The organism is Veillonella magna DSM 19857 (assembly GCF_000428745.1).
GTDB classification, from domain to species: domain Bacteria; phylum Bacillota; class Negativicutes; order Veillonellales; family Veillonellaceae; genus Veillonella_A; species Veillonella_A magna.
In genome coordinates, this window is sequence record NZ_AUAN01000004.1 from 57,672 (window position 1) to 115,342 (window position 57,671).

A 57,671-nucleotide genomic window follows, 5' to 3' on the forward strand; every position below is an offset into this window, starting at 1 on the left:
ATCTACCGGTTCGCCGTCAATAATTGCTCGACCAGCCGGACGAAGTACCGATTGTACAACACCGGTTTTCCCCAGTAGATCCGCCTTAGGCTCACTGCCTACATAACCGTTATCCGTCGTCGACCGCCATTGCAGGGTCAGTAGCTTACCAATGCGACTGTCGGGGAACTTTGATATAAGCCAAAAAGCAATTAGCATACAGGCAACAGCTAGCGCTGCCACCGTCATAGCTGCTTCCACCGTAGCACCTAACCACAAATACAATGCCCAAAGCAACGCACTGATACCGGCTACCCCAAACAATCCGAACCCCGGCACCAAGGCTTCAATACTTACGAGGATAATACCCCCAATTACTAAATATAGCACTACTTCACCTCCCTTTCATGCCAATATAAATATACTTTTTTGCTCTTTATACATTAAGTATACACCTATTATATAAAGCTATCATAAGCAACTAAAAAAACGACGATGAAAATCTGTATTTTTACTACATTCGTTCTTCATCGTCATTTTTCCTTCTTTACGTCGTATATAATTTGTATCTATGCGATATATCTATGGCATATGTTTATGTACCGTTTATTTAACTTCGAACTGTCCCATCATGCCATTTTCTTCATGTTCTAAAATATGGCAGTGGAACATGAATACTCCTTTCCGCTCATATCGTACCAATAATTCTACCTTTTCATCAGGATTAACCAGTACCGTATCCTTCCATCCCTGCTCCTGCGCCGGCGGTGTTTGACCATTGCGCGAAAGAATACGGAACTGTACACCGTGCATGTGGAAAGGATGAATCATGCCTCCCATCATCGTCGATGGATTCGTCACTTCCCAAATTTCCTGTGTACCAAATACAGCCTGTTCATCAATTCGTTCCATAGAAAAGGTTCGTCCGTTGATGGATACCATCGGCCCCATGCCTTGCAATTCAATATGCTTGCGCGGTAGCGTAGCTAATGTGTCTGACTCCGGCAACGGTGCTATCGTCGTCAGTGCCATATCCGGTGAAAAAGCAACCGTATCAGCCACATCAGCTATGCGCACAGCTAGTGCCGTAGCACCATTTACCGTAACCTGTGCTGTTTCTCCCACCTTATACTGACTCATATCCACTACGATTTCTGCCCGTTCTCCCGGACTGAGGCGAAGCGTTGTAAGCGATACCGGTCTTGTCAGCAAACCTCCGTCCGAAGCGACCTGATAAAAGTTATGGTGACCGCTCAAAGCTACATCAAAGTTGGATGCATTCGATCCATTGACGATACGATAGCGCACCCAATGCGACTTTGTCGTAATATACGGTTTCACTGTACCGTTTACTATAAGCACATCTCCCTGTGTGCCATCCGGATTTGACACTGCATTGTAATCGATGCGTCCATCCTCCGTAAAATAACGGTCCTGTATCACTAAAGGTATATCATCGACACCATACGTTCGTGGCAATGGTAAGGCAGTCTCTTGCGAATCCTCTACCAAAATAAGTCCTGCTAAGCCTTGGTATACCTGCCGTGCCGTATTCCCCATGTAATGCGGATGATACCACAAGGTAGCCGCCTGCTGATCGACGGTAAACTGTACTGTTTTACCTTCGCCGGGCTGCACTGCATTATGCGGACCGCCATCAGCATCGCTATCTACTTTCAAGCCATGCCAATGAAATGTCGTCGGTTCGTCAAGCCGATTGGATAACTTCATCGTCACCTGCTGCCCTTTTGTTAACCGTAGTACCGGTCCCAGCATAGCTCCATTATAACCCAAGGTCTGTGTTCGATGCCCATCTAATAACTCTGTTTCGCCTTGCTGCGCTGTCAAAGAATAGGTTACATGATTCCCCTCTTGCTCTGTAGGTGTCAGAATAGGCGGAATTGCCAACGGCCGCTCTGCTTGAGCTGCATTTTTATATTGAATAGCTATATGCTGGTGCATCATGCCATGCATACCGGACATCATCGACTGCATCATACCTTGATCGTTGCCATCCATCATTGACTGATGCATAGTCTGCCCCTTCATCATTCCCTGACCGTTGCCATGCATCATCCCCTGCATATATCCCATCATACGATTCATCATTGAACGATGCTGGGCATCGTTCATCGGTTGTCCGTTTGCTCCCGTCATACAGGAAACACCGGTTGTATCATTTGTATCCGCTAAAGCAAATCCTGCGGAGCCAATCACTAACGTTCCTGCCAAGGCACTCCCCAGTAGCCATTGCATACGTTTACTTTTTTTCATCATAATCTCCTTATCTGTGCTTCTGTACTCTCTCTTTTACAAAGGCACATGTTCTTACTTATTATTCTGTTTATAGTATACAGATACTCGGTATAAATGTCATGAGGGGGGTATATACTGAACTACTTAAGAAGCATAGAAGCCATAGTAAGAACTCCTTATATCTCTACTACCAACTTACATATTGCAAGAAAGGTCCATATATCAAAAGCGTATCATTCAATAAATATGACCACTGAGATATATGGACCTCTCATTTTATAACAACATGGAGTCTGCCGCCTACCCAGATCAGCAGTTTCTATGTTCTTAGCAGTATATGTAATTCAAAATCAAAAGCATAATAAAAACTAATTATATCAATGACTACAGTTACCAAAGGCCAAGTACACTCCACCATGCCAAGCCGACTACAAAGTACACTGCCATGGAGTAAAATGCAATGATATGACCTGTAAACCACCAACGACTTTCCGGTACATACCCGGCACCAAAGAGAAGCGGTCCTACAGCATTACCGTAATATGTCATAAGACTGGCTAGCTGTGCCGATGCCGCTACCAATAAAAGCAAAGGAATCGCCGGTAATCCAAACACCTGCCCCAGTATAAATATAACCGGTACCAAGGTAACAACATAGGCAATCGTAGATGCGAAGAAATAACGAATAAGCATAGTCAAAAGAAGTAATAGCGCCATTGCCACCAAAGGTGGAAATACGTGCAAATCCAAATGGGTGTGAAACCATTCACCGAGCCATAGAAATTTAGTAACCATGCACCAACGGGTAAAAAAATTTTTCTTCGCTCCGAACCGATTTGCCTCGTCACATCGAAACACTGCAATCGCAATAGGTTGGCTTCCATCCCACAAATTCGATACACCACTGATCCTTCCCTATATGCCATCATGGATACTTGGTGGAAACAAAATTATACTACCCCTCCTAATAGTGGTTTGTATCTGGATACAATGGAAACCTGTCGCCGTTTTATTCAGAAAAATCTTGGTTGGTCTATTCTTCCATATACAGGATTGGAGTACTTTGCCGACGATATACGCATCAAACCGTTATATTGGAACGATGGAACAGCGATTGAACGCGAAACAAATCTCTACTATCATCCGCGCAAACCACAGCGCAAAGCTGTTCAAGCCTTTATTGATTATGTACAGCAACACATATGACCAAGCAAACTATAAAAAAATAAAAGGACGACTCATTTCACAGTATTTACATCTTACAAATAATCTGCTTTCGAAGTGAGTCGTCCTTTTATCTTTTATTCTTTATTTTCTATTTAATTGCTTATTTCCTAAGCCGGTTTTGCGGAAAATAGTGAATGCTAAGCTAATAAGAATAGCTACTACCGTAGCAAGTCCCATCCCCTGTAATACTACCGGTCCAATAGCAACCTTTGCACCGCTTACCCCAGTAATAAGTACTACGGAAGTAAGAATTAAATTAGCCGGGCTTGTATAGTCTACTTTACGTTCTACCAGCATACGCAAACCGGAAGCTGCGATAATACCAAAAAGCAAAATGCTGACACCACCCATTACCGGTACCGGAATAGCATGGATAAGAGCTGCAATTTTACCTATAAAGGAAAAGAGAATGGCCAATACGGCCGCACCGCCGATAACGTACACACTGAATACGCGCGTGATAGCCAATACACCGATATTTTCACCATAGGTCGTATTTGGTGTAGCACCAAAGAAACCGGATAACATGTTAGCAATACCATCACCCAACAAGGACCGTTTTAACCCCGGATCCTGCATAAGATCTCGACCTACAATGTTACTGGTTACCACTAAGTGCCCTACATGTTCTGCAAATACAACGAATAAAGCCGGCATAATCATAAGAATTGCATTAAGATTATATTCCGGTGCGTAGAAATGCGGGAAAGAGAACCACGGTGCAGCTGCCACCGCACCAAAATCAATAACGCCCATAAAGGCTGCCAATACATAGCCGGCTACTACACCGATAAGTACCGGTATAACAGCAAAGAAACCACGGAAAAGTACGGTACCGAGAATCGTCACTACTAAAGAGAACATAGACAGCGTTACAACCTGCATATGTGTCATCCCCAAGCTTTGCCACTGATCACCGGTAATACCGGCCATCCCCATAGCTACCGGTGCCAGTTCCAAACCGATTACGGCAACGATGGCTCCCATAGCTGCCGGCGGCAGAATAACATCAATCCATTTAATGCCGACGAAACGTACGATAATAGATAAGATAATGAAGGCGGCACCAAAGGCAATAAAGCCACCTTGCGCTGCTTCATAGCTCATCCCGGCCGCCATAACCGATAGCACCGGTGCAATAAAAGCAAAACTAGAACCCAAGTATGAAGGAATCTTTCCCTGACATACAAAGAGATACAACAAGGTACCGATACCATTCATAAACAAGGCTGTTGCCGGATCAACTTTCAAAAGGAATGGTACCAACACCGTAGATCCGAACATAGCGAATACGTGCTGGAAGCTGAGTGGTAACAGTGCCCCAAACGACGGGCGTTCCTGCACATCAATAAAGTCTTTCATGGATTAACTACCCCTTTCCGTTAGCGACTACGCGAAGTCGACGAACCTTCCACCGAAAACCGACTGAGTGTTTCTTCCCGAAGCGACGGAGCTTCACCCCGCGTACCAACGCGCGGTGACTGTTGTGCCGCCAGGCTGTAACGCCCAATACTGGCCAAAATTCCAACGGCTCCCAGATTTAACATTAATGAAGAACCGCCATAGGATACAAATGGCAACGGCACACCAGTAACCGGCATGGCTCCGCAAACCATCATCATATTAAACAGCGCTTGACCGCTGATAATTAACGTAATACCAAATGCCACAAATGCACCAAAGTAATCACGGGCCTGTTGTGCAATACGTAGCCCGTACCAAGTAAAGGTCAACACAATGGCAAGCAGTGCCAAAGAACCTACAAGACCTGTCTCTTGAGACCACACGGCGAAGGCAAAGTCTGTATGCGCTTCCGGTAAGTAGAAATACTTGGCCGTGCCATTACCCAGGCCCTGGCCTAGCACACCGCCGGAACCTACAGCTAATAGACTTTGCACAGTCTGATAGCCGATGCCTTGCGCATGACTCCATGGATCTATATAAGCAAGGATACGTTCCCATCGATATGGTGATAAATACACCAAAGCACTTAAAATACCGAGTACCGCTAACGTTCCCCCCACTGCTACATACAGCATAGGACCACGTATGCGTCGAATGTAGCCGATACCGCCAATAGCCGCCAGTATAGCACCAAAGCCCAAAATAAGCATCGCCGTACCCATATCAGGTTGTAAAATCGTAAGCAGTGCATATACTAAGGGCATCAACAAAAAGCGTGCAAAAAAAGGTACGCGTCCATTACTTCCCGGACTGCGGCCAAATTCGTAATACTCAAAGAAGTGAATGTATTTCTGCTTCCATCGCTGCCGTTCTACGTAAGCTGCTGCCCAAATAACCGATCCCAGCTTGGCAAATTCTGAAGGCTGTAATGATACCGGGCCGAATTGTAGCCATCGCCGTGCACCATTAACGACAGTACCACCAACGAGTACGGCCACCAGCAAGATAACCAACACCACTGCCATACCGTTAAGAACCTTTTGTGAGCGCAATCGCCGATAATCCATACGATACATAGCCATTAGAATAATAAATCCCAATACTAATGACACCAAATGCTTAACGAAGAAGCCTGCCCATAAACTACCATCAATGGTGGCCTCCACATAGGTCGCACTATAGATATTGATGCTACCTATAATTACCCATAAAAATACGGCAAAGAACACACCTTGCACATCATTATGAAGCACACGGCGCAAGCCCTTAGCCCGACCGTCATCTTTCATGATTATGCCTCCTTGGGCCTGATTGCTTCTAACCGGAAAATCGGCTGCCCTTTAGCGCTAAACTTCTCTTCATACTCTGTTTTTACATTCGGTATATCCGTACTATGCAAATCATAGGACACATTTTTTAATGTCCAACCGGAGTTCTTAAACTCCTCTAAGGAAAACAGAAAAAGACCTTCATTATCTGTTTTAAAATGAATTTCCCCATCAGGGCCTAAAAGCCGTGCATAACGGTCCAAAAAGGTATGATATGTCAAACGTCGTTTTGCATGCCGCGCCTTTGGCCACGGATCACAAAAGTTAATATAAAACCGATCCACTTCACCGGGATCCATAATATCTTCAATACCGGCAATGTCAAACAGCGTTACCTTTGCGTTATCTGTCCCGGCTTCAAATAATTTTTGAGCTGCATAATATAAAACACCCAGTTGTACTTCAAAGCCAAGGAAATTGGCTTCCGGATGCGCCTCTGCCATACCGGCGATGAAACGTCCTTTTCCGGTGCCCAGCTCCACATACAGTGGTTTCTCCGGATTTGTAAACAAAGTATTCCAATGCCCTTTATACGATGCGTGATCACTTAAAATCACATGTGTATCATACTCGTGAATTGCCTCGTCAATCCATGGTTTTCTTCGTAATCGCATAGTATCTCCTTTTTCAACTATATTACATCTCATCTATTATAGAGAAGTCCGCCCTTTGTCGTCAACTGCTGTTTTACGCTCTTGAAGTTGCTTCACAATATCCATAATATTCGGTATTTCATAGACCTGCCATGTACCGTCTTCTAACTGTCGCATCCGAAGAACGATAGGTATTCTTTCGGGCGGATTAGTGGCATTAGCAATGATTCGCACGTCCACTACTCCAGCCTCTACCGTAGTGATTTGTACTTCTTTCCATAAAAAAGTAATATCCGCCATAGCATAGACACGGCGTAGCTGTACCATATCACCCACCAGAGGATCCTCTCCATTTTTTTCAACAGATTCTTGTTCCACTCCATTGCTATCACCGGTAACAGCTTTCATCTCATGGTCGATTTTCTTCTGTGCCCTTTTATGCACTTCCTTTGTAATCGCATCTTTTATTAATGCCGTACCTACCTCTTTTGCTAACGGCTTTATTGCAGCTGACCATGGATTTGCTTTTAACTCTTCATCAGAGTTCACCCAGTCATCGATGGCATGTCCCAATATAGATCGCACGTCCACATGCTCATAAATGGTTGCTACATCATTCTTATCGGCTGCTGTTTGTAATAACCGAACCGTGTATATCGGTTGGCGCGGTAGATACCAGCCAAAATAACCGGCTATGACAGCTGCCACCGCTAAAATTGCGGTAAGGCCTATCCATCTCAGCTGTATTTGTTTCATTGTACTCTCCTAGATAATACGCCGTAACCTACAACATAAAAGACACTGTCCGCACGGACAGTGTCTTTTTTATCCTTCTATATCACTCGTTTAACTGTCAGCGATACCTCACCAGCAGTATATCATGAGACAACTGTTTCGTAAAGAAATCCCTTTTGTCGAAGCGTATCAATGATGAGGGACAACCGTTCCGGTGTATCAGCACCAATAAGGTGAGTATGTACACCACCACTAACGGTGCTAAGCAGTTGATTCGCCGAGGAAGCAAATTTTTCTATAAATTGCCGACACTCCTCTAAAGTGCGGATATATAAGGACGCCTCAATATGACCGTACACATCGTGTTCCACGCCGATGGTATACATCACGCCTCCCATAGTAATAATAGTGGTAAGCTCTTCTTCCACGCGTGTTGCATCATGGCGACATACAATAATACGCTTTACACTACCACTGCCGGGCATGGTCATCGTATAACCTCTGGGAGTAGATAAAATCGGATAGCCTTCCTGCCGTAAAGCGGCGATATCTCCAACAATAATCGGTCTGGATACATCACACATTTCCGCCAACTCGCCACCGGCGATGGGAGCGTTCGCTTTCGCCAAATATCTAATAATCGTCTGTTGTCGTTCTTTACTCCGCATAGTATCTCCTTATTCCCATTTCAATATCGCTGTCCTCATATCCTTCTTAACTCTCTTTTAATTAGAGTTTAATCATCTCTTTACTAATTTAGTTATCTCTGTATTAACCTTTTAGTAATAATTCTACTACCACTTATATTTCTATCACTTAATAGTATTTATGCTCCTTGATGCTCTAATTGCTCCAACGAACGCTGTTTGCTTTCTGTACCTAAAGCAATAACTACTACCGCTATTATAACAAACATAGCAGCAAATACATAGAAGATGTGGCGCATGTCCCATTGTGCTGTCAGCAGGATACCTACTAACATAGGGGCTACCATGCCGCCGATACGTCCTACACCGGCAGCCCAACCACAACCTAACCCGCGAATAGCTGTCGGATAAAGTTCCGGTGTATACGCATACATAACACCCCAAGCACCCAAATTAAAAAATGACATCAGAGCACCACTTATTAAAAGCACCATTACCGTTCCTGCATGGCCGAAAAAATAACTAGCTACACCACTGCCCAGCAAAAAGACAGACAATGTATATTTACGTCCCCAATGTTCTACTAACCAAGCAGCACACATATACCCTGGTAGTTGTGCTATGGTCATAAAGAAAACATACTCTGATGTTTTCACCACAGAAAACCCTTGTTGATACACAAGAGAAGGTAGCCACATAAAGATTCCGTAATAACTGAATACAATGCCGAACCAAGCCAACCATAGCATGACTGTACGACGACGTAAAGATGGCTGCCATAATGCTCCAGGCCCCTTTGTAATTGTTTCTTTACCATCTTTCTTCGCATCAGTCGTAATTATGTTATTATCTTTCTCAACTACACCGGTACAAGGTGACTTCATTTCTTTTTCAATTGAGCCTGCTTTATTAACTTCTATTATGTTACTCTCTAGCATATTATTCTTTGAAAGCAGTTTACTATTCCGCTTACGCTGATTAGCTACCACTGCTGCATGTGATGCAATCGGACATTGTTCCTCTTCAATGGCAGTTACAATTGCCCTAGCTTCGTCTATCCGTCCCTTGCGCAATAAGTAACGCACTGATTCCGGTAAATGGGCACGTATTAAACCTATATATAATGCCGGTAACGCACCAACTAAAAAAGCAAAGCGCCATCCTGTATGAGGTACAAGAAAATAAGCTATAGCCGCTGCCAACAACCATCCTACGGCCCAAAAGCTTTCCAGTATAACAATAAATCGACCGCGCACAGCCGTAGGGATATATTCTGTCATAAGGGTAGCCGCTACAGGCAGTTCCCCACCTAGTCCTACACCTACTAAAAAACGAAATATCAGTAACCATTCATAGTTGGGTGCTACTGCGCACAATGCCGTTGCCAGACTATATAAAAAAACAGTCCACGCAAAAACGCGTTTACGTCCAATAACATCCGCCAGTGTACCTGATGTGACCGCCCCCAAAGCCATACCAATAAGTCCGATGCTACCTAGCCACCCAACTTCCGTGCCACTAAGTCCCCATTCGTGAATTAACCGAGGCATTAAAAATGCAATAATCCCAGTATCCATGGAATCAAAAGCCCATCCCAAACCAGATACCATTAATATTTTGTAATGAAAGGGACGCAACTTCATCCCATCCAGACGTGCAATTAATTCAGCCATACAAATACTCCTATCCTCTGCATTACCTAATGATCTAATTACCCAAAGACCTAAATTCAGCCATGTCCGGACGTGGCTTTCCTCTACATGCATATGCAAAACTTAACAAACTTTACATCTGTTAATATGGATAAGTATAAACATATCTGTCTGTACTGTCAATAGACAATGAACCGATAATTAATAAAAATGCCTCGGCACATAACCGAGGCTGGATAAGAATAAAACGATAATTATTAAAATGGGGTACAAAAAAACGAGTCTCCTGAAGAGACTCGTGCAAAGAGATATGGTGGACGATGACAGGATCGAACTGCCGACATCCTGCTTGTAAGGCAGGCGCTCTCCCAGCTGAGCTAATCGTCCATATGGTGACCCGTGGGGGAATCGAACCCCCGATACCGCCGTGAAAGGGCGGTGTCTTAACCGCTTGACCAACGGGCCACAGTGGTGATCCATCCGCGACTCGAACGCGGGACACCCTGATTAAAAGTCAGGTGCTCTACCAACTGAGCTAATGGATCATGAAATGGCAGGGGTACAAGGATTCGAACCTTGGAATGACGGAGTCAGAGTCCGTTGCCTTACCGCTTGGCGATACCCCTATATATACAAAGGTTAAAACCTGTGTAAGCGTATTGGCTCCCCGAGTAGGACTCGAACCTACGACCGATCGGTTAACAGCCGATTGCTCTACCGACTGAGCTATCGAGGAATAAAAATGGAGCGGAAAACGAGATTCGAACTCGCGACCCCCGCCTTGGCAAGGCGGTGCTCTACCGCTGAGCTATTTCCGCATGTCACAACGAAATTCATTTTACTTCATTTCGTTTAAACTGTCAAGCACTTTTTAAGAAAATTTTTATTTCATTCTTATTTTTACTGTCTTGCCTGACTGCCTTATTATAATAACAAAGAGCCTAATTTATGTCAATACCAATTTTAAAAAATTTTAAGCTTGGAGATTCGCATCATCGTGCTACCACTCATAATGTATGCAGACATCAACGAATCTCCTTTCATCAATTACACTTCAAACAGGGTAAATACATTAGGAATTATCAAATTCATTGTTCCCAAACCTACACCCTTATGCGTTGTGCTGTCCAAAAGTGCCATCATACGACCTACCTGTTCTTTAATAGCCACCTCATCTCGACACAAAGGAACATCAGCACTCAGTGTCTGGACTAAGGTAGCCCCCGTAGGTGTTACTAATTCACCGGTCACTGTCGTCGTATATGTAGGAAACTCACGCAGCAGCATTGCTGTAGCCGGTGTTGGCACATCCATTAATCCATGCTCGCAATTCACCTTGCCTTTGCCAACATGAAGCGGAGAAAAGGTGATAGCCTCATAGCCTAAATATTCCATACCAATCATAGTACCTACAATGTCGATGATACAATCAATGGCACCCACTTCATGGAAATGCACTTCTTCCAATGTGCTATTGTGAACAGCTGCTTCCGCCATACCCAATCGGTAGAAAGCTTCCACCGATTTCTCTTTAACCCATTTTGACAAATCCGATTCTTCAATAATCTGTTTTATCTCCGTGTAGCTTCGTCGTTCTCCATGGCTATGTTCATGAGTAAGATGCTTATGCCCGTAATTTCCCTCTCCATGAGCATGACTATAATGAACCTGTCCAGAGCTAGGCAACACCGTCTCACTGATTCTATCATATCCATGGGGATGTTCATGTAAATGTACATCAAAATAAATGCCCTCTACCCCGAGCTTTTCCCCTCGTCGATGAACAAAATGATAGCCTGCCAGATGTAGTTTTTCAATCTCCTGTTGTAAGACGTCATAAGGAAATCCCAAATCAAGCAAAGCTCCTATCATCATATTCCCACTGATGCCGGAAGAAGCCAGCCCTTGTAATACCTTCATTCGCTTTCATCTCCTTATAAATTAATATCTTATACATTATTCAGAAAAGGTCGCAGTCATCCACGGATGCACTGCGACCCTATTTTTATTGTAAGTATTGCTTCTTACTTCAACCTGCATTCTTACCTAAGCGTTAGCTTTTCTTCCCGTAACAATTCTTATTTCATATTCATCAACGACCGTCTTGGCGTTTGTTTCCCGGACCGTCTTCAGCAACGGTAACTGTTGCTTCACCGAAAGTTTTCATATCGTTTAACATATGCAGGGAGGCATCTACTACTGATAAGCCCATGGCAGATCCCAAGCCTTCTTCTATTGTAAAATGATAAAACAAATATGGCTTGATACCTAAATATTTCATCTGCCCCTGGTGAACAGGATCGTCATAGGCCGCTGACTGGAATACATAGTCTGTGACCCCTTTGCGTAATAAGGAGGCTACCAGTACAGCCGCCCCAGTTACCGCATTATCGAAGACAATCGCCATACGGTGTGCTGCCGCTTGTAAAATAAACCCTGTTAAGGCAGCAATATCCGGAGATCCTACAGAAGCCAAAATCTGCAACGGTTTTTCCGGTGACAGACTATAGCGCTGCAAGGTGGCCATCAAACGTTCCACTTTTTCATCCGAGGTTAAGGTACATTCATTATTTACGACTAGGCGGCGTACAGGATACTCTGTAACAGCTGCAGTTACCGCTAATGCCGATAGCAAAGCACGTTCACCAACATTGCCTACCGCCACTACCTGAATTCCTTCACTATGCATGCGATCTGCCCAAACGGCGCCAACTTCGATAGCCGCCTCAGTTTCCTCCGCAGTCATAGCAGGGCTCATGCCAAAAAAGTCAGAACCGGCTTTTACCTTTGCCGTCACTATACCATCAATAGAAGACGTATCTGCTTCCATACCTACATCTACTAAATATACCGGCGCCGATAGCTTTGCCGCTACCGCATGCGTAGCACTTTTCCCCGTAGCCAGCCGCTTCATAACTGCAAGGCTTTCTTTTCCACCTGTTAAATTCTGACGACCGTTTACTGCCGTATCACCGGCAAAAATAATAACACCGTTTTTCACATGATTTGGCTGTTCTACATTAAAAATACCAGCCATGCGCGCCGCAATCTTTTCTAGTTGTGCCAAACTATAAATCGGTTTTGTTAAATTATCAATGCGCAACTGGCACGCATCCATAGCCTGCGTACTTAATGCCCCGATAGCAAAATCTCTCATCATTGGGTGCCTCCTTCCAGTTCATTATACATACGCACCGCCAAATCAAGCATCCCCATCTGTATAGATCCGCCAGAGGCTTCACCGAGGCAGAGTCCAAGGTCAACATATGCTTCAAGACCCAATACTTTCAAAGCGCGTACATGCGCTTTTTCTGCCGACAAATGGGAGGCCATCACATAATCCATGCTTTCCGGCACAATAGCATGAGCAACCAAAGCGCATACTGTTGTATTGAAGCCATCAATAACTACCATAGCATGCTGTGCAGCTGCCCCTAGAATAACACCGGTGATACAAGCAAATTCAAAACCACCTACAGATTGTAAAATACCAAGTCCGTCATTTTTATCAATATGAGCGTATTTTATCAAGGCATCATGCACTACTTTTTGTTTCACCTTAAGTCGTTCGTCGGAAATATTAGTTCCTCGTCCTGTTGCTTCATCAGCAGTAATTCCGGCAAATTTAGCTGTCATTACCGCACTGGAAGTAGTATTAGCAATTCCCATTTCTCCTACGAGGAATACATTATAGCCTTCCTTAACCTTTTCATTTACCAGTTCGATACCCGCTTCAATAGCTTTAATGGCCTGAGTCTTAGTCATGGCCGGTGCCTTCAAAAAGTTTTTCGTGCCGTAAGCAATTTTTTTATGCCGCAACCCCGGTACCCAAGACATATCAGCCGCAATGCCTACATCAATAACTTCCATATCCGCTTCGCAGTAATTAGCCAACGCATTCGCACCGGCCCCTTTAGGTATTAAGTAGTTCTGTGTCATGCCTACCGTGACATCCTGTGGGTAGGCGCTAACCCCCATTTCAGCTACTCCGTGATCTGCACTGGCAATAATCATGCATCGCTTAGGAATATGCAAGGTATTATCCTCCAATGACTGATTCGTAGCCATCGCATACTGTGCCGTCATATCCACTAGTTTACCGTAATTGCCGTACATGGCTACTCCGTCCCATGTGCGTTTAACCGCATCGCCGATAGCTATATTCTTCGGCGTAATCGCTTTACAGGTTTCCTCAAATACGCTCATTATATCCTCCTAGTAATGAAGCAAATGTATCTCTGATTTTTTTAGCCCGTTTTAGATAGGCTTCCATCCCTTCACTATCTGTCTCGGCCAATAGGTGACGTACGTGGCTTATTTCTACTTCCAATGAAGCCAATGCCGCATCAATACACTCGGCATTTCCCATAATTATTTCTCGCCACATGGATGGGTTTCCACCGGCTACGCGGGTAATATCCCGAAATCCTCCAGCCGCAAGACGTAGCCGTTGTTCTCCGTCTGCATCTCCGCCGGCTACAGTGGCAACCATACCGGCTACCAAATGCGGCATATGACTGATAGATGCCATGTATGCATCGTGTTCTGCCATAGTAATCTCTTCGATGTGTGCTCCAAACAGCTCCCCCCAATGGCGTAACTCCGCAGCTCCATCATCAGACCAACCGGGAGTGTCTTCACTATGTATCACAATCCATGTACAGCCTTCAAAAAGTGTAGCCTTGGCTTCCTCAAAGCCTCCCTTTTCCGATCCTGCCATAGGATGAATGGATACAAACCGCACATGTGACGGCAAATATTTATACACAGCCTGTACAAAATTATGCTTGGTGCTGGATACATCCGTAACCAATGCTCCTTCTTTTATAAGAGGGGCGACTTCGTTGAATACCACTCCGTTAATATCCGGCGGTAAAGCAAATACTAAAACATCTGCTTCTTTAACTACATCTACCACCGATGTATATGCCGCTGCTACCGCTCCGGAAGCAATGGCCTTATCACATACACTTTGACGCCGAGCATAACCGACAACCCGATATGATGTATGTAACGATAACGCCTTCGCTAGTGAACCGCCCAGTAAGCCTAATCCTATAATTCCGATAACATTACTACTCATGCACTTCTTCATCCTTCCCTTGAGTCTCCAGACTCACCTACTATTCTACCCGGCCTGCCATATTATTGCCGTATACGACTCCATCGACATGACCGCTCTACCATGCATGACCTCTCCGCCACATCATGATATTTACTATTATAGCCTACTCAATATACTTTAGACTAGCCCTTTTCATGGTACATCATACGTTGGCAATAAGCTTACGATTTTTCCACTTACCACTTTGCCAACGCCATACAAAGATGAGTGCTCGTACTCCTTCATCAATAGCCATTGCCCACCAAATTCCTAGAAGACCCCATCCTAATTGCAGGCCGAAGATATACGACAAGGTAACTGCACACAACCACATACCAAATACACCGACTAACATCGGAGTTCTAATATCCCCAGCGGCCTGTAAGCATTGCACCATTACAATATTAACAGAACGACCGATTTCCAAAACCATTTCAATGCCTAAAATAGTATGTCCCAAGGCAAGCATATCCGGATCTCTTGTAAAAAGTCCTAACACGCTATCGCTAAATGCATAAAAAATACCGGTCAAGCCCACACTGACACAAAGACCTATGCCTACCGTCTGCCATACACGTCGTGAAATTTCTTCTTCTCTATTAGCCCCAACTAAAAAGCCAACTACAATTTGCGCCGCATTGGCTAATGCAATCGTATACATATAACAGAACATAGCAATAATATATACATACACCTTTGTGTTGATGACCACTAATCCTAACAGATTAACCATCATCATAATTGTCGTTTGTGACAGCTGATACGACAAAGTTTCTCCACCAGACGGTACACCTATACGTAACAATGCTTTTAGCATCCGTTTTGGGACCGGCCATATATACTGCCATGATAAACGCAGCGGTAACTGTGTTTTAAATAACCAGTATATAATGATAAGTCCTACTGCCTTACTCAAAGTCGTCGACAAAGATACCCCAAACACACCCATAGAAGGTATCGGTCCCCAACCGTAAATTAAAATTGCATTACTAATGATGTGAATGACATTCATTACGAAGGCCACCATCATAGAAATAACCGGCAAAGAATAACCACGAAACATGGCAACAAATGCCGTATATACACCGGTTATCGGTATACTGACCGCAACAATATTCATATACAGCGATGTCTCTGCAAAGATATCTGCCGGTACACCAAGCCAGTGAAAAAAAGTTTCATGAAACAGCCAGATTAAACAAGCCGCAGTAAAGCTGAACACCAAATTAAAAGCCACACTTACCGTTCCCACCTCATTCAGCGACTCCGTTTGCTTGGCACCGCGAAACTGTGCAATCAATATGGTGCTGGCTGTACTCATGACGATAATGAGCATAATAAAAATATTCATAATTTGATTCGCATTAGCTACAGCGGCTACCGCTTCTTGTGAATAATGACTCATCATGAATTGATCTATATTTCCTACCAGCATTTGTAAAAATATTTCGATAAAGATAGGCCAACTCAATGTGACTACCGATAAGCTGACACCTTTTTCTACCTTCTGCATGGCCTCACTCCTTTTCTAAACGAGAAAACCGGATACACAAGGCATCCGGTTTATCGCTATATGCTGTTATATCCGCTCTAAGGCGGCATTGGTAATAAGTGTTTCCCAATCGGCTACCAAGCGGAGCTTTGCCTCCGCCTGTGCCAATAGCCAATTTTCACCTTCCGGGAACCAATTTCCCGGCAAGCAACCACACTTTGCGAAATTAATCGCATATCCTAACCGCGCCACTTCACGGGAAGCCCACCATGCGCCAACGGCTTCCCGCCCTTCCAGATATATTGCGCCCAAGCCCGTTTCAACGAGCCACGCCTCAATATCCGGCCATAGTTCCTTGGGAACCACGCTATCTGCCAAGCATTCATCCAGACTTTTTCTGGCTGCTGCCCGCAATTCCTCCGTTCGCATTTCCATGATGTTCCCTCCGCTACGCTTTATTTATCCGTATCAATTTCGCCCTCTTCGCGCAGATAATCAAGATAATCCTTTCCCCATTCACCGAGAGCTGCCAAGACACCGCTAAATTTAGCTCCTATTTCGCTAAGCGAATATTCTACCTTTGGCGGAATCTGATTATATACTTTACGGTGAATCAAACCGTTTCGTTCCATCGTGCGCAACTGCTTCGTTAAGGTAGCCTGTGTGATTGGTGCCAATACGCGTTCCAGCTCCTTGAATCGCAAGGGGCCGTTTTCTAAGTGGTGCATGATCAGTAAAGTCCATTTGCCGGTCAATACCTTCTGTACCGTCACGTACGGGCACTTACCATATAATTCGTGTTCCGCAACGCCTGTTACTGCCATATCATTGCCTCCTTCGCTTATGTAACTCCATAAGCATAGGAAAGACTTCGTACGCAAACAACTATCCATTTGCATAGTTAGTCATCTATGATTAGTACCTATTACTTTCACTATGCCCACTATTATTATATCGTATATAGAAGAAAAAATACAGTGACCGCCACGATTTTCTACATGCCCTATTCACAACTCACTGCCGTACACTACAATGTACCTTCTTTTTATTTAAGAAGATGAAAGGCTTCTTCCGCAACAGCCAACGTTTTTTCAATTTCCTTTGGATTATGCATAACCGATACAAAATTACTTTCATACTGACTTGGTGCATAGTAAATTCCATGTTCCAAATTATAATGGAAGAAGGTCTTAAAGGCCTCCATGTCACACGCCGATGCATCGTCAAAGTTACGTACTGGACCATCATGGAAGAACAAGGTAAACATAGAACCTACACGCTGTACTGTCACCGGTACACCAGCGGCTTTACCAAGACGTTCCAACCCTTCACACAGCTCCTTTGTAGCTGCTTCGACGCGGCGGAAAATAGTCGGATCCCGCTGCAATACAGATAGTGTTGCCAAGCCCGCCGTCATAGCAATAGGATTACCACTTAACGTACCTGCCTGATATACTGGCCCCGCCGGTGCTACACAACTCATCACATCTTTGCGCCCGCCAAATACAGCCATCGGCATCCCACCTCCGACAATCTTGCCGAGACAGGTTAAATCCGGGATGATACCATATAATTTTTGGGCGCCACCTGCGCTGGCTCTGAAGCCGCACATTACTTCATCAAATATGAGCAGAGCACCGTGTTCCTCAGTAACTTCTCGCAAGGTTTCCAGGAAGCCCAGCACCGGCGGCACACAACCCATATTACCGGCTACCGGTTCAACGATAACAGCAGCAATCATATCTCCTTGTTCATCAAAGAGCCCTCGAATTGCTTGGCTATCATTGTAGGGCATAGTAATTGTATCCGCTGCTGCACCAGCCGGTACACCGGGACTATCCGGTACACCGAAAGTAGCTAAACCCGATCCTGCTTTGACAAGTAGGCTATCACTATGCCCGTGATAACAACCTACAAATTTAACAATTTTATCACGGCCGGTAAAACCGCGCGCTACACGTAACGCACTCATAGTAGCTTCTGTACCAGAATTAACCATACGGAGCATTTCCATCGTTGGCATAAAAGCCTGAATCTTCTTAGCCACTTCTGTTTCAAGCAAAGTCGGAGCACCATAGCTGGTACCGCGCAATACGGCTTCTTGCAAAGCTGCCACTACTTCCGCGTTAGCATGCCCCAAAATCATCGGGCCCCAAGATAATACATAGTCTATATATTCATTACCGTCAATATCATAAATACGATCTCCGGAGGCCGAGGCAATAAACGGCGGTTCCGAACCCACACTACGATAGGAACGAACAGGGCTATTAACACCACCCGGCATATATAGCTTAGCCTCTGCAAAGGCCTTATGAGATTTATCTAAATTAAGCATGGTGCCTCCTTATTTTTCCTGCAACCAGCGCGCTACATCAAGGGCATGGTAAGTGATGATAATTTTCGCACCGGCACGCTTCATGGAGAGCAATGTTTCCAGTACGATACGCTTTTCATCCACTAAACCGGCCTGCGCTGCCGTTTTAACCATAGCATATTCACCGCTAACATTGTATACGGCTAAGGGATAATCAAAATTATCCCGTGCTTCGCGCACGATATCCAAGTACGATAGCGCCGGCTTAATCATAATAATATCAGCACCTTCGCGGATGTCTAATTCGATTTCTCTCATAGCTTCCAAACGATTGGCTTCATCCATCTGATAGCCTTTACGATCTCCAAATTCCGGAGCAGAATGTACTGCATCACGGAACGGGCCATAATACGCAGATGCATATTTAGCAGCATAGCTCATGATGGATACATTGGTAAAACCTTCTTCATCCAAAGCTTCACGTATAACTGCCACACGGCCATCCATCATATCCGACGGAGCTACCATATGCGCACCTGCTTTTGCATGGCTAACAGCCACCTTTGCAAGTAATGGCAAGGTTTCATCATTCAATACTTCATGGTCTTCCACACAACCACAATGACCGGTACTTGTATATTGGCACAAGCATACATCAGAAATTACAATTAGATTCGGTACTGCTTCACGAATAGCTTTAATTGCCTGTTGCACCGGCTGATTCATATCCCACGCCGAGGAACCTTGTTCGTCTTTGTAGGTAGGTAAACCAAAAATTTCTACGCCAGGAACGCCTAATTCATACGCTTCCTTAGCTGTTTTAACAGCTTCATCAACGGAAAGATGATATTGTCCGGGCAGTGATTCAATAGGTTCCCGTACACCTTCGCCGGGCACGATAAAGAGCGGATATACCAAATCCTCCGTTTGTAACGTTGTTTCTCTTACTAATGCACGCATAGCCGGCGTCGTCCGCAAACGACGTGGGCGATAGGTTAAATCTAACATTATACATCGTCTCCTCACTTCAGAACTCTGTTAATTATCTACAAACAGTCGACACTCGGACCTCAACCCGAGGCTGACTGCCCATATCTTACATATATATCTTACTGCACAATTTATACACCAGCTGTCGCATCGGCTACAATCATATCTACCATGGCCGGGATAGTAAAGGTCTCACCAATAACATCCGGCGTAAGGCCGTTTTCTACACAGGTAGCTGCCGTAATAGGTCCAATGCAAACAACGCGTACGTTGGTCATCAGTTCTTTTGCATTCTCACCGAGCAACGACAAGGTATTCGTCACTGTGGAAGAGCTGGTAAAGGTAATATAATCCACATCACCAGCCGTTAAATGATCTCTCAAAAGCTCACGACGCGACGTGTCCTGTACGGTTTCATACAAACGAGCTACATCTACAGTAATTCCCTGCGCAGTCAGACCCTTCTCAATAACATGACGCGCTACCTTCGGCTGAATGAGAAGCATCTTATCGCCGACAGTCATTACCGGTGACAATGCTTCCACTACAGACTCTGCCTGATAGTTAGTCGGCACAATGTCCGCTAATAGGCCCTTCGCTTTTAACGCCTTCGCCGTAGCACTACCGATAGCACATATCTTTGCCTGACCCAAGCTGCGGCTATCCAACTGTTGTGCTTCTAATGCTTGAAAGAAGTAGTGAACACCTTGAGCCGAAGTAAAGGTTATCACCTTGTAGGAACCTGCCTTCGCCACTAACTCTGCCGTTGCTACATCTATTGGTAATGCCTCTGTTCGAATTGCAGCTGCTTCAACAACATCGGCACCTAACTCCTCCAACCGTGATACTAATGCACTGGCTTGGGAGCGTGCTCGCGTTACTACAATACGTTTTCCAAATAGTGGTTTTGTGTCAAACCATCTGAGCTTATCTCGGAGATTTACCACATCGCCTACAACAACAACAGCCGGCGGTTTTAGACCTGCCTTAGCTACATCATAGGCTACATTTTCTAATGTTGATACCAAGGTTTCCTGGATGGGCTTAGTGCCCCAACGAATAACCGCTACCGGTGTATTAGCCGGACGACCATGCTCTATCAGCTTTGAAGAGATAAGCGGCAAATTACCTATCCCCATAACAAAGCACAAGGTATCCACTGCTGTAGCTAATCCTTCCCAATGAATACCCGATACACTTTTCGTCGGATCTTCATGACCGGTAACAATGGCAAAGGAAGTCGCCATAGCTCGCTGTGTTACCGGAATTCCTGCATAAGCTGGCGCTGAAATACCGGAAGTAACGCCGGGAACAAATTCAAATGGCACACCGGCTTCGGCCAATGCCATTGCTTCTTCACCGCCACGTCCAAATACTAGCGGATCACCACCTTTTAAACGTGCCACCGTCTTACCTTTTAAACCTCTATCAACTAGAATTTCATTAATTTCATACTGATGCAGCGTATGATTCTTGCATTGCTTACCTGCATAAATCAGCTCCGCATCGGGTCGTGCCCACCGCAAAAGATGTGTATCTGCCAAATAGTCGTATATGATGACATCTGCTTTTTCAATACACTCCTTGCCTTTTACAGTAATGAGTTTATAATCGCCGGGACCGGCACCGATTAAATACACCACACCTGCCATTATAGGACTCCCTTCTGAACCAAATCTTCAATAATGCTCTTGCCGCCTTCTTCGTATAAAGCTTTTGCTAAATTACGCCCTAGAATCTCAGCACTCTTTTGCGGTCCGGACATTTCGCCCTCATAACAAGTCTTGCCATCCAAAGAGCACATAATTCCTTTTAATGTAAGTTGACCTTTGCGCACCGTGCCATGCACCCCCATCGGTACCTGACAGCCACCGTCCAACTGGCGAAGGAAACTACGTTCGCCGCGTGTGCACCACATCGTCGTTTCATCATTCAACGGTTCCAACAAACGCAACATTTCCTCATCATCACTACGGCATTCTATAGCGAGTGCCCCTTGCCCTACAGCAGGAATAAGTTCATCCACCGTAAACACCTGTGTTATTTTATCTTCTAAACCTAAGCGTTTTAGACCGGCCTGGGCCAATACAATCGCATCAAATCCTTCTTCATCCAATTTGCGTAATCTAGTTTGCACATTGCCGCGAAGCATACAAATCGTTAAATCCGGACGCTGGTGCAACAGCTGTGCCTGACGACGCAGGCTACTGGTCCCTACCTTAGCGCCTTGTGGTAACTGATCCAATGTTTTATATTTTGGAGACACCAAGACATCACAAGGTACTTCACGAGCTGTGATAGCTCCCAAAATAAGGCCATCCGGCAACTCTGTCGGCATATCCTTTAAGCTATGCACCGCGATATCAACATCACCGCTACGCATAGAAGCTTCCAATTCTTCCGTAAACAAGCCTTTGCCACCAATCTCTGCTAGCGGTTTTTCCAGAATGCGATCACCTTTTGTAGTATGATGTACCAATTCAACTCGACACATCGGATACAATATGCGCAGACGCTCTGCGACGTACTCTGCTTGCCACAGTGCTAGTGCACTTTGACGAGTCCCGATACGAATAACCTCTCTCATAGTGAACGCCTCTCCTTCTCCAGATCGAACATATCGCGGAATAAATTCCAATATTCGCCTTCTTCATCTTTACCGGCTACTTCACCAAAGCGAATCATAGGTTCCCGCAACAACTTGCGCACAATCATGCGCGACATATTTTCCATTATCTTACGTTCCCTGTCGGTAGCATCGGGAAATTTCGCCATAGCTCTATGTAATTCACGCCGACGAATCCGTTCTGCCTTATCCGATAAAAGCACCATTAACGGCCGCACTGACAGGTAACTAAGCTTTTCTTCAATATCACCGATAGCCTCTGCAATAATCGGCTTTGCCTTTTCTGCTTCCGCCTCGCGCTGGTGCTTATTCTCCTCTACGACACTTTCCAAAGAATCAATATTGAAGAGATACACACCGGGAATATCCGCTACCTCCGGATCAATATCGCGAGGTACAGCAATATCAATCATAACGATTGGTTCACCGCCACGTTCCTCTGCAATGGCTTTTGCCTGTTCCGGTCCAATCACATAATGGGGTGCTCCGGTAGAAGTAATTAAAATATCCGCATCCTTTGCTTGTTCCGCAAAAGCATCAAAGTGAATGGCCTTGCCTCCGAAACGTCGGGCTAACTCTTCTGCCTTATGATACGTACGATTCGATACAAACATACTCTTAACGCCCTTCGACTGTAAATGCGTAGCCGTTAATTCACTCATTGTGCCGGCGCCGAGAATGAGTACCTTTGCGTCTTCCATAGGCTTAGTCAATGCATCCTCAGCTAAATTTACCGCTGCATAGCTGACAGACACCGGTGTATTAGCAATGCCCGTCATCGTCCGCACCCGTTTACCCACGCTGATAGCACGTTGGAATATAATATTAAAAATAGGTCCCGTAAGGCCTTGACTATATGCCGTGATATAGGCCACCTTGAGTTGGCTAAGGATTTGGCCTTCACCGATAACCAAGGAATCCAAACTGGATGCTACATTGAATAAATGGGCAATCATTTCCCTTCCTTCATAAAAGAAAAACCATTGATCATCCGTAATCAACTGTTCGGCGCCCTTGATATGCTTCAGCAACTGCAGCATAAAATCATGCGGTTCTGCTACATCTTCCAACACCGCATATAGTTCCGTGCGATTGCAGGTAGACAGCAGTACGCATTCCGCCACCGCTTCATGCTCGTATACATGTTTTAACGCATCCTTCACTTCTTCTTTATCGAAGGAAAAGCGTTCTCGCACCGCTACTGGTGCACTTCTATGGTTTAATCCCAATACGACTAACTGCATATCTTACTTTCTCCTCTACCAGTTTCCATTTTCCTTCTATAATCTGGGTCAACTCCGCCTCACCGAAATGCTTCCGCCAAAATACTTGACGTTCCTTCGATGTAGGCAATAGTAATTTGACCTCGTTACGTATTTCTTTTAACGCCGGCATAATCGCTGCCACCAAACGATACCGCTGCCGAATATCCTGTCCCACTAATTTTAAAAGGCGAGGACTTGCCTTATCGCCGGCTACTGCCACCGTCAAAGCACCTTCTCGTACCGTCATGGGAAATACAAAATCACAGTCATTGTTATCATCGGCACGATTAACCAATGCGCCCATCGCCCGTGCTTCTTCTGCACACTGCTTATTAAGCATGGTCGAATCCGTGGCGACAACCACAAAATCAGCCTGTGTCAGTTGACCTTTTTCGTAGCCTTCCCGAACCAGGTTGATTTCACCGTTCTCAGCCCACTTTTCAATAGCATCCGTTACCACCGGACTTATAACAGTTATGTCTGCATCATCTGCAAGAAGTAACCCTATGCGCCGTTCCGCTACCGCGCCGCCACCTACTACCAAGCAAGGGCGATTTTTCATCGTCACTTCCAACATCACCATAACATACTCCTCCGCTTCGTATCCGATACCATGATAATTTCTATCTGCGCACATTACATATAACGAATTTTCATATGTGCCATAATACGTCAAAAACGGCTTGATACAATCAAGCCGATTGACATCTTCCGTATGCGACTATATTGTAACAGTCTTACACCGCTACACTTCACCGGCAGACTGCTTCATAATAGCAGCTGCCAACATATCATCCTTTGACCCTGCCTCCGTATGCCCTGCGGCAACATGGCGTTCATCCAGTGTTGTAGGCACCTCACTGACTTCCAACACATACCCTTCCGCCATTTTTAACTGCGAATGCAAAAGCGCCTCTACCTTGGCCTTAAACACCGAAATTTCATTGCGTATAATGGCATGCTTAGCCTGTGCTTCACGCACGGATCGTTCTGCAGATGCCATAATTTCATTCCGTTGCTGTTCAGCTTCCTTCACAATGAGTTCAGCTTCCTTGCGCGCTGCATTTTTTACGTTTTCGCCGGTTTCTTGCGCCAACACCAATGTATTATTCATGGTAGCTTCCATCTGCTCGTATTGCGCCAACCGCTTTTCCAGTTGTTCTATTTTATCGGTCATTTCTCGATTATCGCGATACAATGTTTCATAGTCGCGCACGAGCTCCGCTAAAAAAGCATCTACTGCATCGCTGTCATAGCCGCGAAAGCCCTTTTCAAATTCTTTATTATGTATATCCATCGGTGTAATCATGGTACGCCTCCTATTACATAAATCGTTTCAGATACACGCCGATACGCCCTTTACGTGACGTACCCGTAATCGCTTCCACCTTCATGCGACCGCGACCTCGCATAGAAATCACATCGCCTTCCTTAACCTCTTGAGATGGTCCTTTGGCAGGCTGCCAGTTCACCTGTAACAAGCCGGCATTTACGGCACTTACCAACTTGGTCCGCGATACACTGAACCCCGATGACGCTACCGCATCAAGGCGAAGTGATGCCACCGTCGTACGTATTTCCTTAATTTTTTCTTCCTTCGGCTGTAGTTCGGAAATGTCCATAGGCTCCACACTAACGCTAACCATAGCAATCTTTGTAAAATTGGACACTACATAATCCGCCACGGTGCTATCTACAATAAGCTGCGCACCGCCGGATCGCATAATAATATCGCCGAAATGATCTCGTTCAATGCCAAGTCCCATTAAAGACCCTAATACATCTCGATGTGTCAACAAACGAAATCGCGGATCCCACGACACCTTCAATGCTGTCAACCCTAAGTCAACAGGTCCCTGATAAGCGGCATCAACAAATGCCACACGCAGGCGTTCCGCGCCTTCATAACCACCACCGGACTCAACACGCAACTGCGGATACTGTGCCCGTACCGCATCGGCAATTGTCAGCCCTGCCGGCGACATGAACTCCGTTACCCGATACGGCTTACCTGCTACAACCTGCTCAGCTAAATCAAGCATGCGCCGTGCCGCCTCACCGTTACCGGATGCTTCAAAATATCTAATTAATTTTTCTTTATCCTTCAATTCTCTTTCTTCCCCAGTTCCTGTGCTCGTTGGTAACAAGCCACCACACCGTCATGCAGAGCTGAGCGCAAGCCGCCCTTTTCCATAGCGGCAATACCGGCAATTGTCGTACCTCCCGGTGAGGTTACCTGATCACGTAATACAGCAGGATGTTGTTCTGTCTTTATAGCCATAAGGCCGGCACCGTATAACGTTTGAATTGCCGCACGCAACGCAAGACGCCGCGTTAAGCCGATACGAACACCGGCATCGGACAACGCATCCATAATAACAAAGGCATATCCCGGACCAGCTCCGGCAAGAGCACCTAGCCGTTCCAAATCCGCTTCGGACACAACTGCACTTTCACCTAATGAGTTCAGCAGATTCGTTACCCACGCCGTCAAACAATCATTTCCCTTTGTGCCGGCCGTTACTGCCACAAAACCGGCTCCAATAGCAGCCGGCATATTAGGCATAATGCGATACCATATAGCCTGCGGAACAGCTCCTTCTAATGTACCCAATGGAATACCGGCTGCCATGGAAATAATAAGGCAATCTTTTTTTACCTTCGATAGCTGTGCTAATACCGAACTTTGCAATATTTGCGGCTTAACTCCTAGTACAATCACATCAGCACTATCCACATCATTAAGTTCTGCCGATACAGGAATACCGAGTTCCTCGGTTAATGCCTTAGCATGTATCTTTGTATTAACCACACCTACTACATCCGCGTCCGTCATTGCTCCTGATGTAAGGCATCCACGCAAAACGGCACCGCCCATCGCACCGATGCCTATGAATAGAATACGTTTTTTCACCCTTCATCAGCTCCTACTATATTACTCAGTTACTTACTACCAATCTAATCTACTTATCTAATACCTGTTGTAACAAAGCAATCATACCCGGTCTTTATGATAACCGCATATGTTAACAGATTATAACTGCGGTTCTTTCCAGGTTAATTTATCGGATAAATCTGCATACGCCGTATCACTGTAATCAACAGTAATATTCATCGGTACACAAATAAAAATATCCTTGCCGATTTTTTCCAATTTACCATCCAATGCAAAGGTAGACCCGCACACAAAATCACCAATGCGAGCCGCGATTTGCGGATCCGTATTTTCATAGTTAATGACTACCGGGCGCATTTCCCGTAAATGATTGACAATATTCTGCGAGTCTTCAAACACTTTAGGTTCTACAACGACTACTTTCATTGCTGTCGGACGTGTTGCCACTGAATTATAGCCTCCTGTCTTAGACGAACGAAACGAAGATGCCGGTGTCGGAGTTGCTACCGGAGCCGGTGCTACCGGTTCATAATCCGTACCTTCCTCTTCTTCATAAATGTCATCGCCGTACTCATCTGCTTCATTACCTGTGAAATAATCTTTAATGCCCTTCCAAGATAAACCCATTATGTACCCTCCTACATGTACACGCCGTTAGTCATACACGCGTTCGCCGAAAATCGCCGTACCTACACGAACTATATTGGCGCCTTCTTCCAAAGCTACTTCAAAATCATGCGTCATTCCCATTGACAAATACTTAATCTGTCCGGCGGGAAAATACTGTTTCATATCTTCATACAGTGCGTCGGCTACCCTGAATATAGGTCGTGCCTCCTCAGGATCTTCAAAAAACGGCGCCATGCACATAAGGCCACGTACCCGTACATGGGGCAAGGTATTAGCATAATCGCGTACCGTCGGAAACTCCTCTACCGCCATACCCGATTTACTTGCCTCGCGAGCTACGTTTACCTGTAACAGTACATCCTGCACCTTATCATGCTTAGCCGCTACACGCTCGATTTCATCCAACAGCTTACAGCTGTCTACAGAATGAATCAAGGAAAATAACGGTACCGCCTGTCGCACTTTATTTACCTGCAAATGACCGATGAGATGCCATTCCAATGCGGGTCCCTTGTAGGCCAATATTTTTTTCTTCGCCTCTTGTACGCGGTTTTCACCGACTACACGCACGCCTAACTGTGCCGCTTCTTCCACAGCACTGACCGGGTGGTTTTTGGTAACCGCAACCAACATCGCCTGATCGACGCGCCCGGCCCTGGCCATTGCCTCATCCATCCGCCGGCGTACTTCTTTCAACGCTGCTTCGATCATCTATAAGCCTCCTCACAGACAATTGCCTTCCGGCAATCGTCGTAAATCTACTTGCATATGTCCTCATTATACTATGACTTATCGGTAATGTATAGAATAATGTTTTACCTCCGTTTAATCAACTTAGCAAACATCGCCATCCTACCGGTATGACCATGATCTCTACGATGCGAATAACACCCTGCATTAGTCATACTATCCGTAGCCGACACCGTAATATGAGACGACGGAACACCCCAATTTAAAAGATCATCTGCAATAAATCCCTTCAAGTCGATATGCGGAGTCATCACGGATGCCCCCGGTCGACGATGATATGTTACCAATCGTTTCAATCCGGCTTTTGCCATGCGAAACGTATCGGCCAAGGATTCTTCTACTTCAAAAGATTTAGGTCCGATGGACGGCCCGAGATACGCATAGCAGTGTTCCGGTTCCGTGCCATACGCACTGTGCATAGCCTCTAGGGTAAGCACCGAAATATGTCCAATAGTCCCTCGCCAGCCTGCATGTGCCAATGCCACGGCTTCATGCACAGCATCATACAGAAGTACCGGCACGCAATCCGCTACCATCAATAATAACGGGACTTCCTTAAGGCAAGTAAAAATCGCATCACTGTTGGGAATCGCTGCATCAAATGCGAACGCTCCTTTACCGATGTCCGCTTTCGTTACTTCAGTTACCCCTAAGCCATGTACCTGTTGACCACAGGTGAGAACATCCGGCGTAACACCTAAATGTTTGGCCAGTCGCTTCCGATTTTCCCACACATCCTCTATTTCATCTTCCACGTGCAAACCTAGGTTAAAGGAGGAAAAGCACCCCTTCGATACACCGCCAAAACGTCGTGTAACACCGTGCATCAATGGAAATTGACTCAAGTTAACGGCCGCTTCAAAAGACCAACTTTTCAACCAATCCGATGCACCTTCGTACACCACCGTTCGGTTATTATTTTGTAAAATACTTCTCATATTACACCTCTCGACCGCATACACCACATCGCCGACAACCATCACAGCAAGGTGCCGTATAGGCTTCCTCCGTGCTACGATGCCATTCTTCGGTTAGATAATCATCACGCAAGCCCATATCCAATATATCCCAAGGCTGCGGTTCACATTCCGACCGTGAGCGATATAGCTCATCTTCCATAGATAGGTCAAGCTCCTCACAGGCCTCAAGAAAACTTTTAACTCCGTTTCGCTCTGCTGCATATGCAATAGCCTTACTCCAACGGCGCTCCCCACGAGCCAATACACCTTGAATGTATGCTTCCTTAGGCGACTCCACCAATACCTCAATGCGACGATTTTTCCGCAAGCCTTTCTTTAAACGCTGTAAACGTTTGGCAACTATTTTTTTATCCGTCATAGGCATCCACTGAAAAGGAGTGAACGGCTTGGGAATAAACGGATTCACACTCAGCGTTAATCGCCCGTGACAACCGACCGTTTCCATATGCGCTTGCACTTCCTCGGCCATGGTGATAATCGCATCAATATCTTCCTCTGTTTCTGTAGGCAGTCCCACCATTATATATAACCTTATATGAGGTATCCCTGCACCGGCTGCCAACGTTACCGCATGACGTAGGTCATCATTGGTAATCCCTTTATTAATTACCCGACGCAAGCGTTCACTTCCTGCCTCCGGCGCAATGGTAATCGTTTGTTGTCCGCTATCTGCCAATCCCTGAACTACATCTGCGGTCAATGAATCGGCACGAAGCGATGCACAGGAGTAGCGCAATCCTTTTGAGCGAATGTAGCGTACCAACGCATCTATTTCAGGATAATCGGAAATTGCCGCCCCCATGAGCCCCACTTTTTTGCCCAACTCAGCCGCTCGATCTACCCCTGCTTTTAATATCTCCAATGGACGAACCCGAGGCTTTCGATAACAATACCCGGCCATACAAAAACGGCAATGACGACCACAACCACGGGCAACCTCAACAATATACATGGCACCAAATTCCGTAAAGTCCGTAGCCACTACCGTTTCTCCGCCCCGCACCAAAGGCGCATGTCGTCGCAATACTCGACGAGGAGCTCCTTCTTCAGCCCGATAGCCTGCAAACACGCCATTTTCTCCGTATACCGGTTCATACAAAGAGGGTACATATATCCCCGCTATCTTTGATAACTTCTGCAACAACTCTTGCCGTGCTACACCATTACGCCGTGCATCATAAATAATCTCCAATGCCTCGCTGATAACGCCCTCACCTTCACCTATAATGAATGCATCAAAAAAATCCGCCAACGGTTCCGGATTGAAGGTGGCACATGGTCCGCCGCCAATGACAATCGGATCATACTCGCGGCGATGCTCGGCTCGTACCGCTACCTGACCGGCCTTCAGTATCCACGGAATATGAAAATAATCCATTTCAAAGGTAATATCGATACCGATAACTTCAAAATCACAAAGATAACGCTGTGACTCCACACTCATAAGCGGCGTCCGTGTTCGTTCATACGCTTCCATTTCTTTTTTAGAAGGCAAAAATACGCGCTCCGCCACACTATCCTCGCGCTCATTGATTTCCTCATATATAATTTGCAGGCCTAAATTGCTCATACCCACAAAATATGTATTCGGATATACCAACGCCACCTTATGCGGCTTCTTTGTATCACACCCTACGCGATTGACTTCCTCTCGAGTCAACGCTTCCAGCGCTTGCTGTAACTCTTTGCGATTCATAACCGGCTCCTTTCCTGTAATTCCTATTGACATTATACCATACGGCACAATCTCTGCATCGAAGATTATGTCTACTCATTACTCACTGAATTACAGATGCCCCACAGTTAGATTGAACAATATCATTCTCTTTCGCTCTATTGATGGTCACCATTAAAGTAAAAAAAGTCCTGCATACAGATTGAGCAATATCATTCATAAGACTTGACTTGCACTATCTATATGTAGGACTTGAACTAAAATACCTAACGTGCGTTAGCAATTCCTTCGTATACTTTTCCCCGCGGTCCGTCAACGGTAACAACCATACCGTTCTTCAATACGCGTTCCGCATCATCTACACCAAGAATAACGGGAATTCCAAAGTTAATGCCGGCAATAGCCGTCGTCGATGTGTAGCCATCTTCTGCCGAAATGATGGCACCGGCACGTTTGGCAAGCGGCATAAGCTCCGGTTCCAACGTACGAACAACGAGAATATCACCATCGCGGAACATGCTTTGTGCTTCGCTTGCATTATACGCCAAGCATACATGGCCGGTAGCCGCCCCTTTACCAACACCGTTTCCTGACAAGACCGCCTGTCCGACTACATGAACACGAATCATATTGGTTGTACCCGATTCACCGGACGGTACGCCGGCAGTAATCACGACCAAATCCCCCGGCTCGATATGTCCTTCTGCCAAAGAAGCACTGATGGAACTATACACCATCTCATCTGAATTACTGTGCGCTGCTCCGTGTACTGCTTCTACACCCCAATATAATTGTAATCGCCGAATCGTTTCTTCATGCGGCGTAACCGCCAAAATTTTAGCAGACGGTCGATTACGCGAAATACTCATCGCTGTTTTACCGCTTTCCGTACATGTAATAATGGCTGCTGCCTCTAAGGCTTTGGCTACATTTACCGTCGCCGTACTGATGGCATCCGTCGTTTGTGCTTCAGAAATTTGAAGACTGTGATCAGCCCCACAATACAAAGCAGATTGCTCCGTCACTCGCGCAATACGTGCCATCGTAGCCACCGCTTCTACCGGATATTTACCGCCAGCCGTTTCACCGGAAAGCATAACCGCATCGGTACCATCCAAAATGGCATTGGCAACGTCACTGGCTTCCGCTCTTGTAGGTCGTGGATTCTGCGTCATAGACTCCAACATCTGCGTTGCTGTAATAACCGGCTTTGCCGCATGATTACACTTGGCGATCATCATCTTCTGTAGCACCGGTACTTCCTCTGCCGGAATTTCCACACCAAGATCCCCACGAGCTACCATAAGACCGTCGGACATTTTCAGAATATCATCCAAATTGGTAAGGCCTTCTTCATTTTCAATCTTGGAAATTATCTTAATGTCCTTACCTTCCTCTTCCAGAACTCGGCGGATTGCTACCACATCAGTGCCGCGCTGCATAAAGGAGGCCGCCACATAGTCTACCCCTTGTTCACAGCCAAAGCGCAAATCCGCAACATCACTGTCCGACACAGGCGGTAAGCTAAGGGCTACACCCGGCACAGCTACGCGTTTACGATCACTCATAGGCCCGCTGTTCATGATAGTTGTGTGTATTTCCGTTCCTTCAATGGCATCCACGGTAAGCGTTACCAAACCATCGGACAGAAGAATGCGACTACCTACTTTCACATCATCCACTAAACCTTTGTGATTTACGGAGCAAATAGTAGCATCCCCCTCTATATCACGCATAGTCAAGGTAAAGGGCTTGCCGGCTTCCAATTGTACTTTCCCATTCTTAAAATGTCCCAACCGAATTTCCGGTCCCTTAGTATCCAGCATAATTGCAACTGGAATTCCCGTAATTTTTGATGCATCTCGCACCGCTTGCATACGCGCAGCATGCTCTTCATAACTGCCATGAGAAAAATTAAAGCGTGCCACATTCATACCTGCGCGAAGCATTGCTTCCAATACGCCCGGTGCATCTGTACTGGGCCCTATGGTACATACAATCTTTGTCTTTTTATCCATCACTTACACCTCTTTACCAATCGCACGTTATGTCTTATATTGGCTTCATTATACTATGTTACCTTGCACTATTTCTACGCTTTGAGGACCTAAAATTTCCTCTATTTTACGGCAAATACTTGTTCCCGGTGTAAAATAATAGGCTTTATCCACAGCCATACGCTTGCGCTGGCGATGCAAATAAAATGCTACCGGCACCTCCCCATCGGCCGAGATAAGCAGGTCCTTTAATTTAGTGCTAGCTTCTGCTGTATCATAACCGGGGCGAATATGCAACACCACGCCTTTCGCCCGACTGTAGTCAATCTTCAAAGGAGCCACGGATTCAGCAATAATCTGTACGCCTTTTTCGTCAGCATCAATACGCCCTTCAACGCGCACCGCCATGTCTACAGCCATACAATATTGATCCCGCCGATACACCTGCGGAAAGGTAACAATATCCGCCGTTCCCGAAAAATCTTCTACTTGAATAATCGACATCACTTCATTGCGTCGCGTCATACGATCTACCTTATTGACAATGAGCCCGCCGACGGTAACCTTCGTTCCATCATAACGCTCTGCTTCTTCCCGCAAACGCCCCAATTCAAATAAACCTTTCATCTCTTCGGCAAATGCATTCAACGGATGACCGGTAATATAAAAACCGGTATAATCCTTCTCATCACGCAGTTTTTCCTCTTCGGATAAATCTTCCAACACCGGCGCCGTAATCTCTTCTACCGCCGTCTCTTCTCCAAACAGACTAACCGCACCGCGCGCATTTTCCTTTTGCAAGCGCTGCCCCATGCTTTGCGCACGTTCATGAATAGCTAATAGTTGATTCCTATTTTCCCGAAAGCTGTCCATAGCACCACAGCGAATTAAACTTTCCAACAGCTTACGATTCACCACTCTGGCTTCCACCCGTTTGCAAAAATCAACTAAGGATGTATACACTCCACCCTTACGTCGCTCCGCAATAAGCGCTTCAATAGCATTTTCTCCGACGTGTTTAATACCGCCCAAACCAAATCGTATCGCATTATTTTGTACGGCAAATGTGCGTTCACTATAATTAATGTCCGGCCCCAACACAGACACACCATGCTTTTTGCATTCATTAATATAAAAAGAAATTTTATCACCGTTGGACATAAAGCTAGACATAGTAGCCGCCATAAATTCCGGGAAATAATGCGCCTTCAAGTAGGCCGTTTGATACGCAATATACGCATACGCCGCACTATGCGATTTATTAAAGCCATAACCGGCAAAGTACACCAGCAAATCAAATACTTCATTGGCAATATCTTCATCAATCTGATTTTTGATAGCGCCTTCAATAAAGGACTCACGTTGCGCTTTTAAGACGGCTTCCTTCTTCTTCCCCATAGCACGACGCATCAAATCCGCTTGTCCCAGCGAAAAGCCGCCCATGGCCGACGCAATCTGCATAACTTGTTCCTGATACAAAATAACACCGAAAGTATCTTTTAAGATGGGTTCCAACAAAGGATGAAGATAGGTAACTTCCTTCTCACCGTGACGGCGTTTAATAAAATCCTCTACCATACCGCTTCCCAACGGTCCGGGTCGATACAGCGCTACCAAAGGAATTAAATCTTCAAAATGTGTCGGTCGTAAGTCCATAACCAGTTTTGTAATCCCTTCCGACTCCAGCTGGAACACGCCGGCTGTTTCACCGCGACGAAGCATAGCACAGGCAGCCTCATCATCTAAAGGAATTGCATTCAAATCAATACTTTCTCCGCGGTTAGCCTTGATAAGCTCCAATGCATCGTTCATTACCGTCAAGGTGCGCAAACCCAAAAAGTCCATCTTCAATAGACCCAGCTCTTCTACATTATCCTTGTCGTATTGAGTAACAACACCATCTTCACCGGAATTTTGTACCGGTACATGATCATCCAAGGGATCAGCAGAAATTACCACCCCTGCCGCATGCGTGGAGGAGTTCCTGGCAATTCCTTCTAGTTTTAGCCCCAAGTCGAATAATTCCTTAACCGCCGGATTAGTCGCATATAACTCTTTCAATTCTTTGCCTGCCAACGCTTTGGTTAAGGTAATCCCCAACTCATTAGGTATCATCTTGGCAATGCGATTCACTTCCGCCAATGGCATATCTATAACGCGACCAACATCACGAATGACTGCACGAGCCGCTTCCGTTCCAAAAGTTATAATCTGTGCCACCCGCGCTTGCCCATATCTGCGCGTTACATACTCGATAGCTTTGCCTCGCTTTTCATAGCAAAAATCGATATCAATATCAGGCATACTTACGCGTTCCGGATTTAAAAATCGTTCAAAGAGAAGGTCATACTTTAATGGGTCGAGTCCGGTAATTCCCAATAAATATGCCACTACCGAACCGGCCGCACTGCCACGCCCCGGGCCAACAAGAATATCATGTTCCCGCGCATATCGCACATAGTCCCATACAATGAGAAAGTAATCGTCAAAGCCCATCTTACCAATAACGCCTAACTCGTAATCAAGACGCTTAGCCACCTCCGGCGTCATCGTACCGTACAAGCGCGGCACCTCGGCTTCACATATCTTTCGCAAATACGTGGCCGCCGTTTCCCCTTCCGGCACATCAAAGTGGGGCAAATGATGCTCATCAAAATTAAATTCTACATTACATCGCTCCGCAATAGCCAGTGTATTATCCAAGGCCTCCGGTACATGGCTAAAGAGGGCTGCCATTTCATCGCCACTCTTTAAATAAAATTCATCATTAGGAAATTTCAAACGATTTTCCTCATCCCGTTTACGCCCGGTGGCAATGCAAACCTTTATATCCTGTGCTTCCGCATCTTCCTTCAATACGTAATGAAAATCATTGGAGCATACCAATCCTACGCCGTATTCCTTAGCCAATGCAATCAACGCCTCTTGTGCCCTCAGCTCTTCCGGCAAGCCGTGATTTTGAATTTCCAAAAAGAAATTATTCTTACCATAGGTTTCGATATACCATTCCAAGGTACGCCTAGCCCCTTCCGGGTTATCCTGCAAAATCATTTGCGGGATTTCCCCTTGAATACAGGCACTGAGAGCTATAATCCCATTCTTGTAGGTACGTAGCAACTCATGATCCGCCCGTGGCTTGTAAAAAAATCCTTCCGTAGATGCTTTCGATACGATTTTTACGATATTGCGGTAGCCTTCCATCGTTTCCGCCAACAAAATTAAATGCTTCAATCGATCTCGCTTAGCTCCGCTTTCCGGTCGATCGAATCGGCTGCCGGATGTCACATATACCTCGCAGCCGATAATCGGTTTAATCCCCGCCTTCTTTGCCTCTTTATAAAAATAAACGGCACCGTACATATTCCCGTGATCCGTTACGGCCAATGCCGGCATCTCAAGCTCCTTAGCCCTCGCCACTAACTCCGGCAATCGGCTGATACCGTCAGTTAAACTATATTCCGTATGTCCGTGTAAATGTACAAACGGTCGCATGACATCCCTCCTCGATTCAAACTATTCGTTCTTTATTGTTTTTATCTTTTTCTAATCTATCCGTAAACAATCTATTTTTATTATAGCATAGGCTTGTTTCTAAAATAGTCATTAAGCGCTTTCTTTAGCATAGGCCACTGCGGCAACTCATGCGCCACCAATGCATGAAAGGCCGGTGAGTGATCGGCCCTCAGTAAATGTGCTGCTTCATGGACCATTACATAATAAATATATTCGTGCGGTCCTTCCAGTAATCGCGTATTCATGGTAATCCAGGGTCGCGACGGCATACATGAACCCCAGCGACTTTTCATTCGACGCATACGCAGTTCCGGCACCGGCCCTTTGTATCCCTGTTGCCGCATCGCTTCCAACACCGTCATAAGCAACGGCGGAAAAGTCTTCTTTCCCAACTCACGCCAAAAACGCTCCAATATTCGTCGCCGATGTACCTCGTCGGCATCAGCCACAACATACAACCATACCTCACCGCTTGCCGTATCGTAATAGTATCCTTCTTCTTTCGGCGCCGATACCCATTGAATCCGTAAAGTTACCGATGTGCCCAATACAGTAAAAATATCTCCGTTCCTGTATCGAAACGGATCCGGTCGTTTTATTGCCGCCATAGCCAGCTGCGCACGAGCGCGCCGAATAAAATCGGCTTCTGTAATTACAAAAGCCTCAATGCGATGTAGCGGTACCCGCGGCGCTGCCGACACCTTCACCGTTCCGTCTTTTACTACGCGCAAATTAATGCGCTTCACTGCTTTTCTTGTCAATTCAAACGTTAACTGTTCATCGTTAATACGTACCGTATGCGATGTCACAACTCCTGTACGCTTCATCAAATTCACCTCTCATCCTCGCTCTAAATCGGAGCCATTACTTAGCACACTGAACATAATCTCATCAACTAACATGCCAATGTCATCTTGTCAATACCCTATTTCTTATCCGCTCCTTTGTATTATATGGATTATGTCTTTAACTATCTATAGCACAAAGTGCGCACCAAGGGAGTCTATTCCCTTAGTGCGCACTTTACATTCGCCATCATACCAAGAGCCTTTTTCAACTCCTGCCATCATGTTCTTTTTATCAGCGACCGGATTTAGCAGCCTTAGCACGAGCAGCACGATCAAGGATGGTCTTGCGCATGCGAATACTCTTCGGCGTAACTTCTACGAGTTCATCATCGTTAATCCATTCCAATGCCTGTTCCAAGCTGAAGATACGCGGCGGTACCAAGCGAACAGCTTCATCGGAGGAGCTGGAACGCATATTGGTAACGTGTTTCTTCTTACATGGATTCACATCCATATCCATTTCGCGCGCATTTTCACCAATGATGCGACCGGTATATACCGGTTCATTCGGTCCCACGAAGAGAGTACCGCGATCCTGTACAGAGTTCAAGCCATACGGTGTTGTTTCACCATCTTCAAAGGCTACCAAAGCACCCCGCGTACGACCCGGGATTTCACCTTTGAACGGTGCATAACCATGGAATACATGGTTCATGATACCGTTACCTTTGGTGCTGGTCAAGAACTGTGCGCGGAAACCGATAAGGCCGCGCGCCGGAATAATAAATTCCATGCGAAGATAACCGGCCAATTCATTCATATTAATTAATTCAGCCTTGCGTGCACCGAGGTTTTCCATAACCGTTCCCATAAATTCCTGCGGTACATCAATAGTCAAGTGTTCCAATGGTTCGCACAACTGATCGTTGATGCGTTTATAAATTACACGCGGCTTCCCTACCTGTAATTCATAACCTTCGCGACGCATAGTTTCGATGAGTACAGCCAAGTGAAGCTCACCACGACCGGATACTTTGAAAGCATCCGGAGATTCGGTTTCTTCTACTTTCATAGATACATTCGTCTGTACTTCTTTAAACAAACGATCGCGTAAGTGACGGCTGGTTACAAATTCCCCTTCGCGACCGGCAAAAGGCGAGTTATTGACGGAGAACACCATGGACAATGTCGGTTCATCAATGGAGATTGACGGCAATGCTTCCGGATTTTCTACGTCCGCTACCGTTTCACCGATGTTAATATCTTCAATGCCAATGAATGCAATAATGTCGCCCATAGCTGCTTCATCGGTTTCTACACGATTTAATCCATTATACGTGTATACACGACCGATTTTAGCTTTTCGTGTACTTTCACCGTTCATGATAGCTACCTGCTGGCCGGTTTTCATGCGACCGCGCACAATACGACCAACAGCAATTTTACCTACATAATCATCATAGTCAAGAGTCGTTACCATGAATTGCAATGGGCCGTCGATATCACCGCTCGGCGCCGGAATTTCTTTAATCAATACCTGGAAGAGCGGATCCATATTCTTGCCTTCGTCATCCATGCTGAGTTTGGCAATACCGTCACGAGCGGATGCATAAACTACCGGGAAGTCGAGCTGATCATCATCGGCATCGAGTTCCATGAAAAGTTCCAATACTTCATCTTCCACTTCCTTAACACGCTGGTCGGGACGGTCGATTTTATTAATAACTACGATAGGCTTTAATTTCTGTTCCAATGCTTTGCGCAATACATATTTTGTCTGCGGCATCGGACCTTCAAATGCATCAACCAAAAGCAGTACGCCGTCAACCATGTTGAGTACACGTTCTACTTCACCGCCGAAATCGGCATGGCCCGGGGTATCAACGATGTTGATTTTTACATCGTTGTGCATAACTGCCGTGTTCTTGGAAAGAATGGTAATCCCTCTTTCACGTTCCAAGTCATTAGAGTCCATAACGCGTTCCGCAACCTTTTCGTTTTCACGGAAAATATGGCTCTGTTTTAACAGCGCATCCACCAAAGTTGTTTTACCATGGTCAACGTGCGCGATAATTGCTACATTACGAAGATTTTCGCGAATCATCAGTAATCCTCCTTAAGGCTATATTCCTTTTTGTTCTCTATTCCACGCTTATGCAATCTATACTTCATGTAAGATTTCAAGTGTTCAACGGTTTATTATACCACAAATTTTAGCATTTACTATAGAGGTAGCCTGTATGATATGTAGCTTTTTTGTCAAGTCATGTAGAAATCTAACGCAATCGTATCAGCAACTTTCCAAAAAGGCCTTAATATGCGGCTTAGCCATTAGTTCAGCCATTTGTGTATCATCCAATAATTTCACCTTATCACGATCTTTGTTTACCAAACATAGAAATCCTACATAATCTCCTTTATTGGCGCGAAATTGATGAATCGTATGGCTGGGGATCTCAATGAAGTCGCCTACCTTAACATCTTTTATTTCATCCCCCAACAAACATTGTCCGTGCCCGCGGAAAATCATAACCATGTGCGTGTGCTCATGGTATTCCAAGGTTGAATATCCACCAGGCTTAACTTCAAAATAACGAAACTGGCAGGGAATATCAAAAGCTCCATCAAAAAGCACCTGTCTGGTTACATCCTTAAAAGGACTGCCGTCTGCTTTGTACACCAATGTGTCTACCCCGTCCCATGTATAGTTCTTTTCATCGAATTTACGCATCATTGTACTTACACCTCTTTGCCTTCTACGGTATTCATAACATATCCATTATTCATAAAAAATACCCGTTGCTCACGCAACGGGTATCTCCTTACGGTAACCGCTGTCGCCGTCTCTGCGACATTCAATTACAATCGTATTTTCTATTTGAACAAACCTTTCAGTTTGCCTACAATGCCTCCATGAGTATGCTTGGCTTTATTAATCTCGGTGACTTCAAAGCCCGTAGCATCAATAGCGGCAGCAATCTCATCGATCGTCACCTGATGAGCATCAAAGGATACTTTAACATCCTTACTCGTAAGATCTACATCTACCGAGTTAACGCCGGCCAAACCAAGCACTGCCGTCTTTACCGTATTTTCACAGTTAGAGCACATCATTCCCGGCACTTTAAGTACCTGCTGATGAATATGTCCCGAACTTTCACATCCACATTCTTTACACATAGCCAAACCTCCTCTATGCTTTTGTTACGCTTCCTTGGACGAATCCGATACTTCTTTATGACGCTTATCATTTTTAGCGCCTGCTTCCACGTCAATCGTTTCCGCCGCATCGACTGCCTTAGGCTCTTCTTTTTTCTTCTCGCCGCCCATGGCACCTTTGAACTCATTGATACTCTTACCGATCGCCTTCCCGACCTCCGGCAATTTACCCGGTCCAAATACCACGAGAGCAATCACCAATACCAAAATTAACTCTTGTGTACCGAAATTGAACATATATATCACCCCATATAGTTAACAAAGGACACTATATATGTATAGTGTATCACGATTACTTCCAAAATACTAGTTGCCCGCCGAAGCAGCCTCATCCACGTACCACTCCACGGTATCTTGCGTCAATACCGCTCCGGGCAATACACGACCGATTCGATCCTGCCACGATTCGTCCGCATAGTCGCGTCGTTGCCGGAAGACGCGAGCCAGTGCCGCTGCCTTTGAATCTCCTACAACCGTAAACCACACATGCTTTGCCGATGTCAACAGCGGGAAGGTCATCGTCACCCGATTCCATACTTTGCCATCCTTAACAGCAACCACTATATGATCCTGTTCTTGCAGCACCGATGATTTAGGAAACAGGGATGCCGTATGCCCATCGTCACCAAGACCCAACAAGACTAAATCCAGTTCCATTTTTTCGCAAGCATTCAATACCGTGCGTACTTCCTTTTCATAAGCAGCGGCTGCTTCTTCCACAGTGCCGTTATTGGTCGGTACCGGGTAAAAGTGACAAGAACATCCCAAGTTACCAAAGAGACGTTCCTTAGCACGATGGAAATTATTATCCGGATCACTATGCGGTACAAACCGTTCATCAACCCATAAGAAATAAATATTTTCCCAATCTACTTTCTTTCGGTATTCCTCGGTATTCAACAATTCGAACAACGCATTCGGCGTCGTACCGCCGGAAATTGCCACTACACATGTTTCCGTTTGCTTAATGCACTCTGTTGTAAACGCTACAAACGCATCGGCTACCGCCTTAGCTACGTCCTCTGCCGTAGCATAGCGGTGAATCAAATCTTCCGCCATTGCAACGTGCCTCCCTCCAGAATTTCGTTGGCTTCCTTCGGTCCTTGACTAAAGGCCGGGTAAAAGCACAACGGTACCACGTCAAGATTATCTTCCCATGCACGCAACAACGGCATAAAAAGTTTCCAGGATGCTTCCACCGTATCGTTGCGAACAAACAATGTTTGATCACCTAAGAGGCCATCTAAAATCAAGCGCTCATAGGCATCGGGAATGTCCTCACCATGCATAAAATCACTATACGAAAAATTCATATCCAATGTATTAACGCACAATTTCGAGCCCGGTGATTTTACTTCCAGCGATAAGCCCATTCCCTCATGAGGCTGCATGCGCAACAATAACACATTCTGCGAAAAATCTTTAGGCCTGATAGGCTTGAAAATAGAATGGGGTATAGGTCGGAAGGTAATAGCTATCTCACTGGACTTACGCGGCAATCGCTTACCGGTACGCATGTAAAACGGCACACCGCGCCAACGCCAATTATCGATAAATAACTTGAGTGCTACATATGTTTCCGTATTGGATTTCGGATTGACACCGTCCTCCTTGCGATACCCCGGTGCCGGTCGCTCCGGATCTACGGATTCCACATATTGCCCCCGTACGGCAATAGTTGCTAAGTCTTGCCCGCGCAACGGACGTATAGACGAAATCAGTTTCGCAATCTCATCGCGATAGGCATCGGCTTCAAATACCGCCGGTGGCTCCATGGCAATAAGAGACAACATCTGAATCATATGGTTTTGGAACATGTCGCGCAACGCTCCGGCATTGTCGTAGTACCCGGCGCGTTTCTCTACGCCCAACTCTTCAGCTACCGTAATTTCCACCTTTTCAATATACGTATGATTCCACAACGGTTCGAAAATCGCATTGGCAAAGCGCAACATCAAAATATTTTGAACGGTTTCCTTCCCCATATAATGATCAATACGATAAATCTGTGACTCTTTAATATATTTTTTCAATGCCCGGTCTAACTCGACAGCACTTTCTAAATCATGACCAAACGGTTTTTCAATGATAACACGAGCCCACGATTTTTCTTCTGCAAGCATACCGTGTTCAGCCAGGCCACGTACAATAGGCTCAAACATAGTCGGCGGCATGGCCAAATAGAAAAGGGCATTTCCCTCTGTACCATGAACCTCGCTTACACGAACCAATTCTGCTTGTAACCGTTCAAAGGTATCCGGCTCCGTATACTGCCCGGCTACGTAGGAAAAGCGTGCCAAAAACGATGCATCTTGTTCCGTCGGCGTAGCATCACCGATTACAGCTTGCTGCACCTCACGGCGAAACTCCTCATGAGACATTTCCGTACGAGCCACGCCGATTACTGCAAAGCCGTCCGGTAACAATCCGCGACGAAACAACGCATACACAGCAGGTAATAATTTTCGTTTTGTCAAATCACCGGAGGCTCCAAAGATAACCATGGCTCCGGCGCCCGGTGCTGATTCGATACACAGCTGTTCCCGGCAATTATATGAAACTGTCATAGGTTTTGCACTCATAGCAGTTGCTCCTCTTCTTTCTGATTATATGCCTACTCTAGCACAAAATCACGATAACTGCAATAATGGGTATCACTTACGGCCGTCCATACGGCCGTATCTTGAAATACCAACTGCCCACCGGTCTATTCAAGACTTTTTCCGATGAAGTTTATGCCATTAATATATAAACAACCGCTCCGACTCATTATGAGTCGGAGCGGTTATGTATCTAACTATCATGTAAACAATGTATCAAACCGAGTAGGAGCTACCAAAACTTCTATTTGATATCGACTTGAACATTACCGTATTTTTTAAGACTTTCGGCTTCTTGTTCAGCCTGTGTCTTATAGTTTTGCGGAATTTTTGCCAAGCGAATCCAGCTGCGAACAGCTTCTACCAATACGATGACAATCATCAGGAACATAACAACACTGAAAGCAACCAATGTCCATTTACCGGCCGGAATGTAGCTGTAGAATACGTTTTCATAATCTGCTGCAATCGCAATGATAGCCATGAAGAAACAAGGAACGCCTGTTACCCAAGCATACCGTTTGTGTCCGAGACGCATGATAACCGTAGTACCTACGGCCAAAGTCATGGTGCCGAGCAACTGATTGGATACACCAAACAGGGGCCAAATAATACCGATATTACCTTGTAATACGAGATAGCCCCACATGAGGCAAATCAATGCGGCACAACCATATACGCCCGGTGCCCAGTTAACATTTTCAAGCGGTTTGTAAAAACGGCCTAATAATTCTTGTAACAAATAACGACCTACACGAGTACCGGCATCGATCAAAGTCATAATAAACAATGCTTCGAACATGATACAGAAATGGTACCAATACCCCATGAGGTGATCCATATTTGGCAGGCGAGAGAAAATATGAGCCATACCGACAGCCAAGGAAACGGCGCCGCCGGGGCGATGCATCAAATCTTCACCTACCATCTGAGACAACGCCGGCAATTCATGAACTTGAAGGCCCAACGCCTTGAAGGATTCAACGGTAGAGTTAATAGCAAAATAATCATCGGGATGTAATGCAGTCGCTGCAATTAAAGCCATCATAGCGATGAAAGCTTCCGTAAGCATAGCGCCGTAGCCGATAGGCAAGATTTCTTTTTCATTAGTAATCATCTTAGGGGTTGTACCTGTAGCAATTACTGTGTGGAATCCGGACAGCGCACCGCAAGCGATGGTAATGAATATGAAGGGGAATACGGAACCTTTAAGAACAGGACCGCCACCATAAATGTACGGCGTAACAGCCGGCATTTGAATAATCGGCATAACAATAATGATACCTAAAGCCAAAGCACCGATAGTACCGATTTTTAAATATGTGGACAAATAATCACGCGGTGCCAAGAGCAACCAAACCGGTAAGGCCGCTGCAAAGAAGCCATACACAGCCAACATAATTTCAATAGTTTCTAAATCATAGAGGAACCAGCTTGCATAAGGGGACGCAGCTACTTGCGGTCCGTAAATAATAGCCGCAAAGATAAGTACCACACCAATAACCGTAGCTTCCTGAATTTTGCCGGGACGTAACCAACGCAGATAGATGCCGACAAAAATAGCGATCGGAATCGTCATACTAACAGAGAAGAATCCCCATGCAGAATTATGAAGCGCATTGGCAACGACTACCGCCATCCCCGCCAAGGTGATAATTAAAAGGAATAAAGTAGCAAGCATAGCCCCAATACTGGCCAAGTTGGATATTTCTTCCTTTGCAATATCGGCAATAGACTTGCCATCATAGCGAATCGATGCGAACAAGATAACCATATCATGAACGGCACCAGCTACGACCGACCCAATCAATATCCACAACAACCCCGGCAAATAACCGAACTGCGCCGCAATAACAGGACCAACCAAAGGACCTGCACCGGCAATCGCCGCAAAATGGTGACCGAATGTTACCCACTTGTTAGTCGGCACATAGTCATGACCGTCATTATGAACAACGGACGGAGTCGGACGAAATTGGTCCAACACCAATACCTTGGCTGCCAGGAAGGCCCCATAATAGCGATACGCTAAAATGAGGATGCACGCCGAGGCAATTACGATATACAACCCATTCATTTCCATAAAAAAACACCTCCAACGTTTAACAACATTGAAAGTGACGACTCACATAAAATAATAAGAACTGATGAATACTACGGCCTCACACACAATGTTGTTACCCTATAAAAATTCTACGCTCTCATTATAAAACGTCTACTTAGAGTGTCAATTATCATTTGCGAATAATGCAATTATAATACTACATTTCATCATTAAAATACACCGTATCCCACTGATCAAAGTATCTCTAGTTTCAGTTATAATCAATTATTTTACTATACTATGCCTTTGATGCATAAGAAAATTCAACTGTAATGAAAATTCCTTAATATAACAAAAAACCCAGTAGCTGTAACAGCTACTGGGTATGTATTCTTGCGTTCTATTAACGTTTGGAGAACTGAGAAGCTTTACGGGCTTTCTTAAGACCGTATTTCTTACGTTCTTTCATACGCGGATCACGAGTCAAGAAACCAGCTTTTTTAAGGGACTGACGAAGTTCTTCGTCAACACCGAGCAATGCACGGGAAATACCGTGACGAATTGCACCGGCCTGACCGGACGGACCGCCGCCGGCAACGTCAGCGATTACATCGTACTGTTCAACCGTACCAGTCAATGCCAACGGCTGTTTTACGATCAATTCAAGAGTCTGACGACCGAAATATTCATTAAGCTCACGCTTATTTACTGTAATTTTACCTGTGCCCGGTACCAGACGAACTCTGGCAACGGAAGATTTTCTACGACCTGTACCGTAGTACTGAGCTACTGCCATGTATATGTTCCTCCTCCCGGTGATTACCGAATATCAATTTCCAATACTTCAGGTTTCTGAGCTGCATGCGGATGTTCTGCACCTGCATATACATTCAGTTTGCGATACATCTGAGCACCCAATTTATTTTTCGGAAGCATACCGCGAACTGCCATTTCAACAACGCGTTCCGGATGCTTAGCCAACATACTGCCGGCCGTTACGAAAGTGGAGCCACCCGGATAACCGGAATGACGGAAATACGTTTTCTGCAATAATTTCTTACCGGTGAAACGAACTTTTTCCGCGTTGATTACGATAACGTGATCGCCGGTGTCAACGTGCGGTGTAAAGGTCGGTTTATGTTTGCCCCGAAGAACTTTAGCTACTTCGGCAGCAAGGCGTCCTAAAGTTTTACCTTCAGCGTCAACAACATACCATTTCCGTTCTACAGTGTTCGGATTGGCCATATATGTGGTTTTCATGCTGCAAATTCCTCCTAATAACGACTAATCTACCAAAAGCATATTGTTTCTCTTTCCGGGGCTAATGGAAGCAGACACATATGCTTACCGAAATATTATATAATCCCGACATACCCATGTCAAGTAATAATCGTCATTTTCTTCATAACCGATTACTATTCAACTCTTATTCATCCTCACCAATGAGCCGTACCTCTGTTTCCAAGTCTACACCATGCGCCTCTTTTACGCGTCGCTGCACTTCATGAATAACAGCCAGTACATCCTTGGCCTTAGCCGTCCCTACATTCACCACGAAACCGGCATGCTTCTGCGATACCATCGCATCGCCTACCGCCAGTCCTTTCAATCCGGTCTGTTCAATAAGCGTACCCGCAAAATAACCGGGCGGACGTTTAAATGTCGATCCTGCGCTGGCATGCTCTAACGGCTGCTTGGACTCACGCCGTTCCGTTAAATCATCCATGACTGCCTTGATTACCTTAGCATCACCGGGGACTAATGTCATTTCTACTTCAGCCACTACTTCGTGATTATCTTGGAACAAGCTGTGCCGATACGCAAAGCGGCACTCTTCGCCACTGTACGTATGAAATTCACCGTTCCTATCGATAGCAGTTACCTTCGTTACGACCTGACTCATTTCACCATCATACGCACCAGCGTTCATAAACACGGCTCCGCCCAAGCTTCCGGGAATACCGATAGCAAATTCCATACCCGACAGCCCTTCCTGCCATGCATATTCCGAGGCTTCTTTTAACATAAAGCCCGCTCCCATCACCAGTGTTGTCTCATCTCGACGCTTCACATGGCGCAGTTGACAAAGGGACAGCACTACACCGCGAATGCCACCGTCGCGTACCAATACATTGGAGCCGCTGCCCAATACAGTAAGCGGCGCCTTATATTCGCTGATTAACTGCATAACACGGCTTAATTTTTCCGGTGAATTAGGTTCCACAAAAATATCTGCTGGTCCTCCAATTTTAAAGGTAGTGTGTGCCGACAAGGGCTCACCGATCATAAGCTCACTTTGCGTCAGCACCTCTTGTAATTTTTTAGTTAGCATGATCATTGCCCGGTTTCACATTTTCAAGAATCTTCATAGCTTCCGTAATCGGTTCGCTGATGATACGATATATATCGTTAGCTACCTGGCTCCAACGCATATGTGCCTGCAAATAGTTCTGTGCATTGCTGTTGGCCTGAATCATGGGCATTAATTCTTCCTGCTTTTTCATCAATTCCGCTTCTTCCGGAGCCTGCGCCATCTTAGCATATTCCCACTGCATCTGCTGAAGCAAAAATGTTTCTACCAGCCCTTTAGCCGTAGCATCGCTTTCCACGGCGGCCTGTGCCTCCATCAATGCCTTAAATTCCTCGCTTTCACGCATTGCTTTCTGTAATTCATGTGCCTTATCGTAATTCATTTCTTTCCTCCTAGTTATGTAGGGTCATACCCAATGTATTTCGCCCGTAATTCCTACGCTTTCGTTTCCGGAAAATACGGTACACCGCGTCCGATTTCCTTAAGATCCGGAAAATCCAATTGCCGCATCGCCTCATAGGCGATAATGGCCACTGAGTTTGATAAATTCAGCGATCGTGCTTCTTCAACCATGGGGATTCGGATGCAACTTTCACGATGCTGTGCCAGCAATTCCTCCGGCAATCCTTTCGTTTCTTTGCCGAAAACCAGCATATCCCCAATTTGATATTCTACATCCGCATACGTATGCTCTGCCTTTGTCGTAGCATAGAAATAGCGTCTGTCCGGATATTTATCGTACACTTCCTGTAAATTTTCATGTACCTGTACATCTACCAAATGCCAATAGTCAAGGCCGGCTCTTTTTAAATACTTACTGTCCAAAGAAAAGCCTAAGGGCTTTACCAAATGCAGCGTCATATGATTCGCTGCACATAGCCTTGCAATATTACCTGTGTTACCCGGAATTTCCGGTTCTACTAATACGATTTCCATATGTCATCCTTCTTTGTTCTTGTATGATATATTACGATTGCATATCATCTTTTTTATTTTACCGAAATCACTTTATTTCATCAAGAGTTATCTATTCAGTGTTTGATTCATCAAATTTGTATTTCTAATCAACGTCTTCTACCGAAGTAGCTCTTACAAAATGACCGCTTTTACCGCCATCCTTTTCCACTAAATATACCGGACCGATAACCATACCTTTATCAATGGCTTTACACATATCATACACTGTAAGCAGTCCTACCTGCACCGCCGTCAAGGCTTCCATCTCCACGCCGGTACGTCCCTTTGTCTTAACCGTAGCCCTCACACATACGGCGCGACGCACCGCATCAAGCGTACAGTGAACATCTACCTTTGTCAATGCTAACGGGTGGCATAACGGGATAAGCCGACTTGTTTCCTTCGCCCCCATAATTGCAGCCAACTGCGCTACCGCCAGCACATCCCCCTTCTTCATAGTCCCCTCTTCAATGCGCGTGTATATATCTTCGTTCACCGCAATAAAACCTTCTGCCACCGCAGTGCGTTCCGTAACTTTCTTATCGCCAACATCTACCATTCGTGCATTGCCGTCGGCATCAAAATGTGTCAATTCCATGTGTCTCTCCTGAATCCGTTAATTTACTACCTGAATGCTTTAAATGCCTGTATATATATGATAGAATAAGGTCATAAATATAGCAACATATCTTTTAAAGGGGGTTGTACTGATGAAAACGACGCTTACCTACTATGGTCATGCTACTTTTATGCTTACTCACGGTGATGTCTCAATGGTATTCGATCCGTTCTTTACGGGCAATACATGGGACAAAGCCAAACCGGAAGACATTACATGTCAATATATTTTTGTCAGCCATGGCCACGGTGATCACTACGGCGATGCGGAAGAAATCGGCAAAGCTAATGACGCGCTACTCATTTCCACCGCGGAAATTGCCAACAAAGCGGCCGAAGCCGGACTTCGCACTCACGCAATGCACTTAGGCGGCAAATACGATTTTGAGTTTGGTTCCGTACGCATTGTTCCCGCTTTCCACGGAGCCGGTATTCCCGGTGGTCATGCTTGCGGATGTATCGTTGACTTCTACGGTACAACTCTATACTTTGCCGGCGATACCGCACTTTTCAGTGATATGAAATTATTAAATCGCTTTGGCGATATCGATTATGCCCTGTTGCCGATTGGCGATAATTTTACAATGGGCGTAGAAGATGCCCTATTAGCAGCATCCTATATTAAGGCACGCATTACAATTCCTATTCACTATAAAACATGGCCTGTTATCGACAAAGAACCGGCTACCTATGTTGCTTTGTTAGAAGCTAAATACAAACAAGCCGGACTCGTAGTCGATCCCGGTTCCACCATTACGCTGTAACATTGACGCTTACGGCAACACATGCTAAACACAATCTAATATTAATCTAAAGGTAATACAAAAAGCTGTAACGAAATGAGTACCGCGAACTGACCTTTCACGATTAGACGATAGTCTAATGCATAGCCATCAGTTTGTAGCTTCATTTTCATTACAGCTTTTTCATTTATTTTGTTACAGTTTTTTTGGATTTGTTTTATAATTCGCTATGCCATTTCATGGTTACTATACCTGCATGACTATGCGTGGCATGAATTACTTTTGTAATTTGTTTGTTTGTGCTGTCAAACTGCCTGCAGCGGCCGACTTGCCCTCCTTTGACTGTCCGTTCTTTCCATGGATTCCCTTGGCTGTCCCATTTGCGGGAATAACACGACCGCTTTCATCACCGCGCGGCACTGTTTCCACCGGCTCCAGCTGTTCAAAGAATGTCGCTATATGACGGCGCAACGCCTGTCGCTGCGAGTCCTTTAGGCGATACCGCTTGCCGTTAAAGGCAATATCATTATTGCGTAACACCGCCCACAAGTCATAAAGCGGATTCTTACCTATGTCCTTGATACCGTATAGTTCGTCTAATGATACATCATAATACAAAGCTAATCGCTTCAGCGTTTCGATATCCGGTTCACGATAACCTGTTTCATAATTGGAAAGAGCCGCATTACTGATTCCCACATTCGTAGCGACTTCCATCTGACTTTGCCCCATGCGCTTACGCGCCTTTCTCAGTTTATCATACAGTGACATATTACTACCCTATACCCTTCCTGCCGTTTTCCTGACTTTCATGGTGCGGCGATAGTTATCACTTATTAGTATACACCGAAACCGAGAAAATATATAGTACGGCCTTTTGTCATCGCCGCATGCTTTGGGCGCTATCATCCGATTCAGGTTTATTTAAATGCCTTTTGACCGATATCGCGGCGGAACTGACAGCCATCGAAGCTAACAGCCTCGACCCGATTATACGCACGATCCAAGGCATGGCGTAAATCGTTACCCAACCCCACAATGCCTAGCACTCGACCACCGGCCGTCACGTAGTGGTCACCTTGCTTTGCTGTGCCCGAATGGAAAAGCATCACTGTATCTTGCTCCGTCAAATCGCCTTCGATAACATCCCCTTTGTGCGAGCTTTCCGGATAGCCTGCCGACGCCAACATAACGCAAGCTGCACTTCCCGATTTCCAGCTTACCATTTCATCTGTTAATGTCCCTTCCGTACAAGCCATCATCACTTCGCCTAAGTCACCATCAAAAAGAGGCATGATGACCTGTGTTTCCGGATCACCGAAGCGTACGTTGAACTCCACTACCTTAGGGCCTTCTTTCGTAATCATAAGGCCTGCATACAAACAGCCTACATAAGGCATACCCTCTGCCTTCATCGCTTGCACCATAGGTAATAAAATTTTTTGAACCGCTTCCTCACGAAGCGCCTGTGTCAATACCGGAGCCGGCGCATAGGTTCCCATGCCACCTGTATTCGGTCCCTTATCGCCATCATAAATACGCTTATGGTCTTGCACGGCAATCATAGGCACCACATGTGTACCATCGACGAACGCCAAAAGCGATGCTTCTTCACCGGACATAAACTCTTCGATGACAACAGTGCCACCGGCCGCTCCAAAACGATGGGCCGTCAACATATCCTCTACCGCCGCATACGCTTCCTCCTTGGTCTGTGCCACTACAACACCTTTACCGGCTGCCAAGCCATCCGCTTTAACGACAATCGGTGCACCGACTTCATCAATAAATTTCTTTGCCGCTGTTACATCGGTAAAGGTATCATACGCTGCTGTGGGAATATTATATTTTTTCATAATTTCCTTGGCAAACACCTTGGACCCTTCCAGCTGTGCCGCCGCTTTTGACGGTCCAAACACGGCAAAGCCATTGTCCTTCAACACATCGCTTACACCGAGGACCAACGGCTCTTCCGGACCGACCACAACCAGATCCACTTTATTGGCACCCAGTACGGCTGTCACAGCATCCGCATCATGCCAATCCACATCGAGGCAGGTAGCGACTTCCGCAATCGCTGCGCTACCGGGCAACGCCAATACTTCTTCTACCGACGGGCTCTTAGACAGTCGCCAAGCCAATGCATGCTCGCGACCGCCACTACCGATTACACAAACCTTCATGACAGTCTCCTTATCTATTAATGTTTAAAATGACGCACATGAGTGAAGACCATAGCAATGCCTGCTTCATCGGCTTTCTTAATGGATTCTTCATCACGAATAGATCCGCCTGGCTGGATGACTGCGGTGATACCATGTTTTGCTGCTTCCTCTACGGTATCGCCGAAGGGGAAGAACGCATCCGATGCCATAACTGCCCCTTTTGCTTTCTCGCCGGCTTCTTCCAAAGCGATCTTTGCCGAGCCTACACGATTCATCTGTCCCGCACCGACACCCAGCGTGCTATGTTCATCGGTAACGACAATGGCATTGGATTTTACATGTTTCACCAATCTCCATGCCAATCCCAATGCGCGCCACTGTGCTTCAGTAGGCTGCACCTTGGTTACCACCGTATAACCGGCCTTGGCTGCCGATGCCGCATCACTTACTACCGGTTCACGTCCGTCTTCTGTCTGTACCAACAATCCACCGGACACTTTTTTCACAACGACACCTTCCTCTTCCGGTTGCTGCAATTCAACGAGTCGAATATTTTTCTTCACCGTCAGTACGTCCAAGGCTTCTGCCGTAAAATGCGGTGCCATAATTACTTCCAGAAAAATGGATGCCAACTGCTCGGCTACTTCCTTAGTCACTTCGCGATTCAATGCCACAATGCCGCCGAATGCCGAAACGGGATCCGCCTCATACGCACGCGTATACGCTTCTAGCAAGGTATCGCCGACGGCTGCCCCGCACGGATTGGTATGCTTAACAATAATGGCCGCCGGTTCCGTAAATTCTCCTACCATCTGCCAAGCTGCTTCCATATCCACCAAATTATTATAGGACAACTCTTTGCCATGAAGCACCTTCATAGCACCTAAGCCTTCCTTTTCGCCGATAGTGGTATAGAACGCTGCTTTTTGATGCGGATTTTCACCGTAACGCAAATCAGCTGCTTTCTCATAGGCCGCCAAATAGGTGTCCGGTAACGGCATATCGCCTACCTGTTCACCTAAATAATTAGCAATGGCCACATCATACGCTGCCGTATGCGCAAAAGCTTCGCGAGCCAGGGCAAAACGATATTCGCGAGTAAGCTCACCCTTTTCGCGGAGCATTCGCAATACTTCATCATAATGCTTCGGATTGACAATAATACCGACAAAGGCATTATTCTTAGCTGCCGAACGGACCATAGTCGGACCGCCGATATCTATATTTTCAATAGCATCGGCCAAGGTTACATCCGGTTTAGCGATCGTTTCGCGGAACGGATACAAATTAACAACGACCAAGTCGATAGGCTGGATTCCATGTTCAGCCATAGCCTTTTTATGTTCTTCATTATCGCGAATTCCTAAAATTCCGCCATGTACAATAGGATGCAAGGTCTTTACGCGACCATCCAGCATTTCGGGAAATCCGGTCAATGACTCTACGGCCTTAGCCGGTACGCCGGCATTTGATAGCGCCTTTAAGGTGCCGCCGGTAGAATAAATAGTCACTCCCAGCTCAACCAACCCTTTAGCAAACTCCACAACACCCGTCTTATCGGATACGCTGATAAGCGCGTTTTTAATCATAATGTCCTCCTTGCTCTTACGTGAGTAAAAAGGGACAGCCACATCGGCTGCCCCTTTATGTTCTATCTATCAGGGCTTCACATGCACAATGCGATTTATGATTTCCAATTTATCATCACAAAGTAATGCCAATGCCCGTTTATACGTTGTATGTTCATACGGCAGAATCCGTGCTGCCAAGCTATCCTCCGTATCGTCAGCCATTACGGGCACTGCTGTTTGCATAATAATCGGCCCGGAATCCATACCGTAATCCACAAAATGAACGGTACAACCGCTAACCTTTACCCCGGCCTCTACCGCTTGACGCTGCGCGTGTAACCCCGGAAAGGACGGCAATAACGCCGGATGAATATTTACAATTTTATTAGGATATGCATTGATAAAAGTCGGTCCTAACAAGCGCATAAAACCGGCCAATACTACAACATCCGGTGTATACGGAGCAATAGCATCTAATAAAGCTTGTTCAAAATCCTCTTTGCTGCCGTACGCCTTGCGCTCTACCGCTACCGAAGGCACACCCCAAGCCTGCGCCTTCGTCAAAACAGCCGCCGTCGAATAATCACTGACAACTACGACGACTTCACCATTCACATCACCGGCTTGCATTGCCTGATACAAGGCTTCTGCATTAGAACCGCGACCGCTGGCAAAAATGGCAATTCGTTTACGCACTGAATTCACTGCCTTTCATCACAACCGGCACCCCTTGATCCTCAGTAATTTCGCCGATAGTATATACCGCTTCGCCCCGACCTTTTAAGTTCGCAATCACAGCATCCGCATCATCCGGTGATACAACCATAATCATGCCGATTCCCATGTTGAATGTGCGATACATTTCCTTCGTATCCACATTGCCCCATTCCTGAAGCTTTGTAAATACCGGCAGCTTCGGCCAAGCATCGGCATTAATCACCGCACTGACACCATCAGGCAACACGCGCGGAATATTATCGTAAAAACCGCCACCCGTCACATGTACCATGCCTTTAAGCAAACGCTTCTTTATAATCGGCAACACTGCCTGCGGATACAATCGCGTAGGCGTCAACAATTCTTCGCCCAGCGTCTTGCCGAATTCCGGCACTTCATCGGCAAGCTTCATATGCATGCGATCAAATACAATGCGACGCACCAAAGAAAATCCGTTGGAGTGAACGCCGCTGGAAGGAAGGCCCAAAATAACATCGCCCGGAGCAATCGACTGCCCCGTCAACAATCGCGATTTATCGACAATGCCTACGGCAAATCCGGCTACGTCATAATCACCGTCTTCATAGAAGCCGGCCATTTCCGCCGTTTCTCCGCCCAGCAAGGCACAGCCGGATTCCTTGCACGCATTAGCCACACCGGCAACGATCGTCGCAACCTGTTCGGGAAGTAATTTACCTACCGCTACGTAATCCAAGAAAAATAACGGCGTTGCTCCTTGCACCAAAATATCGTTAACGCTCATAGCCACGCAATCTTGACCGATGGTATCGTGCTTATCCATCATAATCGCCAAGCGAAGCTTCGTCCCCACACCATCGGTACCGGCTACGAGAAGAGAATTTTTCAAATCCATATCGGCCAGCGAAAACAATCCGCCAAAGCCGCCCAAGTCGCCAACTACACCGGAAGTATATGTTGCCTTTACCGCCGATTTCATCAATTCTACCGCTTTGTTACCTGCATCGATATCTACACCGGCATCGCGATAGGTCAATCCCTTAGTCTTCGAGCACATATTTGCCTCCTTCTTCCTCTTCCTTAGGCACCTCTACGGCATAGTGGCCGTCAAAACACGCAAAGCATAACTCTCTCTCTTCCAGGGCTTCAATGGCCCGGCATAAGCCTTCCCGGCTTAAGTAGTGGAGCTTATCGGCTCCGATATATTCACGAATCTGCTCAACACTATGTGTGGCGGCAATCAATTCCTTACGCACCGACGTATCAATGCCATAGTGACACGGATACTCGATAGCCGGCGAGCTGACACACATATACACTTCCTTGGCACCGGCTTCCTTGAGCATGCGCACGATGATGCCGCTGGTAGTACCGCGTACGATGGAGTCATCTACCAAAACAATCCGCTTGCCGCGCACCACATCAGGAACGGCGTTCAATTTCATGCGCACCGCTAAATCGCGTTCCGACTGATCCGGCTTGATGAATGTACGCCCCATGTATCGGTTTTTAACCAATCCTTCACCGAAAGGAATCCCCGACTCGCGGGAGTATCCCAATGCGGCTGCCGTGCCGGAGTCGGGAATCGACATAACAAGATCCGCATCGTATTTTGTTTCCCGTGCTAACTCGCGTCCCATGTTAATACGTGCCGCATACACATTCTGTCCATCGATATTACTGTCCGACCGCGCAAAATAAATATATTCAAAAATGCACAACGACTGCTGCGGCAGCAACGCTTCCTCTTTAATAAAGCGACTGCGCACCCCGTTCTCATCAATGATGACCATTTCACCCGGCTTAATGTCGCGAACGAAGGTGGCCTTAATCGCATCAAGCGCACAGCTTTCCGAACTGATGACGTATCCGTTGGCCGTCTTTCCCAAACACAACGGACGGAATCCATTCGCATCGCGCACCCCAATAAGCTTTGTATTGGTAGTGATCACCAACGAAAAAGCACCTTCTACACGGTTAACGGCTTCGATGATGCGATCCTCTGTCGACGCTGCCTTGGAACGGGCAATAAGACTGACAATAACTTCGGAATCCATAGTAGTCTGGAAAATCGATCCCTTATCCTCCAGCTCCTTACGAAGTGCATACGCATTCGTCAAGTTTCCGTTATGAGCCACCGCCATATCACCGCATTGGTAATGAATTACCAACGGTTGAATATTGCGCGGATTGTTCGAACCCGTCGTCGAATATCGTACATGACCGCCGGCAATATAACCTTTCAGCGGCGGCAATTCCTTAATTGCTTCGGTCACCAGGCCCATGCCTTTTACCAGTTCTATATGCGTACCATCACTAATAGCAATACCCGCACTTTCCTGCCCGCGATGCTGCAAAGCAAACAGCCCCCAATAGGCATAGCTCATAACCGGTAAGGTAGTATCATAAATACCAAATACACCACATTCTTCATGCCACTTGTCAAACACAGAATCGTATTGCATTATTCTCTCCTATTATGCTCGTTCACCCGTCAAACGGAATAACATTTCTTTGTAGGCATCTTCTACATTGCCCAAGTCACGACGGAAGCGATCCTTATCAAGTTTTTCACCGGTTTCGCTATCCCAGAAACGGCAGGTATCCGGAGAAATTTCATCGCCTAAAAGCACTTCACCGTTATGCACGCCGAATTCCAATTTGAAATCAACCAAGGTAACCTTTTTTTCTGCCAAGAACGCTTTTAAAATATCATTTACCTGCATCGTATATTTGCGAATGGTGTCCAGCTGTTCGCGCGTAGCCCAGCCTAAAGCCAACACTTGATCTTCATTGACAAAGGGATCACCGAGATCATCGTTCTTATAACACAATTCCATAATCGGCTGTTTGCACGGAGTACCTTCTTCAATGCCGAGGCGTTTAGCTAAGGAACCAGCTACAATATTGCGCACAATAACTTCCAACGGAAGAATTTCAAGACGTTTTACCAACTGATCGCGATCGTTTACGCGCTTTACAAAATGATTCGGTACCCCTTTTTCCGTAAGCAAACCGAAGAAGAAAGATGCAATCTTATTGTTCAGCACGCCTTTATCATGAATAGTACCTTTCTTTTCGCCGTTAAAAGCAGTGGCATCATCTTTATAATGAACCAAATATACATCTTTATCTTCTGTTTCAAATACCTGTTTTGCTTTGCCTTCGTACAACATATTCATGGTGATTCGCCTCCGTAAATTACTCGTTAACTTTTCTCTATCCTATCGTCATGCATCGCACTTTACTCTAGCAACGACACGGTGCACGAAAATCAATCAATAATCAAAGTACCTACACTAACCTATTTTGCCAATTCTTCCTGCAGCTTTTTATTCTTTTCAATAACCTTGGCTGCCATATCGGCACGGTACGCTTTATACGCATCTCGCAGCTTGGCATCGGCAGTAGCCGCAATCTGTACGGCTAACAAGGCTGCGTTCTTAGCTCCGTCTACCGCCATCGTAGCTACCGGCATACCGGATGGCATCTGCACAATAGCCAACAAGGCATCCATTCCCTTGAGTGCCGTTGCATTAAGGGGTACCCCAATAACCGGCAAGGTAGTAAATGAAGCAATTACCCCCGGTAAATGAGCGGCTGCTCCGGCACCGGCTACGAAAGCCACCGCACCTTCCGCTTCCAAACGTTCCACAAAGGCCTTTACCTCTGCCGGCGTACGATGTGCCGACGCAATGACCATTTCATAGTCCAAACCAAATTCATCAAGAACGGCTGCTGCCTTTTTCATTACTGCGAGGTCAGAGTCGCTTCCCATGACAATACCGATTTTCATAGCATCCTCCTGATGGAAACAAATCCTGTTTATTTATCTATGTAAATTCTAACAAAGGCTCACTCATAAGTCAACCAAATAAACGAATGCTTTTCTATTTCTTTTTC

55 protein-coding genes and 6 tRNA genes (1 of these 61 only partly in view) are annotated in these 57,671 nt (G+C 45.8%); 2 read left to right on the forward strand and 59 right to left on the reverse strand.

Annotated elements, in window-relative coordinates:
* The 3 genes from G344_RS0101110 to G344_RS0101120 all read right to left on the reverse strand — a co-directional run.
* Positions 1 to 369, reverse strand: the 5' portion of a protein-coding gene (locus G344_RS0101110; protein ID WP_038154670.1) for an NfeD family protein. Its footprint begins 96 nt before the window's first position; only the first 369 of its 465 coding nucleotides appear in the window; it begins with the start codon at positions 367 to 369; its stop codon lies off the left edge, out of view.
* A 216-nt stretch (positions 370 to 585) separates the two neighbouring features.
* Positions 586 to 2,253, reverse strand: coding sequence for a multicopper oxidase family protein (locus tag G344_RS0101115; RefSeq protein ID WP_169718806.1), 1,668 nt, complete (start codon positions 2,251 to 2,253; stop codon positions 586 to 588).
* A 372-nt stretch (positions 2,254 to 2,625) separates the two neighbouring features.
* On the reverse strand, positions 2,626 to 3,126 hold the full coding sequence (locus G344_RS0101120; protein ID WP_156886125.1) for an anion permease: 501 nt from the start codon (positions 3,124 to 3,126) through the stop codon (positions 2,626 to 2,628).
* Here G344_RS0101120 and G344_RS0101125 point away from each other — a divergent pair.
* Positions 3,109 to 3,441: a LysR family transcriptional regulator substrate-binding protein gene (locus G344_RS0101125; protein WP_071838076.1), complete on the forward strand. Its 333-nt coding sequence runs from the start codon at positions 3,109 to 3,111 to the stop codon at positions 3,439 to 3,441. The two genes, G344_RS0101120 and G344_RS0101125, sit on opposite strands and share 18 nt — an antisense overlap.
* 102 nt (positions 3,442 to 3,543) lie before the next feature.
* On the opposite strand, the gene uraA is transcribed toward G344_RS0101125, so the two are convergent.
* From uraA to moaC, 48 genes are all read right to left on the reverse strand, one after another.
* Positions 3,544 to 4,824: a uracil permease gene (gene uraA / locus G344_RS0101130; protein WP_028254584.1), complete on the reverse strand. Its 1,281-nt coding sequence runs from the start codon at positions 4,822 to 4,824 to the stop codon at positions 3,544 to 3,546.
* A 20-nt stretch (positions 4,825 to 4,844) separates the two neighbouring features.
* A complete protein-coding gene (locus tag G344_RS10400) occupies positions 4,845 to 6,155 on the reverse strand; it encodes an FtsW/RodA/SpoVE family cell cycle protein (RefSeq protein WP_051245637.1) in 1,311 nt (436 codons plus the stop codon).
* Positions 6,156 to 6,157: 2 nt separating this feature from the next.
* Positions 6,158 to 6,808, reverse strand: coding sequence for a tRNA (guanosine(46)-N7)-methyltransferase TrmB (trmB, locus tag G344_RS0101140; RefSeq protein ID WP_028254585.1), 651 nt, complete (start codon positions 6,806 to 6,808; stop codon positions 6,158 to 6,160).
* A gap of 36 nt (positions 6,809 to 6,844) precedes the next feature.
* Positions 6,845 to 7,543, reverse strand: coding sequence for a hypothetical protein (locus G344_RS0101145; protein WP_028254586.1), 699 nt, complete (start codon positions 7,541 to 7,543; stop codon positions 6,845 to 6,847).
* 122 nt (positions 7,544 to 7,665) lie between these two features.
* Positions 7,666 to 8,190: a transcription repressor NadR gene (locus G344_RS0101150; protein WP_028254587.1), complete on the reverse strand. Its 525-nt coding sequence runs from the start codon at positions 8,188 to 8,190 to the stop codon at positions 7,666 to 7,668.
* Positions 8,191 to 8,348: 158 nt separating this feature from the next.
* Positions 8,349 to 9,842 (reverse strand): MFS transporter, encoded by a 1,494-nt coding sequence (locus tag G344_RS0101155; protein WP_038154672.1) that lies wholly within the window; start codon positions 9,840 to 9,842, stop codon positions 8,349 to 8,351.
* A 290-nt stretch (positions 9,843 to 10,132) separates the two neighbouring features.
* Positions 10,133 to 10,208, reverse strand: a tRNA-Val gene (locus G344_RS0101160).
* Positions 10,209 to 10,211: 3 nt separating this feature from the next.
* A tRNA-Glu gene (locus G344_RS0101165) sits at positions 10,212 to 10,286 on the reverse strand.
* A gap of 4 nt (positions 10,287 to 10,290) precedes the next feature.
* Positions 10,291 to 10,366 (reverse strand) — tRNA-Lys (locus G344_RS0101170).
* 6 nt (positions 10,367 to 10,372) lie between these two features.
* Positions 10,373 to 10,447, reverse strand: a tRNA-Gln gene (locus G344_RS0101175).
* A 34-nt stretch (positions 10,448 to 10,481) separates the two neighbouring features.
* Positions 10,482 to 10,557: transfer RNA gene (locus tag G344_RS0101180), tRNA-Asn, on the reverse strand.
* 7 nt (positions 10,558 to 10,564) lie between these two features.
* Positions 10,565 to 10,639 (reverse strand) — tRNA-Gly (locus tag G344_RS0101185).
* A gap of 229 nt (positions 10,640 to 10,868) precedes the next feature.
* Complete coding sequence (larC, locus tag G344_RS10405) at positions 10,869 to 11,741, reverse strand: nickel pincer cofactor biosynthesis protein LarC (RefSeq protein ID WP_051245639.1); 873 nt, start codon at positions 11,739 to 11,741, stop codon at positions 10,869 to 10,871.
* A 172-nt stretch (positions 11,742 to 11,913) separates the two neighbouring features.
* Positions 11,914 to 12,981, reverse strand: coding sequence for a nicotinate-nucleotide--dimethylbenzimidazole phosphoribosyltransferase (locus G344_RS0101195; protein WP_338116609.1), 1,068 nt, complete (start codon positions 12,979 to 12,981; stop codon positions 11,914 to 11,916).
* Positions 12,978 to 14,027 carry a nicotinate-nucleotide--dimethylbenzimidazole phosphoribosyltransferase gene (locus G344_RS0101200; RefSeq protein WP_028254590.1) on the reverse strand — a complete coding sequence of 350 codons (1,050 nt, stop codon included), beginning with the start codon at positions 14,025 to 14,027 and terminating at the stop codon, positions 12,978 to 12,980. Before G344_RS0101200 ends, G344_RS0101195 begins: the two co-directional genes overlap by 4 nt.
* Positions 14,014 to 14,916, reverse strand: coding sequence for a prephenate dehydrogenase (locus G344_RS0101205; protein WP_028254591.1), 903 nt, complete (start codon positions 14,914 to 14,916; stop codon positions 14,014 to 14,016). The genes G344_RS0101200 and G344_RS0101205 overlap by 14 nt, the downstream gene beginning before the upstream one ends.
* Before the next feature lie 172 nt (positions 14,917 to 15,088).
* A complete protein-coding gene (locus G344_RS0101210) occupies positions 15,089 to 16,438 on the reverse strand; it encodes an MATE family efflux transporter (RefSeq protein WP_028254592.1) in 1,350 nt (449 codons plus the stop codon).
* A gap of 66 nt (positions 16,439 to 16,504) precedes the next feature.
* Positions 16,505 to 16,852 carry a hypothetical protein gene (locus G344_RS0101215; protein WP_028254593.1) on the reverse strand — a complete coding sequence of 116 codons (348 nt, stop codon included), beginning with the start codon at positions 16,850 to 16,852 and terminating at the stop codon, positions 16,505 to 16,507.
* Positions 16,853 to 16,872: 20 nt separating this feature from the next.
* Positions 16,873 to 17,241, reverse strand: a complete 369-nt coding sequence (locus G344_RS0101220; protein WP_028254594.1) for a winged helix-turn-helix transcriptional regulator — start codon at positions 17,239 to 17,241, stop codon at positions 16,873 to 16,875.
* Positions 17,242 to 17,462: 221 nt separating this feature from the next.
* Positions 17,463 to 18,755: a glutamate-1-semialdehyde 2,1-aminomutase gene (hemL, locus tag G344_RS0101225; RefSeq protein WP_028254595.1), complete on the reverse strand. Its 1,293-nt coding sequence runs from the start codon at positions 18,753 to 18,755 to the stop codon at positions 17,463 to 17,465.
* Between the two features lie 9 nt (positions 18,756 to 18,764).
* Positions 18,765 to 19,742, reverse strand: coding sequence for a porphobilinogen synthase (gene hemB, locus G344_RS0101230; protein ID WP_028254596.1), 978 nt, complete (start codon positions 19,740 to 19,742; stop codon positions 18,765 to 18,767).
* A 113-nt stretch (positions 19,743 to 19,855) separates the two neighbouring features.
* A complete protein-coding gene (cobA, locus tag G344_RS0101235; RefSeq protein ID WP_028254597.1) occupies positions 19,856 to 21,376 on the reverse strand; it encodes a uroporphyrinogen-III C-methyltransferase in 1,521 nt (506 codons plus the stop codon).
* Positions 21,376 to 22,311, reverse strand: coding sequence for a hydroxymethylbilane synthase (gene hemC / locus G344_RS0101240; protein ID WP_028254598.1), 936 nt, complete (start codon positions 22,309 to 22,311; stop codon positions 21,376 to 21,378). Before hemC ends, cobA begins: the two co-directional genes overlap by 1 nt.
* A complete protein-coding gene (hemA, locus tag G344_RS0101245; RefSeq protein WP_028254599.1) occupies positions 22,308 to 23,594 on the reverse strand; it encodes a glutamyl-tRNA reductase in 1,287 nt (428 codons plus the stop codon). Before hemA ends, hemC begins: the two co-directional genes overlap by 4 nt.
* A complete protein-coding gene (locus tag G344_RS0101250; protein WP_028254600.1) occupies positions 23,563 to 24,198 on the reverse strand; it encodes a precorrin-2 dehydrogenase/sirohydrochlorin ferrochelatase family protein in 636 nt (211 codons plus the stop codon). Before G344_RS0101250 ends, hemA begins: the two co-directional genes overlap by 32 nt.
* Before the next feature lie 162 nt (positions 24,199 to 24,360).
* On the reverse strand, positions 24,361 to 24,924 hold the full coding sequence (locus tag G344_RS0101255; RefSeq protein WP_028254601.1) for a DivIVA domain-containing protein: 564 nt from the start codon (positions 24,922 to 24,924) through the stop codon (positions 24,361 to 24,363).
* A 13-nt stretch (positions 24,925 to 24,937) separates the two neighbouring features.
* Positions 24,938 to 25,723: a YlmH family RNA-binding protein gene (locus tag G344_RS0101260; protein ID WP_028254602.1), complete on the reverse strand. Its 786-nt coding sequence runs from the start codon at positions 25,721 to 25,723 to the stop codon at positions 24,938 to 24,940.
* Positions 25,720 to 26,529 carry a pyrroline-5-carboxylate reductase gene (gene proC / locus G344_RS0101265; RefSeq protein WP_038154676.1) on the reverse strand — a complete coding sequence of 270 codons (810 nt, stop codon included), beginning with the start codon at positions 26,527 to 26,529 and terminating at the stop codon, positions 25,720 to 25,722. Before proC ends, G344_RS0101260 begins: the two co-directional genes overlap by 4 nt.
* Before the next feature lie 120 nt (positions 26,530 to 26,649).
* Complete coding sequence (locus G344_RS0101270) at positions 26,650 to 27,138, reverse strand: cell division protein SepF (RefSeq protein ID WP_028254604.1); 489 nt, start codon at positions 27,136 to 27,138, stop codon at positions 26,650 to 26,652.
* A 27-nt stretch (positions 27,139 to 27,165) separates the two neighbouring features.
* Positions 27,166 to 27,852 (reverse strand): YggS family pyridoxal phosphate-dependent enzyme, encoded by a 687-nt coding sequence (locus G344_RS0101275; RefSeq protein WP_028254605.1) that lies wholly within the window; start codon positions 27,850 to 27,852, stop codon positions 27,166 to 27,168.
* Positions 27,853 to 27,956: 104 nt separating this feature from the next.
* Entirely contained in the window at positions 27,957 to 28,829 is an 873-nt protein-coding gene (gene pgeF, locus G344_RS0101280; RefSeq protein ID WP_051245641.1) for a peptidoglycan editing factor PgeF, read from the reverse strand.
* Position 28,830: 1 nt separating this feature from the next.
* On the reverse strand, positions 28,831 to 30,567 hold the full coding sequence (locus G344_RS0101285) for a radical SAM protein (RefSeq protein WP_028254607.1): 1,737 nt from the start codon (positions 30,565 to 30,567) through the stop codon (positions 28,831 to 28,833).
* A 245-nt stretch (positions 30,568 to 30,812) separates the two neighbouring features.
* A complete protein-coding gene (gene pyk, locus G344_RS0101290) occupies positions 30,813 to 32,564 on the reverse strand; it encodes a pyruvate kinase (RefSeq protein ID WP_028254608.1) in 1,752 nt (583 codons plus the stop codon).
* A 48-nt stretch (positions 32,565 to 32,612) separates the two neighbouring features.
* Positions 32,613 to 36,035: a DNA polymerase III subunit alpha gene (locus G344_RS0101295; RefSeq protein ID WP_028254609.1), complete on the reverse strand. Its 3,423-nt coding sequence runs from the start codon at positions 36,033 to 36,035 to the stop codon at positions 32,613 to 32,615.
* A gap of 80 nt (positions 36,036 to 36,115) precedes the next feature.
* On the reverse strand, positions 36,116 to 36,883 hold the full coding sequence (locus G344_RS0101300; protein ID WP_038154679.1) for a M48 family metallopeptidase: 768 nt from the start codon (positions 36,881 to 36,883) through the stop codon (positions 36,116 to 36,118).
* 253 nt (positions 36,884 to 37,136) lie between these two features.
* On the reverse strand, positions 37,137 to 38,948 hold the full coding sequence (gene typA, locus G344_RS0101305; protein ID WP_028254611.1) for a translational GTPase TypA: 1,812 nt from the start codon (positions 38,946 to 38,948) through the stop codon (positions 37,137 to 37,139).
* 186 nt (positions 38,949 to 39,134) lie between these two features.
* Positions 39,135 to 39,578, reverse strand: a complete 444-nt coding sequence (locus G344_RS0101310; protein ID WP_028254612.1) for a cupin domain-containing protein — start codon at positions 39,576 to 39,578, stop codon at positions 39,135 to 39,137.
* A gap of 140 nt (positions 39,579 to 39,718) precedes the next feature.
* Positions 39,719 to 40,024, reverse strand: a complete 306-nt coding sequence (locus G344_RS0101315; RefSeq protein WP_028254613.1) for a heavy-metal-associated domain-containing protein — start codon at positions 40,022 to 40,024, stop codon at positions 39,719 to 39,721.
* Between the two features lie 24 nt (positions 40,025 to 40,048).
* A complete protein-coding gene (locus G344_RS12190) occupies positions 40,049 to 40,300 on the reverse strand; it encodes a twin-arginine translocase TatA/TatE family subunit (protein ID WP_028254614.1) in 252 nt (83 codons plus the stop codon).
* A 69-nt stretch (positions 40,301 to 40,369) separates the two neighbouring features.
* Positions 40,370 to 41,122: a 6-phosphogluconolactonase gene (pgl, locus tag G344_RS0101325; RefSeq protein WP_028254615.1), complete on the reverse strand. Its 753-nt coding sequence runs from the start codon at positions 41,120 to 41,122 to the stop codon at positions 40,370 to 40,372.
* Positions 41,107 to 42,645 (reverse strand): glucose-6-phosphate dehydrogenase, encoded by a 1,539-nt coding sequence (gene zwf / locus G344_RS0101330; RefSeq protein ID WP_028254616.1) that lies wholly within the window; start codon positions 42,643 to 42,645, stop codon positions 41,107 to 41,109. The genes pgl and zwf overlap by 16 nt, the downstream gene beginning before the upstream one ends.
* 262 nt (positions 42,646 to 42,907) lie before the next feature.
* Positions 42,908 to 44,746 (reverse strand): carbon starvation CstA family protein, encoded by a 1,839-nt coding sequence (locus G344_RS0101335; protein ID WP_028254617.1) that lies wholly within the window; start codon positions 44,744 to 44,746, stop codon positions 42,908 to 42,910.
* A 364-nt stretch (positions 44,747 to 45,110) separates the two neighbouring features.
* Complete coding sequence (gene rpsI, locus G344_RS0101340; RefSeq protein WP_028254618.1) at positions 45,111 to 45,503, reverse strand: 30S ribosomal protein S9; 393 nt, start codon at positions 45,501 to 45,503, stop codon at positions 45,111 to 45,113.
* Positions 45,504 to 45,526: 23 nt separating this feature from the next.
* The gene (gene rplM, locus G344_RS0101345) at positions 45,527 to 45,967 is read right to left on the reverse strand and encodes a 50S ribosomal protein L13 (protein ID WP_028254619.1); all 441 of its coding nucleotides are present in this window, start codon (positions 45,965 to 45,967) and stop codon (positions 45,527 to 45,529) included.
* A 166-nt stretch (positions 45,968 to 46,133) separates the two neighbouring features.
* Positions 46,134 to 47,039 carry a UDP-N-acetylmuramate dehydrogenase gene (gene murB, locus G344_RS0101350; RefSeq protein WP_420864493.1) on the reverse strand — a complete coding sequence of 302 codons (906 nt, stop codon included), beginning with the start codon at positions 47,037 to 47,039 and terminating at the stop codon, positions 46,134 to 46,136.
* Entirely contained in the window at positions 47,029 to 47,400 is a 372-nt protein-coding gene (locus tag G344_RS0101355) for a YlbF/YmcA family competence regulator (RefSeq protein ID WP_028254621.1), read from the reverse strand. Before G344_RS0101355 ends, murB begins: the two co-directional genes overlap by 11 nt.
* Positions 47,401 to 47,453: 53 nt before the next feature.
* On the reverse strand, positions 47,454 to 47,954 hold the full coding sequence (gene trmL / locus G344_RS0101360; protein ID WP_028254622.1) for a tRNA (uridine(34)/cytosine(34)/5-carboxymethylaminomethyluridine(34)-2'-O)-methyltransferase TrmL: 501 nt from the start codon (positions 47,952 to 47,954) through the stop codon (positions 47,454 to 47,456).
* A 124-nt stretch (positions 47,955 to 48,078) separates the two neighbouring features.
* Entirely contained in the window at positions 48,079 to 48,573 is a 495-nt protein-coding gene (moaC, locus tag G344_RS0101365) for a cyclic pyranopterin monophosphate synthase MoaC (RefSeq protein ID WP_028254623.1), read from the reverse strand.
* Positions 48,574 to 48,685: 112 nt separating this feature from the next.
* Between moaC and G344_RS0101370 the strand changes: the two genes are divergently transcribed.
* A complete protein-coding gene (locus G344_RS0101370; protein ID WP_028254624.1) occupies positions 48,686 to 49,357 on the forward strand; it encodes a metal-dependent hydrolase in 672 nt (223 codons plus the stop codon).
* A gap of 255 nt (positions 49,358 to 49,612) precedes the next feature.
* Here the strand turns inward: G344_RS0101370 and G344_RS0101375 are convergent, their stop codons facing one another.
* The 8 genes from G344_RS0101375 to purE all read right to left on the reverse strand — a co-directional run bounded on the left by G344_RS0101375 (position 49,613) and on the right by purE (position 57,564).
* On the reverse strand, positions 49,613 to 50,107 hold the full coding sequence (locus G344_RS0101375; protein WP_028254625.1) for a helix-turn-helix domain-containing protein: 495 nt from the start codon (positions 50,105 to 50,107) through the stop codon (positions 49,613 to 49,615).
* Between the two features lie 149 nt (positions 50,108 to 50,256).
* Positions 50,257 to 51,519 (reverse strand): phosphoribosylamine--glycine ligase, encoded by a 1,263-nt coding sequence (purD, locus tag G344_RS0101380; RefSeq protein WP_028254626.1) that lies wholly within the window; start codon positions 51,517 to 51,519, stop codon positions 50,257 to 50,259.
* Between the two features lie 17 nt (positions 51,520 to 51,536).
* On the reverse strand, positions 51,537 to 53,090 hold the full coding sequence (purH, locus tag G344_RS0101385) for a bifunctional phosphoribosylaminoimidazolecarboxamide formyltransferase/IMP cyclohydrolase (protein WP_028254627.1): 1,554 nt from the start codon (positions 53,088 to 53,090) through the stop codon (positions 51,537 to 51,539).
* A gap of 69 nt (positions 53,091 to 53,159) precedes the next feature.
* The gene (gene purN / locus G344_RS0101390) at positions 53,160 to 53,777 is read right to left on the reverse strand and encodes a phosphoribosylglycinamide formyltransferase (protein ID WP_028254628.1); all 618 of its coding nucleotides are present in this window, start codon (positions 53,775 to 53,777) and stop codon (positions 53,160 to 53,162) included.
* Positions 53,761 to 54,825 (reverse strand): phosphoribosylformylglycinamidine cyclo-ligase, encoded by a 1,065-nt coding sequence (gene purM / locus G344_RS0101395; protein WP_028254629.1) that lies wholly within the window; start codon positions 54,823 to 54,825, stop codon positions 53,761 to 53,763. The genes purN and purM overlap by 17 nt, the downstream gene beginning before the upstream one ends.
* Positions 54,809 to 56,233, reverse strand: coding sequence for an amidophosphoribosyltransferase (purF, locus tag G344_RS0101400; protein WP_028254630.1), 1,425 nt, complete (start codon positions 56,231 to 56,233; stop codon positions 54,809 to 54,811). The genes purM and purF overlap by 17 nt, the downstream gene beginning before the upstream one ends.
* 12 nt (positions 56,234 to 56,245) lie before the next feature.
* Positions 56,246 to 56,950, reverse strand: a complete 705-nt coding sequence (gene purC / locus G344_RS0101405) for a phosphoribosylaminoimidazolesuccinocarboxamide synthase (RefSeq protein WP_038154682.1) — start codon at positions 56,948 to 56,950, stop codon at positions 56,246 to 56,248.
* A 122-nt stretch (positions 56,951 to 57,072) separates the two neighbouring features.
* Positions 57,073 to 57,564: a 5-(carboxyamino)imidazole ribonucleotide mutase gene (purE, locus tag G344_RS0101410; protein WP_028254632.1), complete on the reverse strand. Its 492-nt coding sequence runs from the start codon at positions 57,562 to 57,564 to the stop codon at positions 57,073 to 57,075.
* Positions 57,565 to 57,671 lie beyond the last annotated feature (107 nt).

Excerpts from the sequence above, each read along its gene's own strand:
- trmL (WP_028254622.1), bottom strand. The coding sequence starts at position 47,954 with ATGGAAATCGTATTAGTAGAACCGGAAATTCCGGGTAACACAGGTAAT.
- G344_RS0101210 (WP_028254592.1), bottom strand. The coding sequence starts at position 16,438 with ATGCAGAAGGTAGAAAAAGGTGTCAGCTTATCGGTAGTCACATTGAGT.
- G344_RS0101150 (WP_028254587.1), bottom strand. The coding sequence starts at position 8,190 with ATGCGGAGTAAAGAACGACAACAGACGATTATTAGATATTTGGCGAAA.
- cobA (WP_028254597.1), bottom strand. The coding sequence starts at position 21,376 with ATGGCAGGTGTGGTGTATTTAATCGGTGCCGGTCCCGGCGATTATAAA.
- typA (WP_028254611.1), bottom strand. The coding sequence starts at position 38,948 with ATGATTCGCGAAAATCTTCGTAATGTAGCAATTATCGCGCACGTTGAC.
- G344_RS0101145 (WP_028254586.1), bottom strand. The coding sequence starts at position 7,543 with ATGAAACAAATACAGCTGAGATGGATAGGCCTTACCGCAATTTTAGCG.
- G344_RS12190 (WP_028254614.1), bottom strand. The coding sequence starts at position 40,300 with ATGTTCAATTTCGGTACACAAGAGTTAATTTTGGTATTGGTGATTGCT.
- purC (WP_038154682.1), bottom strand. The coding sequence starts at position 56,950 with ATGAATATGTTGTACGAAGGCAAAGCAAAACAGGTATTTGAAACAGAA.
- G344_RS0101155 (WP_038154672.1), bottom strand. The coding sequence starts at position 9,842 with ATGGCTGAATTAATTGCACGTCTGGATGGGATGAAGTTGCGTCCCTTT.
- G344_RS0101205 (WP_028254591.1), bottom strand. The coding sequence starts at position 14,916 with ATGAAGAAGTGCATGAGTAGTAATGTTATCGGAATTATAGGATTAGGC.
- G344_RS0101200 (WP_028254590.1), bottom strand. The coding sequence starts at position 14,027 with ATGAGCGTATTTGAGGAAACCTGTAAAGCGATTACGCCGAAGAATATA.
- G344_RS0101310 (WP_028254612.1), bottom strand. The coding sequence starts at position 39,578 with ATGATGCGTAAATTCGATGAAAAGAACTATACATGGGACGGGGTAGAC.
- G344_RS0101115 (WP_169718806.1), bottom strand. The coding sequence starts at position 2,253 with ATGAAAAAAAGTAAACGTATGCAATGGCTACTGGGGAGTGCCTTGGCA.
- rpsI (WP_028254618.1), bottom strand. The coding sequence starts at position 45,503 with ATGGCAGTAGCTCAGTACTACGGTACAGGTCGTAGAAAATCTTCCGTT.
- trmB (WP_028254585.1), bottom strand. The coding sequence starts at position 6,808 with ATGCGATTACGAAGAAAACCATGGATTGACGAGGCAATTCACGAGTAT.
- moaC (WP_028254623.1), bottom strand. The coding sequence starts at position 48,573 with ATGGAATTGACACATTTTGATGCCGACGGCAATGCACGAATGGTAGAT.
- purM (WP_028254629.1), bottom strand. The coding sequence starts at position 54,825 with ATGTGCTCGAAGACTAAGGGATTGACCTATCGCGATGCCGGTGTAGAT.
- hemC (WP_028254598.1), bottom strand. The coding sequence starts at position 22,311 with ATGAGAGAGGTTATTCGTATCGGGACTCGTCAAAGTGCACTAGCACTG.
- hemL (WP_028254595.1), bottom strand. The coding sequence starts at position 18,755 with ATGCTTAATTTAGATAAATCTCATAAGGCCTTTGCAGAGGCTAAGCTA.
- purE (WP_028254632.1), bottom strand. The coding sequence starts at position 57,564 with ATGAAAATCGGTATTGTCATGGGAAGCGACTCTGACCTCGCAGTAATG.
- G344_RS0101220 (WP_028254594.1), bottom strand. The coding sequence starts at position 17,241 with ATGGCAGTAACAGGCGTTGCGGAACACGAATTATATGGTAAGTGCCCG.
- G344_RS0101335 (WP_028254617.1), bottom strand. The coding sequence starts at position 44,746 with ATGGAAATGAATGGGTTGTATATCGTAATTGCCTCGGCGTGCATCCTC.
- uraA (WP_028254584.1), bottom strand. The coding sequence starts at position 4,824 with ATGAAAGACTTTATTGATGTGCAGGAACGCCCGTCGTTTGGGGCACTG.
- hemB (WP_028254596.1), bottom strand. The coding sequence starts at position 19,742 with ATGTTAGATTTAACCTATCGCCCACGTCGTTTGCGGACGACGCCGGCT.
- zwf (WP_028254616.1), bottom strand. The coding sequence starts at position 42,645 with ATGAGTGCAAAACCTATGACAGTTTCATATAATTGCCGGGAACAGCTG.
- purF (WP_028254630.1), bottom strand. The coding sequence starts at position 56,233 with ATGCAATACGATTCTGTGTTTGACAAGTGGCATGAAGAATGTGGTGTA.
- G344_RS0101300 (WP_038154679.1), bottom strand. The coding sequence starts at position 36,883 with ATGAAGCGTACAGGAGTTGTGACATCGCATACGGTACGTATTAACGAT.
- murB (WP_420864493.1), bottom strand. The coding sequence starts at position 47,039 with ATGCTAACTAAAAAATTACAAGAGGTGCTGACGCAAAGTGAGCTTATG.
- pyk (WP_028254608.1), bottom strand. The coding sequence starts at position 32,564 with ATGGATAAAAAGACAAAGATTGTATGTACCATAGGGCCCAGTACAGAT.
- G344_RS0101195 (WP_338116609.1), bottom strand. The coding sequence starts at position 12,981 with ATGATGAGAGATTTTGCTATCGGGGCATTAAGTACGCAGGCTATGGAT.
- G344_RS0101375 (WP_028254625.1), bottom strand. The coding sequence starts at position 50,107 with ATGTCACTGTATGATAAACTGAGAAAGGCGCGTAAGCGCATGGGGCAA.
- G344_RS0101255 (WP_028254601.1), bottom strand. The coding sequence starts at position 24,924 with ATGATTACACCGATGGATATACATAATAAAGAATTTGAAAAGGGCTTT.
- pgeF (WP_051245641.1), bottom strand. The coding sequence starts at position 28,829 with ATGAGAAGTATTTTACAAAATAATAACCGAACGGTGGTGTACGAAGGT.
- G344_RS0101295 (WP_028254609.1), bottom strand. The coding sequence starts at position 36,035 with ATGCGACCGTTTGTACATTTACACGGACATACGGAATATAGTTTAACT.
- purD (WP_028254626.1), bottom strand. The coding sequence starts at position 51,519 with ATGAAGGTTTGTGTAATCGGTAGTGGCGGTCGCGAGCATGCATTGGCT.
- hemA (WP_028254599.1), bottom strand. The coding sequence starts at position 23,594 with ATGCAGTTAGTCGTATTGGGATTAAACCATAGAAGTGCACCAGTAGCG.
- G344_RS0101275 (WP_028254605.1), bottom strand. The coding sequence starts at position 27,852 with ATGATCGAAGCAGCGTTGAAAGAAGTACGCCGGCGGATGGATGAGGCA.
- purH (WP_028254627.1), bottom strand. The coding sequence starts at position 53,090 with ATGATTAAAAACGCGCTTATCAGCGTATCCGATAAGACGGGTGTTGTG.
- G344_RS0101250 (WP_028254600.1), bottom strand. The coding sequence starts at position 24,198 with ATGGTGATGTTGGAAGTGACGATGAAAAATCGCCCTTGCTTGGTAGTA.
- G344_RS0101215 (WP_028254593.1), bottom strand. The coding sequence starts at position 16,852 with ATGGAAATGCGAACGGAGGAATTGCGGGCAGCAGCCAGAAAAAGTCTG.
- G344_RS0101315 (WP_028254613.1), bottom strand. The coding sequence starts at position 40,024 with ATGTGTAAAGAATGTGGATGTGAAAGTTCGGGACATATTCATCAGCAG.
- G344_RS0101270 (WP_028254604.1), bottom strand. The coding sequence starts at position 27,138 with ATGGGTTTATCTTGGAAGGGCATTAAAGATTATTTCACAGGTAATGAA.
- larC (WP_051245639.1), bottom strand. The coding sequence starts at position 11,741 with ATGAAGGTATTACAAGGGCTGGCTTCTTCCGGCATCAGTGGGAATATG.
- pgl (WP_028254615.1), bottom strand. The coding sequence starts at position 41,122 with ATGGCGGAAGATTTGATTCACCGCTATGCTACGGCAGAGGACGTAGCT.
- G344_RS0101355 (WP_028254621.1), bottom strand. The coding sequence starts at position 47,400 with ATGAATTACGATAAGGCACATGAATTACAGAAAGCAATGCGTGAAAGC.
- G344_RS0101285 (WP_028254607.1), bottom strand. The coding sequence starts at position 30,567 with ATGAATCGCAAAGAGTTACAGCAAGCGCTGGAAGCGTTGACTCGAGAG.
- G344_RS0101370 (WP_028254624.1), top strand. The coding sequence starts at position 48,686 with ATGAAAACGACGCTTACCTACTATGGTCATGCTACTTTTATGCTTACT.
- rplM (WP_028254619.1), bottom strand. The coding sequence starts at position 45,967 with ATGAAAACCACATATATGGCCAATCCGAACACTGTAGAACGGAAATGG.
- G344_RS10400 (WP_051245637.1), bottom strand. The coding sequence starts at position 6,155 with ATGAAAGATGACGGTCGGGCTAAGGGCTTGCGCCGTGTGCTTCATAAT.